At 59.9% G+C, this 57,671-nt stretch carries 39 protein-coding genes and 2 pseudogenes (1 of these 41 only partly in view); 14 read left to right on the plus strand and 27 right to left on the minus strand.

What is annotated here, in order from left to right:
• Positions 1 to 129: 129 nt before the first annotated feature.
• The 11 genes and pseudogenes from AC56LH_RS15425 to AC56LH_RS15475 all read left to right on the plus strand — a co-directional run.
• A pseudogene (locus AC56LH_RS15425) lies at positions 130 to 317 on the plus strand (IS66 family transposase); the annotation flags it as partial.
• 537 nt (positions 318 to 854) lie between these two features.
• Complete coding sequence (locus tag AC56LH_RS15430) at positions 855 to 2,207, plus strand: DNA cytosine methyltransferase (protein WP_499647432.1); 1,353 nt, start codon at positions 855 to 857, stop codon at positions 2,205 to 2,207.
• Positions 2,204 to 3,802 (plus strand): ATP-binding protein, encoded by a 1,599-nt coding sequence (locus tag AC56LH_RS15435; RefSeq protein WP_499647434.1) that lies wholly within the window; start codon positions 2,204 to 2,206, stop codon positions 3,800 to 3,802. The genes AC56LH_RS15430 and AC56LH_RS15435 overlap by 4 nt, the downstream gene beginning before the upstream one ends.
• Complete coding sequence (locus AC56LH_RS15440) at positions 3,803 to 6,058, plus strand: Z1 domain-containing protein (RefSeq protein ID WP_499647436.1); 2,256 nt, start codon at positions 3,803 to 3,805, stop codon at positions 6,056 to 6,058.
• Positions 6,058 to 7,032 carry a PD-(D/E)XK motif protein gene (locus AC56LH_RS15445; RefSeq protein ID WP_499647438.1) on the plus strand — a complete coding sequence of 325 codons (975 nt, stop codon included), beginning with the start codon at positions 6,058 to 6,060 and terminating at the stop codon, positions 7,030 to 7,032. Before AC56LH_RS15440 ends, AC56LH_RS15445 begins: the two co-directional genes overlap by 1 nt.
• Positions 7,033 to 7,854: 822 nt before the next feature.
• Positions 7,855 to 8,283, plus strand: a pseudogene (locus AC56LH_RS15450) (STY0301 family protein).
• Positions 8,284 to 8,333: 50 nt separating this feature from the next.
• Complete coding sequence (locus AC56LH_RS15455; RefSeq protein WP_499647440.1) at positions 8,334 to 8,954, plus strand: HD domain-containing protein; 621 nt, start codon at positions 8,334 to 8,336, stop codon at positions 8,952 to 8,954.
• A gap of 271 nt (positions 8,955 to 9,225) precedes the next feature.
• The gene (locus AC56LH_RS15460; protein WP_499647443.1) at positions 9,226 to 10,125 is read left to right on the plus strand and encodes a sensor histidine kinase; all 900 of its coding nucleotides are present in this window, start codon (positions 9,226 to 9,228) and stop codon (positions 10,123 to 10,125) included.
• A gap of 231 nt (positions 10,126 to 10,356) precedes the next feature.
• Positions 10,357 to 12,768: a catalase gene (locus AC56LH_RS15465; protein WP_499647445.1), complete on the plus strand. Its 2,412-nt coding sequence runs from the start codon at positions 10,357 to 10,359 to the stop codon at positions 12,766 to 12,768.
• Between the two features lie 232 nt (positions 12,769 to 13,000).
• The gene (locus tag AC56LH_RS15470; protein ID WP_499647447.1) at positions 13,001 to 14,083 is read left to right on the plus strand and encodes an acyltransferase family protein; all 1,083 of its coding nucleotides are present in this window, start codon (positions 13,001 to 13,003) and stop codon (positions 14,081 to 14,083) included.
• An 83-nt stretch (positions 14,084 to 14,166) separates the two neighbouring features.
• Positions 14,167 to 15,120, plus strand: coding sequence for a zinc ribbon domain-containing protein (locus AC56LH_RS15475; RefSeq protein WP_499647449.1), 954 nt, complete (start codon positions 14,167 to 14,169; stop codon positions 15,118 to 15,120).
• Here the strand turns inward: AC56LH_RS15475 and AC56LH_RS15480 are convergent.
• On the minus strand, positions 15,117 to 15,353 hold the full coding sequence (locus AC56LH_RS15480; protein ID WP_499647451.1) for a hypothetical protein: 237 nt from the start codon (positions 15,351 to 15,353) through the stop codon (positions 15,117 to 15,119). The genes AC56LH_RS15475 and AC56LH_RS15480 overlap by 4 nt on opposite strands.
• A 195-nt stretch (positions 15,354 to 15,548) precedes the next feature.
• Here AC56LH_RS15480 and AC56LH_RS15485 point away from each other — a divergent pair, with 195 nt between their 5' ends.
• Positions 15,549 to 17,801, plus strand: a complete 2,253-nt coding sequence (locus AC56LH_RS15485) for a family 1 glycosylhydrolase (RefSeq protein ID WP_499647454.1) — start codon at positions 15,549 to 15,551, stop codon at positions 17,799 to 17,801.
• A gap of 82 nt (positions 17,802 to 17,883) precedes the next feature.
• Here AC56LH_RS15485 and msbA read toward each other — a convergent pair whose 3' ends face one another.
• The 9 genes from msbA to AC56LH_RS15530 form a co-directional block, all read right to left on the minus strand.
• Positions 17,884 to 19,629 (minus strand): lipid A export permease/ATP-binding protein MsbA, encoded by a 1,746-nt coding sequence (gene msbA, locus AC56LH_RS15490; RefSeq protein WP_499647456.1) that lies wholly within the window; start codon positions 19,627 to 19,629, stop codon positions 17,884 to 17,886.
• Between the two features lie 18 nt (positions 19,630 to 19,647).
• Entirely contained in the window at positions 19,648 to 20,655 is a 1,008-nt protein-coding gene (locus AC56LH_RS15495) for a glycosyltransferase family 9 protein (RefSeq protein WP_499647458.1), read from the minus strand.
• Positions 20,639 to 22,111 (minus strand): O-antigen ligase family protein, encoded by a 1,473-nt coding sequence (locus AC56LH_RS15500; protein ID WP_499647460.1) that lies wholly within the window; start codon positions 22,109 to 22,111, stop codon positions 20,639 to 20,641. The genes AC56LH_RS15495 and AC56LH_RS15500 overlap by 17 nt, the downstream gene beginning before the upstream one ends.
• Before the next feature lie 54 nt (positions 22,112 to 22,165).
• A complete protein-coding gene (locus AC56LH_RS15505; RefSeq protein WP_499647461.1) occupies positions 22,166 to 23,770 on the minus strand; it encodes an alkaline phosphatase D family protein in 1,605 nt (534 codons plus the stop codon).
• A gap of 126 nt (positions 23,771 to 23,896) precedes the next feature.
• Positions 23,897 to 25,915 carry a PAS domain-containing hybrid sensor histidine kinase/response regulator gene (locus tag AC56LH_RS15510; RefSeq protein ID WP_499647462.1) on the minus strand — a complete coding sequence of 673 codons (2,019 nt, stop codon included), beginning with the start codon at positions 25,913 to 25,915 and terminating at the stop codon, positions 23,897 to 23,899.
• Positions 25,884 to 26,414, minus strand: coding sequence for a methanogen output domain 1-containing protein (locus tag AC56LH_RS15515; protein ID WP_499647463.1), 531 nt, complete (start codon positions 26,412 to 26,414; stop codon positions 25,884 to 25,886). Before AC56LH_RS15515 ends, AC56LH_RS15510 begins: the two co-directional genes overlap by 32 nt.
• Before the next feature lie 218 nt (positions 26,415 to 26,632).
• A complete protein-coding gene (locus AC56LH_RS15520) occupies positions 26,633 to 27,043 on the minus strand; it encodes a glycosyltransferase family 9 protein (protein WP_499647465.1) in 411 nt (136 codons plus the stop codon).
• Positions 27,024 to 30,518, minus strand: a complete 3,495-nt coding sequence (gene dnaE / locus AC56LH_RS15525) for a DNA polymerase III subunit alpha (RefSeq protein ID WP_499647467.1) — start codon at positions 30,516 to 30,518, stop codon at positions 27,024 to 27,026. The genes AC56LH_RS15520 and dnaE overlap by 20 nt, the downstream gene beginning before the upstream one ends.
• A 166-nt stretch (positions 30,519 to 30,684) precedes the next feature.
• Positions 30,685 to 31,392, minus strand: a complete 708-nt coding sequence (locus AC56LH_RS15530) for a PEP-CTERM sorting domain-containing protein (RefSeq protein ID WP_499647469.1) — start codon at positions 31,390 to 31,392, stop codon at positions 30,685 to 30,687.
• A gap of 623 nt (positions 31,393 to 32,015) precedes the next feature.
• Between AC56LH_RS15530 and AC56LH_RS15535 the strand changes: the two genes are divergently transcribed.
• Positions 32,016 to 32,918, plus strand: coding sequence for a sulfurtransferase (locus AC56LH_RS15535; RefSeq protein ID WP_499647471.1), 903 nt, complete (start codon positions 32,016 to 32,018; stop codon positions 32,916 to 32,918).
• Positions 32,919 to 32,927: 9 nt separating this feature from the next.
• Here the strand turns inward: AC56LH_RS15535 and AC56LH_RS15540 are convergent, their stop codons facing one another.
• Together AC56LH_RS15540 and AC56LH_RS15545 are read right to left on the minus strand one after the other, a co-directional pair.
• A complete protein-coding gene (locus AC56LH_RS15540) occupies positions 32,928 to 34,847 on the minus strand; it encodes a hypothetical protein (protein ID WP_499647473.1) in 1,920 nt (639 codons plus the stop codon).
• A gap of 267 nt (positions 34,848 to 35,114) precedes the next feature.
• Complete coding sequence (locus AC56LH_RS15545; RefSeq protein WP_499647475.1) at positions 35,115 to 37,001, minus strand: glycosyltransferase family 2 protein; 1,887 nt, start codon at positions 36,999 to 37,001, stop codon at positions 35,115 to 35,117.
• 589 nt (positions 37,002 to 37,590) lie between these two features.
• On the opposite strand from AC56LH_RS15545, the gene AC56LH_RS15550 reads away from it, so the two are divergent.
• Positions 37,591 to 37,962 (plus strand): GtrA family protein, encoded by a 372-nt coding sequence (locus AC56LH_RS15550; RefSeq protein ID WP_499647477.1) that lies wholly within the window; start codon positions 37,591 to 37,593, stop codon positions 37,960 to 37,962.
• 120 nt (positions 37,963 to 38,082) lie between these two features.
• Here the strand turns inward: AC56LH_RS15550 and AC56LH_RS15555 are convergent, their stop codons facing one another.
• From AC56LH_RS15555 to AC56LH_RS15625, 15 genes are all read right to left on the minus strand, one after another.
• Positions 38,083 to 38,484, minus strand: coding sequence for a GtrA family protein (locus AC56LH_RS15555; protein WP_499647479.1), 402 nt, complete (start codon positions 38,482 to 38,484; stop codon positions 38,083 to 38,085).
• The gene (locus AC56LH_RS15560) at positions 38,481 to 39,782 is read right to left on the minus strand and encodes an NAD(P)/FAD-dependent oxidoreductase (RefSeq protein ID WP_499647481.1); all 1,302 of its coding nucleotides are present in this window, start codon (positions 39,780 to 39,782) and stop codon (positions 38,481 to 38,483) included. The genes AC56LH_RS15555 and AC56LH_RS15560 overlap by 4 nt, the downstream gene beginning before the upstream one ends.
• Before the next feature lie 2 nt (positions 39,783 to 39,784).
• Complete coding sequence (locus tag AC56LH_RS15565; protein ID WP_499647483.1) at positions 39,785 to 40,732, minus strand: NAD-dependent epimerase/dehydratase family protein; 948 nt, start codon at positions 40,730 to 40,732, stop codon at positions 39,785 to 39,787.
• Positions 40,733 to 40,805: 73 nt separating this feature from the next.
• Entirely contained in the window at positions 40,806 to 41,087 is a 282-nt protein-coding gene (locus tag AC56LH_RS15570; protein WP_499647485.1) for a hypothetical protein, read from the minus strand.
• 89 nt (positions 41,088 to 41,176) lie between these two features.
• The gene (locus AC56LH_RS15575; protein WP_499647487.1) at positions 41,177 to 43,309 is read right to left on the minus strand and encodes a hypothetical protein; all 2,133 of its coding nucleotides are present in this window, start codon (positions 43,307 to 43,309) and stop codon (positions 41,177 to 41,179) included.
• 42 nt (positions 43,310 to 43,351) lie between these two features.
• Positions 43,352 to 44,107: an SDR family NAD(P)-dependent oxidoreductase gene (locus tag AC56LH_RS15580; protein ID WP_499647488.1), complete on the minus strand. Its 756-nt coding sequence runs from the start codon at positions 44,105 to 44,107 to the stop codon at positions 43,352 to 43,354.
• Entirely contained in the window at positions 44,108 to 45,403 is a 1,296-nt protein-coding gene (locus AC56LH_RS15585) for an FAD-binding oxidoreductase (protein WP_499647490.1), read from the minus strand.
• Positions 45,397 to 46,827 carry a UbiA family prenyltransferase gene (locus tag AC56LH_RS15590; protein WP_499647492.1) on the minus strand — a complete coding sequence of 477 codons (1,431 nt, stop codon included), beginning with the start codon at positions 46,825 to 46,827 and terminating at the stop codon, positions 45,397 to 45,399. The genes AC56LH_RS15585 and AC56LH_RS15590 overlap by 7 nt, the downstream gene beginning before the upstream one ends.
• Before the next feature lie 87 nt (positions 46,828 to 46,914).
• Entirely contained in the window at positions 46,915 to 49,773 is a 2,859-nt protein-coding gene (locus tag AC56LH_RS15595) for a glycosyltransferase family 2 protein (protein ID WP_499647494.1), read from the minus strand.
• Positions 49,774 to 50,103: 330 nt separating this feature from the next.
• Complete coding sequence (locus AC56LH_RS15600) at positions 50,104 to 51,069, minus strand: glycosyltransferase family 2 protein (protein ID WP_499647496.1); 966 nt, start codon at positions 51,067 to 51,069, stop codon at positions 50,104 to 50,106.
• A gap of 205 nt (positions 51,070 to 51,274) precedes the next feature.
• The gene (locus AC56LH_RS15605; RefSeq protein ID WP_499647498.1) at positions 51,275 to 53,758 is read right to left on the minus strand and encodes a hypothetical protein; all 2,484 of its coding nucleotides are present in this window, start codon (positions 53,756 to 53,758) and stop codon (positions 51,275 to 51,277) included.
• A 31-nt stretch (positions 53,759 to 53,789) separates the two neighbouring features.
• Positions 53,790 to 54,818, minus strand: coding sequence for an acyltransferase family protein (locus AC56LH_RS15610; RefSeq protein ID WP_499647500.1), 1,029 nt, complete (start codon positions 54,816 to 54,818; stop codon positions 53,790 to 53,792).
• An 88-nt stretch (positions 54,819 to 54,906) separates the two neighbouring features.
• Positions 54,907 to 55,821, minus strand: a complete 915-nt coding sequence (locus AC56LH_RS15615) for a GDP-mannose 4,6-dehydratase (protein WP_499647502.1) — start codon at positions 55,819 to 55,821, stop codon at positions 54,907 to 54,909.
• A gap of 9 nt (positions 55,822 to 55,830) precedes the next feature.
• Positions 55,831 to 56,877, minus strand: a complete 1,047-nt coding sequence (gmd, locus tag AC56LH_RS15620) for a GDP-mannose 4,6-dehydratase (protein WP_499647504.1) — start codon at positions 56,875 to 56,877, stop codon at positions 55,831 to 55,833.
• A gap of 118 nt (positions 56,878 to 56,995) precedes the next feature.
• A protein-coding gene (locus tag AC56LH_RS15625; protein ID WP_499647506.1) for a methyltransferase domain-containing protein crosses the window boundary here: on the minus strand, positions 56,996 to 57,671 show its 3' portion. 2,927 nt of this gene lie beyond the right edge of the window; the window shows 676 of its 3,603 coding nt (coding positions 2,928-3,603); its start codon lies beyond the right edge, outside the window — the gene reads right to left on this strand; it ends in the stop codon at positions 56,996 to 56,998.

A 57,671-nucleotide genomic window follows, 5' to 3' on the forward strand; every position in this document is an offset into this window, starting at 1 on the left:
CCGAGTCGTCGCCGGCCGGCTGGTCGTGGATCGAACTTCGCAGTTCTGCGAACTTAAGGGCCCAGACCTTGATCGGTTTGCCGTCGATACGAACCTCGCGCTGCTTGCCGAACGGCCAGTGAGTTGAGCCCGCCAGCAGTCTGGTTCGCCTACTCGCCACACCGCAAGGGCATTCATCCGCAAACGCACCTGGCCAAGGTCGAGGATGTGCTTCAGCATGATGCTCATGCCGGTTTAACGCCTTGTATAAAGGTGGCAGTATCGACGAAGCAGCACGTTTGGCGCACGCTCGCCGCAAGTTCTACGACCTCCACGTGGCGCGGCGATTCATACATGGCTGCACGAGGCTTAGCTATACTAGTCAACTGAATCGCCAGTAAGTTGTGGCGTGTGTATCAGGTATCGGTGCATGTACGTCAATTAGCAAGTTGCTGCGGACAAAGCCTATGTCAGGCTACCTCACCCAAAGCATGTCCAGTTGAACAAGTATCCCGGTGTCAATACGCCGAGCGGAGAGTACGGACGCTAGGAGGTCAGAGTCCCGCTGTCGCTCGGGAACCGCTTGCAAACCTTTGGTACGACCCTGTGAAAGGCACGTTTCCCGCTGCAACCCGGCACTTGTGTTGATTCAACCGAACCTATAAAGAGAGTCCTTCCTTTTGCTGAGAGGCACTTGAGTCAATACGCAAAATACACAGCTAACAGGCTTCAAATTCAGGTAGCGATTCCCGTTAAATTTACTGTACAAAAAAACAGTCTTATTGTCTAATGGTATCTTGACGGCCTTTCGTCGCCACGGCTCTGTGCCTTGCTGTTTTTTTGAGCAGAACAGCTGCCAGTTACCATTCGTTCCTATGGCCCAGAAAAAATTCCGCTTTATCGATCTCTTTGCCGGTCTAGGCGGCTTTCACGTCGCTCTCAAAAATTTAGGCGGCGAATGCGTTTTCGCGGCCGAGTGGAAGAGCCATCTTCGCGACCTCTACCGTATAAACCATGGGTTGTATCCCCTAGGTGATATAACAAAAATCGAACCCGAGGCGATCCCAGAACATGACGTCCTAACCGCTGGCTTCCCTTGCCAACCGTTTTCTAAGGCCGGTGAACAACTCGGATTTGAGTGCACTGAACAAGGCAATTTGTTTTTCAACGTTGCGGCAATTTTAGAAGCAAGACGCCCTAGCTTCTTCATACTTGAGAATGTCCCGAATCTATTAAAGCATGATGATGGCCGAACTTGGGAGAAAATAAGGGACCGGTTAGGTCTGGACGGACTGGGATATCACATTCGCGCTGAGAAGTTTTCTCCGCACCATTTCGGGATCCCTCAAATACGTGAGAGGGTATACATTGTTGGTTCGCGTGAGCCCTTGCTAAAATTCAAATGGCCATCGACGTCTACCGCGGAGACTTCAATTGCTTCAATTTTGGATAAAAATCCGGTCGGCGCTAAACAACTTTCCGCACAGGTGACCTCATGCCTAGAAGTTTGGAATGAATTCCTGAGTGCATGCCCGCCGGACGTTGATTTACCCTCTTTCCCGCTTTGGTCTATGGAGTGGGGAGCGACATACCCATTTGAGTTCGATACTCCTTTCGCGAGGAAGATACACCATGGCATGGATGGGCTTCTAAAGATGAAAGGTAGCCATGGCGCAGTCTTGGGCCACCTTCGTACTCTTGAAGGCAGATGGTCAGCACTTCCAAGCCATGCACGTACTCAGCAACTTGAGTTTCCTAAGTGGAAAAAGGATTTCATTCGACAAAACCGGAAATTTTACCAGGACAATAAATCGTGGATTGACGCTTGGTTGCCAAGAATTTTGAAGTTTCCGTCTAGCTTGCAAAAGTTAGAGTGGAACGCTAAAGGTGAGACACGAGAAATATGGCAACACGTGCTCCAGTTCCGCGCTTCTGGGGTGCGAGTTAAGCGACGTACGACGGCTCCGAGTTTGATCGCGATGACTGACACCCAAGTACCGATCATCGCATGGGAAAGGCGCTACATGACACCTACGGAATGCGCAAAACTGCAATGCCTCGACAGTTTGCAACTTCCGAGCAGCCCCACAATGGCTTATCACGCGTTAGGAAATGCGGTCAATTCGCGAGTTGTCGAATTTGTAGCAGAAGCCTTGCTTTCAGGCGTGTCTGGAACTTCCAGCACGTTCAGCGCTGCGCAACTTTTTGAACTGGACGTGGCAGCATGAATGACTCGGAATTGCCTGATTTCTTCAACAACGAGGTTGAGATTCGGCCAGAAGTGACAATGCTGTCAGTTCTACGACATCTCAATTACGAACCTTGGTTCGCAATAGCCGAGTTTATAGATAACTCCATTCAAAGCTTCCTCTACAATGAAAAGCAGTTAAAGGTCCTGCATGGTGATGATTTTCGACTTATTGTAGCAGTCTCCATTGATACGACCAGCACTGGGCAGATTATCATCTCAGACAATGCAGCCGGGATCGCACGTGCCGATTTTTCTCGCGCCTTTAGGCCTGCTCAAGCCCCTGCAAATAAATCTGGACTTTCTGAATTTGGCATGGGTATGAAAAGCGCTGCATGTTGGTTTGCTAGTAACTGGACAGTTCGCACTAAGGCCCTAGGTGAAACGGTGGAGCGCACGATTCGCTTTGATATAAACGATATCGTCGAGCGAAATGTCCAATCGTTACTTGCGTGCGTTGAGCCAATGCCACCATCCGCTCACTATACAACCATTGTCCTCCGTAATTTGCACCATATTCCAAGAGGTCGTACTGTAGGCAAGATCAAAGACCATCTCGCAAGTATTTACCGCGTTTTCATCCGAAGCGGATTACTATCAATTCGTTTTAACGATGAAGCTCTAGCGTATGAAACACCCTCAATACTAACGGCCTGTCCTTATGATGGAGTAGGCCTGCCACGGACTGATGCCGGTGTTGGTGCTGTCCAATGGAGAAAAGAAATCCTCCTCGATTTTGGCGCAGGGCAAAAAGTCACCGGCTTTGTGGCACTTCGAGAAAAAGCGTCGACATCAATGGCAGGATTTGCGCTTTTCCGCAGAGATCGTTTAATAGAAGGTAGCCACGATGACACTTACCGGCCGAAGCAGATATTCAAACATGCGACGAGTTACCCTTACCAGCGAATTTTTGGTGAATTACACCTAGAAGGATTTGATGTCAGCCATACTAAGGATGGCTTTCGATGGGAGGAATATGAGGATGAATTTTTGGAATTGTTGGCGGAGGCGATTGAGGAAGGCGAACTGAAGCTTATAACGCAAGCTGAAAATTTCAGGTCGATGCCGACGAAGCGTTCGATACAACAAAAAGCCGGTGACGCAACGTCAAGTGTAGCGAAACATCTCGAGACTGTGGTCGCTCCCATAGTTGCCCGCGCACGTAGTAACCCGGTTGCACCAAGCGAATTGCCGGACGAAATCCGATCCAGCGATTTGCAGGCGTCCGAGCGCACTGTCGAGTTTCACGATGGAGGCTATTACTGGATCGTGACTCTTAGAACATCGGTCGACCCGGCAACGGAAAACTGGATTGCGGTCGGCAAATCAGACGTAGCGAAACAATGTAAAGACGGTTCGAGAACTCGTCGGCTCACCTTAGATCTATCACTAGCCCATCCCTTTTCGGCCAAATATTTGGGAACGGCCAATGAGAATATTGAACTCTTTCTTCGCCTTGCATCCGGTCTCTGTATTTCCCTAGTTTTGACGGAAGACTTAACCGGGGAACCACCGCAAACAACTCTTCATTTTTTTAACGACTTGTTGAGGGGCGCCATGACGCCACCTACCTAAATGACGACTTCCATAAAAATTCTGCATCGAGCCACGCCTCCCCTTTTGTGGATCCCTGAAGCGAAAGATTTTACTGATGAATTCCTAAAACGGAAAGGGTCTGATCCGAATGGCCCATCATATGACGATCTAGCGAAAGGTGACAACTGCGTGCTTGTTGAGTCTCAAAGAATTTTGGGACGCTGTTTGCCACCCACAGAACCTAACGGTCGAGAGACTGGCTTAGTCGTCGGCTACGTGCAGAGCGGGAAGACAATGTCTTTCGAGGTAGTCATGTCCTTGGCAAGAGATAACGGCTACGGGGTCGTAATTGTCTTGGCTGGCACAAAAACAAATCTGAAGGAACAATCAGAAAAACGGCTCAAAAAGGACTTAGGCATTGACGACGGTGGCGTCTGGTACCACGTATCAAATCCAGCAGCAGGCGCAGCTCAACAAATTGAGGATCGATTATCTGCCTGGTCACGAAACAACATCAAGCGACGCGCTGTGTTAATCACAGTGCTGAAGCAAAAAAACCACTTGGAGAATCTTGCAACAGTCATGGCACTCTTGCCTTTGTCCAGCATTCCTGTCCTTATAATTGACGACGAGGGCGATCAGGCAAGCCTCAACACTAAGGCAGCCCAAAACCTCGCGAGCGGTGCAGATGAGTCAAGTACAATATACGACTGTGTTTGCAATGTAAGAGATGCGATACCACATCATTCTTATCTTCAGTACACGGCCACACCGCAGGCCACTCTACTGCTTGCCCGCACTGACCTTCTCGACCCTTCTTTCGCTGAGTTAGTAACACCGGGTGCGTCGTACACCGGAGGTAAAGCGTTCTTCAAGAAACCTCAACAATTAATTATTGAGATTCCTGCCGCAGAGGTGCCGTCCACTGACAATCCTCTTAGTGGATCGCCAAAAACACTCATCAGCGCCCTCCGTTTCTTCCTTTTGTCAGCATCTCATCATGCGATTACGCAAGTGCGTGGAAAGGACATGAATCGATCCATGATGGTCCACCCAGCAATGGCTACGACCTCGCACAAGCAATATAAGCAATGGATGGATTTGTCTCTGAAGACGTTGCGCACCTTTGTCGAGTGCAACGCAAAAAAAGATTTGCCTGCGGTGACTAAGAAATTTCAAGCTGAGTATGATTCTCTTAGTAAATCATTTCCGAAAATACGTCCGCTTGACGAGTTAATTGATGCCATGGTTGAGGACGTTTTTACAGAGCTGCATTGCGTAGAAGTAAACTCTACGGCAGATGCTGAAAAGAACATCGATTGGAAGCAAAACGCATATTGGATATTGGTAGGCGGCAATAAGCTTGACCGCGGCTACACTGTTGAAGGTCTATGTTCCACTTACATGCCTCGTCCGCTCGGAAGTAGCGCTGCGGCCGATACGCTTCAACAACGGGCGCGGTTCTTTGGATATAAAAAACATTACCTCGGCTTATGTCGTGTTTTCGTGCAGTCTAACGTTATAACTGGTTTCACCGAATATGTAGAGCATGAGGAATTCGTCCGTAAGGAACTCGACTCTATTCGGGGACAACCTTTGCGCAACTGGCGACGAGATTTTTTGCTTAACAAGATGATGCGTGCCACACGACCCAATGTCGTTGGACTAAGGATCAAAAGGATAGCTTTTGATAAGTGGATGGTGCCTGGTGCGCTACAACGTGGTCAAGACGCAGTCTTAAACAACCGTCAGCTTTTAACAGAAGTCGAGCAAGCGTGGTCACAGAAATTCGGTCCTGCAGTAAATGCAGCAGTTTTCCCGCGCTTTCAATCGGCCAGAGGCACATCGCCAAACTGGATTATCGAAGCAGTGCCTTTAAAAGTAATTCTCGAGGACTTTCTGCTGCGCCTACAGGTCAAGGACCCCACCGACGCTGAAGAGCATAGCGCCATGCTGATTGCGATTGCGGAGTTATTGGGTAAGAATAGTGACTTGGTTGCTGACGTCTATCTTATGAACAATTTGGTTCCTAATTATCGTAAGCGCGATGCCGGTCGTGGTTTTCCCGACGGACATCCGTCGGCCCCGATAAATCAGTATTTTAGCCAAAGCGCTGGATCAGTTAACGACAGCGATTTCCGCTCACCAGACCGCGTGTCGCTGCATTTGCGACGATTCAACCTTGGCGCGAATGTACGAGGCGGAAGCAGCGCCGATATTCTCGAGGTAACATGGTTCGCACTTAACGTACCGAAGCGCTGGAATAAAGGATTAATTATCGAGGAGAGGCAGTAATGTCTGTATTTGTCCTCGACGAATTTAGGCGCATGCCGAAGTCTGCTACCCACGAGGAGTATGACGCGATCAAAGTTTCGGCGCGGCGCGATGATTTTATAGTAAAAGGTCCTAGCGGCGAGCCTATCTTTCTGCTTCGGGACTCTAGTGCAACTCGGTACGTCGTCGGCCGTACCCTCAAGCACTTAAAAGCGGAGTTTCACGTAACTTGTGCGGTGAAAGTTGGAGGAAATTACCTTTCCGCACAATTTGCCATGATTTCGTGCAGCGTAGAGTCGCCAGAGTTTTACGACATCTTTATCCGCTGCGTAAGCGCATCAATCGATGCGCTGCCTGTCACCTGCGGCACAGAAGATCTTGCCGATATTATTGCTGAACTGTTAGAGACGTTCCGTGCCATGTCTCAGCCCGCAGTTGGTGAAATTTCTGGTCTATGGGCAGAACTATGGGTAATTTTAAATAGTTCGGACGTCGCACGAGCGGTTGAGCTATGGCATTCTGATATTTATGATCGTTTTGATTTTTCTTCGCCAACAATGGTCGCTGAAGTAAAGTCGACCACCTTAAGTTTTCGCATACATCACTTCGGACTAGAACAGTTGCGGGAGCCTTCCCCTGGCAGTGGATTAGTAATTTCTTTAATGCTCCAGAGTCTATCCGGCGGTACAGGAATATTAGAACTAATCTCAAGCGTCGAAGCTGATCTAGGGTTCCGTACAGACTTGAAAAAAAAATTATGGCGTGTCGTTGCAAGGACGCTAGGTACCGATTTTGTCGAAAGTATGGATAGAAAATATGATGAAGTGTTCGCGTCGCGAAATATGAAGGTATTTGCTATGGGCGATGTACCTTCTGTAAGAAATCCTGACGATTCCCGCGTTTCTGATGTAAGCTTTCGTACCGATTTGTCATCGGTAAATAGTTCGTTGCAAGGTAGCCCGAAACAGATATTGGAAACTCGTTTCGCTAGGTGAAGTATCCTCACGTGCAGTCACGGCTAGAGGATCAGCATTAAAACGGGGATTAGAGCAAGCTCGGAATCTTGCGTTTCGCTACTGGTCGAATATACCTCTCAAGCGTAACGTCTGACTTATGGCCAGTTTGCTCGCGGATATGATATGACTGCAACTCGGTCATTGCGGCCTCAGTACAGTAACCGGCGCGCAAACTGTGCCCTGCAACGTTCTTCGCTACGTCGTTGCCGGCCATCGTACGCATGGACGCCTTTACGATCAACGCAACGGACTGTGGCGTAAGCGCTTTGCTCCCGACGACTTGGCCGTGCCGATTGATAGGTGTGAAAAGTGGGCCGTCGTCGGTGCGCGCTAACACCAGCCGATTCTTCAACACCTCAACCGGCCAGCGTCCACCGCGTGCATAAGGTATGAATACAGTTCAACCGGCACCTCCCTGATCCGTCTTATACTGACTTATTGAAAGCTCCACACCGTCACAATCGTAGTGGGTCATGTCTTCATATTGAAGTCCGACGAACTCGGACCTGCGAAACGCACCTGCAAACCCATCAAAATTAGGGCCTTATCACGTGCTGCTCTCATCAGCATCTGTCGATCGAGGTGGACCATCATTCAAACAGTTACTCGTCAATCCAGACGGCTTTAGATGCCCAGAGAGATCGAAAAAATAGTACGATGTGATTTTGATGTATAAATTATATGACGAGATTTTAAGGGTTATAACTGGCAAGCGCATTATCCGTAGGAAGGCAAGATCATCATGGCTGATCGATCGCCCCTTCCAACAATGCCGATGCATTTTTCGTGATCGAGTGATCCATGAAAATTCGATATGTAGCCGCAGCAGCTTTGCTGTCGGCCCACCTCGCGGCCCACGCAGCGCCAACAAGCTATGTATGTCCCCAATCGATCCCTGAGGCATCTCTTAACCTGGCCGCGCCTGGTGAGGAATGGACACCATTTGTCTCTTCGCCGCTGTACTTGAGCAGCGCTGCGCCGGCTGATGGTCCGCCGGAACGTCTCGGCGTGCTTCGTGAACGCGATGCCACGAAAACCAAAACAGGTTGAAGACGGACATACGCACTGGATGGTCAGCACCCTGACGGTAAATGGCTCAGGTGTGACTACGGTGCGTTCGGCGAGATGTCGTTAGCAAAACGGCTTCCTGATGAGATCACTACATGTACAGTGACAGGCATGAAAGGCGCCCACGCCGGAGAGACTCAGGTCGACGTCAGATGTCGATAGCGTGGCGCACTTCCCAGGAACAAGGTGTTTAACTGACGCATTCATCATTGATGCCCTATCAACGTAACCTCGCACGCTGGTTTGCAACCTGGACAGCCCTCAACTTGGCCCCGCCCACCGGCTTGTGCGAGCAGTTGCTGCGCGCGTGGGACGAGCCCCAGCGCCATTACCACACGCTGCAACACCTCGGCGAATGCCTGGTGCTGTTCGACACGCTGCGCGCGCATGCCGAACAGCCTGCCGACATCGAACTTGCCCTGTGGTTCCACGACGCCGTCTACGACGTGCAGGGCCACGATAACGAAGCACGCTCGGCGCACTGGGCCATTGACGCATTAAAGGCCGGCGGCGTCGATGCGGCCCGCTGCCAGCGCGTGCATGACCTGATCATGGCCACCTGCCACACTGCCCTGCCCGCCTCACCGGATCAGGCTTTGCTGGTCGATATCGACCTGGCGATCCTGGGCGCGCCCGCTGCGCGCTTTGCCGAGTACACGCGGCAGATCGGCGCCGAATATTTATGGGTGCCGCCAGAGGTCTATGCCGTCAAGCGCCGCGCCGTGTTGCAGGGCTTCCTCGAGCGCAAGCAGATATACACGACGCCCGCCGTCGCGCAACGTCTGGAGCAGCACGCCAGAAACAACCTGGTTAAGGCCATTTCGTCGCTCTGAACAACGATCCATCAACCGGCAGCAAGATTGATCCAGATCGATTGCAGCCTGCTTGACGAACGCGCCTGCAAACCTATTGAGAACCAATTTATCCAAGCTGCATGGTGCGCCGTTGCTGCCACCCACAAACAAACACGCAGCCACCATGCGCGCGTGATTTTGCGTATGTTCCCAGCGGTTCCGCTTGACTTGCATCAGCAAAATACTTAGCGTCTCACAACAGGCAGCAGGAAACCATCCCTTTTTCGCGCGTGAACCACAGGTGATTGCCATGCGAACCCGACTCCGCAATCGTCACAGTAAAGCACCTGACCAACTGCGCAATGCCATGGCGCCATCGCGCTATGCGGACGTGGTTGCCGATGACGGACTCGAAGCATCCATGCGCCAGTTGACCGAAGGGCAAATGCTCGTCAACCAGGCACTGGTCGAAAAGATCATCTCCTGCCAGCATTCCGAAGCAGCGTTACGCGCGTCCGAACAGCAACTGCATTCATTACTGGCCCACCAGCGCGCCAGCAGCGAGGCCGAGCGCAAGCGGATCTCGCGCGAGATCCACGATTGCCTTGGCCAGAACCTGCTGGCCTTGCGGCTCGACATCGTCACCCTGCACCGGCAAACGAACGACAACCATGGCCACCTGCACGATTGGGTAAGCGCGGCGCTGGGCAACATCGACGAGACGCTGCGCACCGTCAAGCACCTGCTGAGCGAGTTACGGCCTGCTGGCCTTGAGCTGGGCGTCGTGGCCACGCTGGAAATCGAGGCGCGCAAATTCACCCGTACGAGTGGCATCGTCTGCGACGTGCAGGCTGACGGGCATCTTGACGATCTGCAGATCGAGGAAGACATCCTGATAAGTTTATACCGCGTGCTGCGCGAATCGCTCGACAACGTGTGTCGCCATTCGCTTGCCGACCGCGTTCAGCTGCGCCTGGTCGCCGCTGATGGCATGCTCGAGCTCAGCATCAGCGACAACGGCGTCGGTTTCGCCCCGCAGGCGCTCAGCAAGTCGGGGAGCTTTGGCCTGGCGACGCAGCAGGAACAAGTCGCCGCACATGGTGGCACGCTGGTCATCAAGAGTGCCCATGCACAAGGCACTTGCCTCGTAGTGTGTCTGCCATTCGTGTCGATACAAGCAGGCACGAGCGGCGTCGATCAGTCATGTTAATAGCCTCCTGACACCGCTTGTTGTGGTTCTGAACTGGGCGCCGACAGGTATCAATGCCACACGAATATCTTCTTTATTTTTCAGCAAGTCACTGATTGAAAATCCTGATCGATATCATAGGAATAATTAAATACTGATCTTCCTGTGTGTGTGTGAACTCACAGTTGAAGGGCAACGTGCTGGGCTATGTTATCGGGAGTTTAATTATTTCTATAACAGACAAGGAACAGCATGCCAACATCAAAGCACCCTAGCTCATTCGATGGCGCCGGATCGGTCCTGAGCACGGTAGCCGGTCCATCCGATGCCAAGCCGCCACAGAGCCTTGGCGTCAGCAACCCGATCGCGGATCGTCTGCTCGATAAGATCCCTGCTGAGCAAGAGCTCGCAGCGGCACGTCCGTTCAATGCCAACAAGGCCAGCGAGTACGGCGATGCATCGCGTACGCCAGCAGTCGGCGAAACCTTCAAGCCGTCGACCCACGCCGCCACCGGCAGCACGACGACCGAAATCATCGCCAACGACAAGGTTGGCGATGGCAATCCGCCAAAAGGCGAAAACGCCACCGTCGATCCACTCGACCGCGTGCGTGTCGACCCGGCCGACCGTCACCTGACGACCAACCAGGGCGTGCCTGTTTCGGACAACCAGCATTCGCTGAAGGCCGGCCTGCGCGGTCCGACCCTGCTCGAAGACTTCGTGCTGCGCGAAAAGATCAGCCATTTCGACCATGAGCGCATTCCTGAGCGCGTCGTGCACGCACGCGGTTCGGCTGCCCACGGCTATTTCGAGTCCTATGACAACTTCAGCGCGCTGACCCGCGCGATCCCGTTTGCCAAGAAGGGCAAGCGCACGCCAGTGTTCCTGCGCTTCTCGACCGTGGCCGGCGAGCGTGGTTCGACCGACACCGCACGTGACGTGCGTGGTTTTGCGGTCAAGTTCTACACCGAAGAAGGCAACTGGGATCTGGTGGGCAATAACATGCCCGTGTTCTTCATCCAGGACGCCATGAAGTTCCCTGACCTGGTGCACGCAGCCAAGCCGGAACCGCATCACGCGATGCCGCAGGCGGCTACCGCTCACGACACCTTCTGGGACTTTGCTTCGCTGTCGCCAGAAATCGCGCACATGCTGATGTGGACGATGTCGGACCGCGCCATTCCGCGCAGCTACCGCACGATGCAGGGCTTCGGCGTGCACACGTTCCGCCTGATCAATGCACAGGGCGAAGCGCGTTTCGTGAAATTCCACTGGACGCCAATGCAGGGTACGCACTCGCTGGTGTGGGACGAAGCCGTCCGCATCTCGGGCGCCGATTCCGACTTCCACCGCCGCGACCTGTGGGAAGCCATCGAAGCGGGCAATTTCCCTGAATGGGAACTGGGCCTTCAGATCTTCACCGAAGAACAAGCTGCCAGCTTCCCGTTCGACGTGCTCGATTCGACCAAGCTGATCCCTGAAGAGCTGGTGCCGCTGACCCCGGTCGGCAAGATGGTGCTGGACCGCAACCCGGACAACTTCTTTGCCGAAACCGAGCAAGTCGCATTCTGCACGTCGCACGTCGTGCCGGGTATCGACTTCTCGAACGATCCGCTGCTGCAAGGTCGTAACTTCTCGTACCAGGATACCCAGCTGACCCGTCTGGGCGGCCCGAACTTCCACGAGATCCCGATCAACTCGCCGATCGTCCAGATCCAGAACAACCAGCGCGACGGTTTCCATCGCCAGGCCATCAACCGCGGCCGCGTGAACTACGAACCGAATTCGCTGGGCGGCGGTGTGCCATACCAGGCTGGTCCTGCAGGCTTCACCAGCTTCCCGGAGACGATCGCAGCGGACAAAGTGCGCGGCAACCCGGAACTGTTTGCTGACCACTACTCGCAGGCACGCCTGTTCTGGCAGAGCCAGAGCACGCCAGAGCAGAACCACATCGTCAATGCATTCCGTTTCGAGCTGACCCGCGTGCAGACGCCGGCCGTGCGCGAGCGTGTGCTGGCGCTGCTGGCCAACGTCGATAACGTGCTGGTGTCCCGCGTGGCCGAAGGTCTGGGCATGGATGTGCCGGCACCGCTGCCACTGGCAACGGATGCGCCGATTCCAACGTACCCGCCATCGCCAGCGCTGTCGTTGATGAGCCGTCCGGGTGTCACCGGCATCAAGGGCCGCCGCGTCGCGGTGCTGATCGCTTCGGGTGTCGACGACAAGGCAGTCAAGAGCCAGTATGGCAGCCTGCTCAAGGATGGCGCCGTGCCACGCATGGTCGGTAACATGCTGGGCAAGGTCAAGGCGCTTGACGGCGACCCGATCGACGTCGAGATCTCGGTCGAAGCTGGCCCATCGGTCATGTACGACGCAGTGATCGTGCCGGACGGCGATCAGGCTGTGGCCACGCTGGCCAAGAACGCACAGGTGCTGGAATTCCTGCGCGAGCAATACCGTCACGGCAAGCCGATCCTCGTGTTCGGCGCCGGTTCGGACCTGCTGACCAAGGCCATGATCCCGACCACGCTGCCAGACGGTTCGGATGACCCGGGCCTGATCATGGGCGATGCTGCCAATGCCGATGCGGCCGTTGCAGCGTTCAAGACGGCGCTTGCCGGCTTCCGCGTGTTTGCCCGCGAAACCGATCCACCGTCGGTGTAAGTCAGTCCAGCCCTCTGCCCTCATAACAGGGGCAGATGGGCCTGATGACAGCGCAGCAAAAAAAAAGACACCAATCGGTGTCTTTTTTTTATTAACTTTTCATAAATGCTCTATTTACTGGAACTAATTATTCGCGTAACCTGTTGGTTGTTATTTTGTTACCAAGTGGCATGTACGCCCCGTGGCTGCACTTGGATGACCGACCCAACACCATGTAACCGAAAGGCATTTGATGACACTTGGCCATGCAACCGGTGACCGCATTGCGTTTTTGCGAATTGTCATGATTTTCGGTGTCATCATGTTGCACACGCCGGCCTATGTACCGATGTCGGCCATCGGCGATGGCTGGTTTGACCTGATCAAGGCCTTTTTCCAGCTTGCCGTGTTCCGCGCCAGCGTGCCGGTCCTGACAGTCATCTCGGGTTATCTGCTGTTCAAATCCTGCATTGACCAGGAACCGGTACGTTGCCTGACCAAAAAGGCGCGCACGATCCTGATTCCCTTCCTGTGCTTTAACCTGCCACTGGCGCCCGTGGCGCTGGGCGCCGAGATGTTTGGTGGCATGCATTTGTCAGCCAACTTGTGGCCGTTCGATGCAACAGGCTGGTTGAATGCAGCGTTCGGCCTGACTGACTCGCCCATCAATTACCCACTGAATTTTCTGCGCGACCTGATCGTGCTGATCCTGCTGGCGCCCGTGTTTGGCTGGTTGATGCGCAAGGCCGCCTGGGCCGGACTGGTGCTCGTATCGGTCGTCTTCATGGGCGATTTCGACGGGCATCTGCTGCAGCGCAATCTGATGGCGGTACAGTTCTACGTTGGCGGCATGGCAGCAGTGCGGGCGTGGGACTTGCGCTGCCTCGACCGCCACGCCGGCATCCTGTTCGTCACCTTCCTGCTCGCCTGTCTCGCCACCCTGCATTTCCGGATGGAAGACACGACGTACCTGCGCCTGGCTGCGCCATTCCTTCTCTGGCCCGCAACCGCTTGGGCGGCCAGCACGCGGTTTGGCGTGTGGCTGGCGGGCATGAGCAAATACAGCTTTTTCCTGTTCCTGGGCCATGCACCGATCCTGATGCTGACCTGGATCCTGTATGGCCGGTACGGCAGCGCCATCCCCTATCCGGTCTACTGGATGATGGCGCCGCTGATCGTGAGCGCCATCCTGGTGGCCGTGTATCAGCTTGCGATCGGAACGATGCCGCGCATCTTCAAGGCCATGATCGGTGCCAGCAATAGCGCCAGGCCGGCGGTAGTACGGGCTGAGCAGCGCCGTGGGAGCCTGGCACAGCCTGCCGCCCTGAAGGTTTGATCCGTGGAATTGGGTGAGTTTCCTGCAGGGCAACGATCGCTATAATCGTCCTGTGCCCTCACCACTTTCAGGAAAGCCTCCCCATGTTCTGTTCTCACTGCGGCGCCCCGATGGCGCCGGATGCTGCTGCGTGCGCTGTCTGCGGCAAGGCGGCGACGGTCAATGCATCCGCCTCCGTCAACCTCGACAAAGCGTCGCTGTACAGCGCCGACGATGGTGGCATTCCCGACGGTGTGAAAGGCTGGAGCTGGGGCGCATTCTTCCTGAACTGGATCTGGGCCATCGGCAACCGCAGCTGGATCGGTCTCTTGGCGCTGGTGCCGTACGTCGGCTGGATCATGGCGTTCTGGCTGGGATTCAAGGGCCGCGAAATGGCCTGGAAAAACAAGCAGTGGGACAGCCTCGAGCACTTCAACCGCGTCCAGCGCAAGTGGTCGCAATGGGGTGTCGGCATCACGGTGGGCGCAGCGATCATCGGTATCCTTGCGGCCATCGCCGCCCCTGCATATCAGGACTACACGACACGCGAGCACGAGGTACAGCGCGCCGCCGACCAGGCAGCGAATGCTGCGCCGCTCGCCGGCGGTAGCATCCTGGACAGCAATGCCGACAACCTGCCGACGTCGCTGCGCACGGTGGCCGGGCAGCTGGAACGCAAGACCGGCGCCGATGGCACTGGCGCGCTGCTGCTCGATGGCCAGGCCCTGTTCACGGGCGAGGATGCACGCTGGCAGTTCCCGCTGCGCAGCTTCACGCTGTCGGGCGGCAAAGAAGCCATCCTGATCGCCAGCAGCGGCGGCCGCGGCAACAGTTGCGAGACGCTGTTCTACTTTTTGCTCACTGACGCATCCGGCGTCACGCCCACGCCGCTGTTCGGCACCTGCGCCGCGCAAGGCAGCATCGCGCAGCGTGGCGATACCATCACCATCAAGCTGCCGGACGTGAACCGCGCATCGACGATCGTGCTGCAGAACGGTGTCGTGCGCGCCGATGGCCAGGTCGTGAGCCTGACCGGCATGAACGATCCATCGCGCTAGCTGCGCCGCTTCTTCCAGCTGTAATCGGCGCCCGTGACGTCCACGCCGGGATGGCCCACCACGTCCGGATGCTCCGAGCACATGGTGATGAAGCGGATGCCTTCGCCATCGCGCTGGCGCTTGCGCAGCGCCTCCATGAAGCCCATCGCCGGCACCATCTCGGTCGTGTCGAAGCCCTGCGCATGTGGGTGGGTGGCCGCGCCATCCACAATTGTCCAATACACCATGTACATTGATTTCTCCTGCATTGTGAGTTAGCACATTGTCGCCTGAAATAGTTCTCATCAGCAGAATGGGCACGCTACCCAAAAAAACCCCGTTAGAAAGTAGGACTGGTCCGAAATCTGCCCGCTATGTGAACCACTTAACATAGTGAGTACCGTGCGACCGTTAGTCTGTTGTCATGTTCACTATGCAGGTAAGCTTTCATGACTCTTCGCACCGATTCCCAGCCCGACCTCGCCCTGTGGGGCGGGCTCGAATGCACGGTTAACCGCGTTCGCGACGACTACTTCAGCCAGATGGACCGCAACGGCCACGCTGGCCGCCTGCAAGATATTGAACGCTTCGCATCGCTTGGCATCCAGGCGATCCGCTACCCGGTACTGTGGGAGCGCACGGCGCCCGACGGCATCGACAAGGCCGACTGGTCATGGGCCGACGAGCGCCTGCCGGCCCTGCGCGACCTGGGTGTCAATCCGATCGTGGGCCTGATCCACCACGGCAGCGGCCCCCGTCACACGAGCCTCGTCGATCCCGCCTTCCCCGACCAGCTGGCCGAATATGCCGGCGCCGTGGCCGCCCGCTATCCGTGGGTCGAGCACTACACGCCCGTCAACGAGATCTGCACCACGGCGCGCTTCTCGGGTCTGGCCGGTGTCTGGTACCCGCATGGCGGCGACGAAGCCACGTTCATCCGCGCCCTGCTGATCCAGTGCCGCGCGACGGTGCTGTCGATGCGCGCGATCCGCGCCGTCAATCCTGCCGCCAAGCTGGTCCAGACCGACGATCTGTCCAAGACCTACGGCACGCCCGAGATGCAGGACATCGCGAACTACTTCAACGAGCGCCGCTGGCTCGCCTGGGATCTGCTGTGCGGGATGGTCGACACGGGCCACAAGCTGTGGGACTACCTGCTCGACTCGGGCGCCACCGCCGACGAGCTGCGCTGGTTCCGCGACAACCCGTGCCCGCCCGATGTGATCGGCGTGAACTACTACGTCACCAGCGAGCGCTGGCTTGACCATCGCCCTGAACGCTATCCCGAAAGCCACCGTCACACCTACCGGGGCGTGGCGCACGCCGACATCGAGGCGCCACGCGCGCTGGCCACGCCCACGCCCGGCATCGCCCCGCTGTTGATGGAAACCTGGGAACGTTACGGCATCCCGATCGCGATCACCGAAGCGCACATCGACGCCAACCGCGAAGACCAGTTGCGCTGGCTGGTCGAAATCTGGAATGCCGCACTCAAGGCGCGCCAGCAGGGCGCCGACATCCGCGCGGTCACGGTCTGGGCGCTGCTGGGTTCGTTCGACTGGAACAGCCTGGTGACCGCCTGCCACGGCTACTACGAACCAGGCCCGTTCGACGTGCGCTCGCCCACGCCCCGCCCTACCGCGCTGGCAACCCTGATGCGCGAACTGGCCAGCAAGCGCGCGCTGTCCAATCCCGTCCTGCAGGGCGAAGGCTGGTGGCGCCGGCCGGGCCGCTTCTGGTGCAAACCCGTGGCCACCCGCACGGCAGTGGCCGACATCGCCGTACGCAGCCAGTTCAAGTCGGCGCCCGTGCAGCCGATCCTGATCACGGGTGCGACCGGCACGCTCGGCGCAGCCTTCAAGCGCATCTGCGAAGCGCGCAACCTGGCCTGCCACGCACTCACCCGGCAAGAGATGGACATCACCGACCCGGCCTCGGTCGACGCGGCGATCGTGCGTTTCAAGCCGTGGGCGATCATCAATGCAGGCGGCTTCGTGCGGGTTGATGAAGCCGAGACCGACAGCGAGCGCTGCATGCGCGAAAACACGCTGGGCCCGACCGTGCTGGCCCTGGCATGCATGCGCCATGCGCTGCGCTTCATGACGTTCTCGAGCGACCTGGTGTTCGACGGCGCCAAGGGCGCACCGTATGTCGAATCCGATGCGACCAATCCGCTGGGCGTCTACGGACGCAGCAAGCTGGACGCTGAAACCCGCGTGCTGGATGCCGATCCGCAGGCACTCGTGATCCGCACCAGCGCGTTTTTCGGGCCATGGGACCGGCACAACTTCGTGACCCAGGCGCTGGGCGCGCTGGCCAATGGCGAGCCGTTCCAGGCTGCGGGCGACATGATCGTCTCGCCGACCTATGTGCCGGATCTGGTGAAGGTCGCGCTCGACCTCATGATCGACCGCGAGCGCGGCATCTGGCACCTGACCAATGGCGACGCGGTGAGCTGGGCCGAGCTGGCGCGGCGCGCCTGCGCGGCAGCGGGGATGTCAGCGGACGGCTTGCAGGAGGTTGCGGCTGACGCTCTGGATTATCCCGCGCAGCGCCCGGCATTCAGTGCGCTGGGCAGCGAACGTGCGCTGCTGTTGCCGTCGCTGGACGATGCGCTGCAGCGCTATGCGCATGCAGTGCAGGAAGCGGCCGGCGGCGCGGGGATCCGGCAGGCCGGCGAAGCAGCGCATTACGCGCGCTGATCTTGTTGGCTTGATGTGGGGTGCTGATTTCTCAGCGGTCTGGCGGCCAACCATCACCGCGTGGACGGCATAGCCGTCCACGTTACGCAGCAGGCGAAACGGGCTGTTTCTTCTCGGCCGTGAACTGCAGATAGTACAGATTCGCGTACATGCCCTTCATGGCCAGCAGTTCGTCGTGCGTGCCCTGCTCCACGATGCGCCCGGCTTCCATCACCACAATCCGGTCGGCCCGCTCGATCGTCGACAGGCGGTGCGCAATCACGATGGTCGTGCGCCCTGCCATCAACGTGTCGAGCGCTGACTGCACCGCGCGTTCGCTCTCGTTATCGAGCGCCGACGTGGCTTCATCCAGGATCAAGAGCGGCGCATCCTTGTAGATCGCGCGGGCGATCGCCACGCGCTGGCGCTGGCCGCCCGACAGGCGCGAACCGTTTTCGCCGATACGCGTGTCGATGCCCTCCGGCAGGCGCGCCACGACGTCCGTCAGGTGCGCCGCGCGGATCGCGCCGGCCAGGCGCTCGTGGTCGATGTGCTCGGCGCCGTAGGCGATGTTGGCCGCCAGCGTGTCGTCGAACAGCACCACGTTCTGGCTCACCATCGCCAGCTGGCTGCGCAGCGACGCGAGCTTGATGTCGGTGTACGGCACGCCGTCGAGCAGCACACGCCCGACTTGCGGATCATAGAAGCGCGTGACCAGATTCACGAAGGTCGACTTGCCGCCACCCGACACCCCCACCAGCGCCACCGTCTGCCCCGGCAACACCTCGAGCGAGACATTGTCGAGCGCCGGACCGGCCGCATTCGGGTACTGGAACGCGACCTGCTCGAACACCAGGTGGCCATTGGCGCGGCCCAGTTCACGGCTGCCGGTATCGACTTCCGGCTCGGCGTCGATGATGCCGAACACCGTCTCGGCGGCCGACATCCCGCGCTGCATCGGACCATTCACTTCGGCCAGCGATTTCAGCGGCGTCAGAAGCATCAGCATCATGGTGACGAACTGCGTGAATTCGCCGACCGTCATATCGGCCTGCATCGCCAGCACGACCACCAGCGACAGCGCCAGCGAGGTCGCGATCTGCGTGATGGGCGTGGTGGCGGCAAAGGCCACCGTCATGCGCTGCGAAAAGCCGCGCAATGCAACGCTGCGCTGATGAAAGCGGCGGCGCTCGTAGGCTTCGCCGGCGAACACGCGGATCACCTGGTGGCCGCGCGCGGCTTCCTCGACCACGCCGGTCATTTCGGCAGTCACGCGCTGGCTTTCGCGGTTCAGGTTGCGCAGGCGCTTGGTGGTCGTGCGCACGATGACGGCGGTCAGCGGAATCACGACGATGGCGATCAAGGTGAGCTTCCAGTTCAGGTACAGCAGGCTGCCGAGCAAACCGATGACGACCAGCACGTCGCGCACGCAGGCCACGAACACCGACTGGATCATGTCGACCACCTGGCGCACGTCGTTGACGACCGTGTTGATGATCTTGCCGGTGCTCTCGTCCTGGTAGCGCGCGACCGGCAGGCGCAGCACGCGTTCGAAGGCCATCGCGCGCATGTCGTTGAGCACGCGCGAGAGCACCCAGTTGTTGAAGTAGGCGGTGCCGAACGTACCGATTCCGCGCAGCACGAAGATCGACACCAGCACGGCGGGAATCAGCCACAGGCTGAACGAAACCCGCTCTTCGAACCCGCGGTCGAACAGCAGCTGCATTGCCTTGGCCAGCAGCGGCTGGGTCGCAGCGGTGATCGCCATCGACAACAGCGCCAGTGCGGCGCGCGATTTGTAAGGTTTGACGAGCGCCAGCAGGCGTTTGACGATGACGTTGGTTTCCACGTTGTAGCCTGATTGTCTTTAGGTTCGTACCCAGGCGCGCAGGCGTGCGGCCACTTGTGACGGGGTAATGGACGCCATGCAGATGCAGGTTGCCGCGTCCTTGCAGCCGGCACAGGGGCGGTCGGCGCACAGCACTTCGGCGCGCGTTCCGAGCGGGCCCCAGCGGCCAGGGTCGAGCGGCTTGATCGGCGGGAACAATCCGAGCGCACGACTGCCCACCGCAGCCGCCAGGTGCAGTGGCCCGGTGCTGCTGGCCACCAGGCCATCGCAGCGACCGATGAGCGCCAGCAGGCCATCCAGGTCAAGCCGGCCGCAGACGCTCTCCACGTTGGGCAGGGCCAGCAGCTCCGGCGCCTGCTGCGCGATCAGGGCGCCTTCTGCGGCGCTGCCGGTGACGAACAGGCGGATCTCCGGATCAGCCTCTAATTCGCGCGCCAATGCGGTGAAGTGACCAAGCGGCCATTCGCGCCCACTGCCGTTGGACTTCGGATGCAGGATGATGTGGCGCCGCCCGCTCTCGAACAGCGCGTCGACTGCAGGCCGTTGCGGTGCTGCGAGACCGTACAGCGCCGGGATCTCGTCCAATGCCGGCACGTGGTCGATTTCGAGCGGGCGCAGCAGCAAAAAATTCAGCTGCGCTTCGTGCAGGTTCGATTTGACGCGGCTGAAATGGGCCAGGCGGTTGCAGGTGAACCAGTGGTACAGCCGGTGACTGGTGCCAATCCGCTGCGGCACCCGCGCGCGCTTGGCCGCTTTTGCCAGACGGCGATCGGGGAAGGCGAACAGTACCGCGTCGTAGCCGCCCTGCTTGAAGAAAGCTTCCGGCTCGCCCGCTTCTTCGAGGGTGATCACGCGGTCGAGAAAACGCGAGTGACGCATCGCCGGCGCCACGTAGGCGCGACACAGCAGGTCGACGCGCGCCTGCGGGAAGCGGGTTTTCAGGTAGCCGGCCAGCGGCAGGGTCAGGACGACGTCGCCGATGTTGTCGGTACGGCAGATCAGGATGCGGTCAAGTGATGGACGCATGGCGATCATGGGAAGAAATGCGCGTTACCGGCGCTGGCGCCGACCTGGCAGCAAGGCAGAAGCCGACCAGTACGCCGACCATGGTGGCGTAGAACACCTTGGTCAGCATCAGCCAGAACATGACGTCGGTCAGCCCGAACACGATGAAGCAGATCACCAGCAGCGTGCCGGCCAGCGCCGGGGCGGCGGCCGCTGGCGGACCGTTGCGCAGGGTACGCATGAAAAAAGTGAACGGGGCGACGTAGATCAGGAGCAGGAAGCTCAGGTCGAGCAACCCGCCAGTGACCAGTGTATTGAGTACGTCGTTGTGCGGCGTGCTGTAAGTGAGGGCGAGCGACTTCTGCAACCGCCCTTCGCGCTCGAGCGCCTGCAGCTCGCCGTGGAAGGCGTCGCGGCCAACGCCGATCAACGGATGCTCGGCGATCAACATTGCCGATGCCTTCCACAACTCGAGGCGGATGCCGACGGCCGTGCTGGCGTCGTTCAGGGTGTTGTAGCGCTCGATGTCGGACACAGCGTTGTTCATCCTGCCCGCCACGCCTGTCTGCGGCGTCATATAGGCCCCGACGCAGGCGACCAGGATCAGGGCGACAGTGTAGCGGATGGTCTTGCCATGCAGGTGGCTGCCGTATTTGAGCATCGGCCACAGCACCACCAGCAGTCCGAGCCAGGCCCCGCGCGAGCCGGAAAACAATGCCGCCAGCGCGCCGCACAGCAAACCCACTATCGGCAGCCAGGCCACACGCGTGTTGCGCAAGTCGTTGAGCGCGCAGAACGACATCACGCCCATGGCCACCGCAATGTCACCAAAGCTGATCGCATGGTGGGTGGCGCCGATTGCACGCGCTTCGCCGAGCACGAACCACTGGTAGCCACCGATCAGCGCGGCCCCGATGCTGCCAATGCCCATGCCGATCCAGAACATGCGGATATTGGGACGCAAGATGCCGACAAAACCGATGCAGCCCAAGGCCAGCAGGAGCCGCGAGGGACCGTCGAGCGTGCCGACGGAATCGCTGAACCAGATCATGCGCAGCAGGGTCACCAGAAAATAGCCGCCAAAGGCCAGCGCGATCCATCTGATCTCGCGCACATGGGCCGCGTAGAACCGTGCCAGGCCGCGCCGTGCCAGGAAGGCGAGCGAAAGCACCACGATCAACAGAGTCAGATGCACGCCAAAGCTGGTGGTCAGAACCGACGCGGGGAACAGCAACATGAGCCAGCTCGCCGCATTGCGGGCGCGACCGCCAGCAGGTTCGGGCGTAATGTTTTTTTCTGTCATCATTGAACAAGCACGCGAACCGCGCGTAAAAGAGAGCGCATTATAGACGAAAGCATCCGCAGGTCCGGTCGAAGCCCGGCGGTGCAACGCCCATCCCTCTCCTTCGCTCACTGCGCGTTCAATACTGACCACCACGTCCTTCGCGCCCAGCGCCAGCGCCACGCAGGCGCGCATCCGTCTGCGTGAACATGCTGCCGTCAGCTGATCTGGCTGGCTGACGGCCAGACCTTACACGCCCGAGGCCGGCAGCGTCTGCGCAAACTGCGAGACGCCGTCCAGATTGAACAGCTCGACCTTCATCGCCTTGCTGCGCGGGTCGATATTGACTTCACCAAAGAACTGGTAACCGGCAAACGGCGAGGAGTTCTGGATCAGCGGGCTTTTCGAGAAGACCGCCGTGGGGCCGAAGGTTTTGTCGAGCACGCCCGGACCGAACGCACCGGCATTCATCGGGCCGGCAACGAATTCCCAGAATGGTGAAAAATTCGTGAAACGGGCCTGGGCCGGATCGTAATAGTGCGCGGCGCAGTAATGCACATCGGTGGTGATCCAGACCACGTTGGGGATGGCCTTGATACTGCTGAGCAGGCGCGCCATTTCGAGTTCGCGCCCGAGCGGGACGCCATCGTTGCCGTTGGCGATCGCTTCCCAGACGTCTTCCCCGCGGGCGTTCTTGCCGTCGCCGACGTTCAGGCCGATGGGCATGTCGGCGGAGATGACCTTCCACGTTGCGCTCGAGGCTTTCAAGCCGGCGATCAGCCATTCCACCTGTACACTGCCCAGAAACGCCGAGCTGGCGTCTTCCCCGGTTTGCAGATTCGCGCTGTTCGGACCACGGTAGCTGCGCATGTCCAGGATGAAGACGTCGAGCAGCGGGCCATGCGAAATGGTGCGATAAATGCGCTGCGGTTCGCTCTGCTTGTAATAGCGCATGGGCGCATATTCGAGGAAGGCGCGCCGGCCGCGCGTGGTGAGCGTGGCAATGCTTTTTTCGGTGTAACGTGCGTCGCCCGATAAATCCTTGGCGGCGCTGTAGTTATTGGTGACTTCGTGATCGTCCCATTGCCAGATCTGTGGCACCTGGGCAGCGAACTTGCGAAAGTTCGCATCCAGCATGTTATAGGAATGGCGGCCACGGTATTCCTTGAGTGTTTCAGCGACCTTGCTGACTTCTTCGGTGACGACATTGCGCCAGACCTGGCCGTTTTCCGCCGTCACCTGGGCCAGGATCGGTCCATCGGCATAAATCGTGTCGCCGTTGTGGATGAAAAAGTCCGGGTCGCGCAACCGCATCGCTTCATAGATTTTCATGCCGCCAAAATCGGTATTGATGCCCCAGCCCTGGCCGCACTGGTCGCCGCTCCAGTGAAACCGCACGGCACGGGTGCCATCGGCCGCCGGCGTGGTCCTGAACTGGCCCGAGATGGTTTCGCTTTCGATCTTCGCATTATTCGGATCGACATAGCGTACGCGCACGAAAACCGTCTGACCGGTCGGCAAGCCGCCCAGATCGACACGGGTCGTGAAATCGGTCGCGTCGGTGGCCGTGGGGCCGACAATGCGGCTGGCATTGTTGAAGTGCTCGCTGGTATCGTATTCGACGATCATCTGCGCAGTGCGGTCGCTGCGGCTCCAGATGATCGCCCGTTGATCGGTGATGTCGCCAAACTGTATCCCCGACGGCATCTTCGGCCGTTCGTTGTCACTGACGCCGATTGCGGCATGGCTGCTGCCGCCGCAGCCCCCGAGCAGCAGGGTGCCGCCCAATGCCGAACTGCCCACCAATGCCCCACCCTGGGCCAGGAAAGTGCGACGCGAATGCGATGAAGTCATGCCAGCTCCGTTCATGTAAGAGCCGACAAGCTTATTTTTTCAATATGACGTGGCGATGAAACCGTCAATCGAATCGGGCGGCATTTGCTTCTTGAACGCCGCGACACAACCAGCACGGGCAGCTGGTTAGTTCAGCACTTGCGTATCCGGGGTCGTGGCAAGAATATCGAGCAACTTGCTGATGTCCAGGGGCTTGGTGAGGTGATGATCAAATCCCGCGTCGTAAGACTTGCGGATATCTTCTGGTTGACCGTAACCAGTCAACGCAATCAGGGTGAAATTTCTCAGAGCAGCGTTGGCGCGCAGGGTGCGTGCAACCGTATACCCGTCCATGCCGGGCAAGCCGATATCCAGCAGGACGACGCTTGGCAGCACCTGATGAAAACAAGATATCGCTTCCTGCCCATCAAAAGCGACCGATACCTCGTTGCCGAACGCGCGAAGCAACTCGGCCACCATGGTTGCGGCATCCTGATTATCGTCAACCACCAACATCTTTCTGACACCAGGCATGGCGGGAGACGAATGCGGCGTTGACGGTTGCCCGGAAAGTAGCTGCACCAACGGAAGAAGAATACGGAATTCACTGCCAGTACCAGGCCCGTCGCTATGGACGGTAACCGCGCCGCCGTGCTGTTCTACCAGTCGATGGACGACGGTGAGACCCACGCCCAATCCCCCTTCGGAACGGGCCAGTGTCCGTTCGGATTGCGTGAAGATGTCGAAAACACGGGGCAATAACGTGAGCGGAATACCCACGCCGTTGTCCCGGACAGAAATTTCGACGGCGTCGTCGATTCTCGTGGCCGCCAGATGTATCGTGCCGCCATGCGGCGTGTATTTCGCCGCATTGTTTAACAGGTTACCGATCACCTGTATCAATCGGTGAAGATCGCCGTTGACCAGTAAACTCTCCGCCGCCAGGTCAGTGAAAAGGACGTGGCGTTTTTCATGCAACATCGGCTCAACCAGTTCCAGTGCACTGTGAATCACCAGGGAAATATCGAGCACTTCGCGATGCAAATTTATTTTACCGCTGGAGATCCGGGACATATCCAGTAGTTCGTCCACCAGTCGCGTCAGGTGCTTGACCTGCCGATTCAGCACACCGCCGGCACGTTGGAGCGCCTCGTTGCTTGCGTTTGGTAGTCGCTGCAGTTCAAGGGCGTTCTTGATGGCCGACATCGGATTTCGGAGCTCGTGCCCAAGCATGGCCAGGAATTCGTCCTTGCGTCGGTGCTCATCCTCGAGTTCAACCTTCCGGGCCCTGACTTGTTGCTCAAGTCGCCAACGCTCGGTGATATCGTGAAACACGAGCACGACGCCGATGAGTGTTCCGTGTGCATCGCGAATGGGTGCGCCCGAATCATCGATATGCAGTTCTGAGTGGTCTTTCCGGATCAGGATGGTATGGTTCGCCAGCCCGACAATGACCCCCTCCGCAAGTACCCTTCTCACCGGATTCTCAACCGCAGTTCTTGTCTCCTCATTGACAATACGGAAGACTTCTTCAACGGGTCGACCAAGGGCGTCTGCGAGGTTCCAGCCGGTCTGGGATTCCGCAACGGGGTTCAGGAAGCTGATGGCCCCATGGATATCGGTGACGATCACGCCATCACCGATACCTGCGAGAGTAACCCTGAACCACTCGCGCTGCTCGATCAATTCGAGTTCAGCGCGGCGCCGCAGATCGATTTCATGCGCGAGTTTCTCGATCTGCCGATTCATGGCCAAAAAACGGCTTTCGGCCGCGTGTTTTGGAATGAGCCGCAATAGCACCCAGCACGATGTCGGCTGTGCGCCCGGGGCGAAGCGCGCCCCTTGGGCACGCAAGGGAAGCGCAGTGCCGCAAGGTAAGCGGAAGGTCAGCGTTGCGGGCATGAGTGCGACAACCCGGCGGCAATTGCGCAGATACTCCGCCACCTGTTGCGGCGGCTCGATGCACAGCGCTGCCAAGGCTGTCAGTCCCGGTTCGATATCCAGCTTGCCCAGCTGCCGTCTTGCAGCCGCATTGGTCGCCTGAATCAACCCATCCATGTCGACCAGCAGCATCGCTTCTGGCAAGAGATCAGCCAGGTCCTCGAATTGCGAACGTGTATCCATCGGGGGCGACTCAGCCGGAAAAATATTCACGCCCGTCGACATGGTGCGCGTCCGGTTGCGGTTTCAGGTACACCACCACGCGGCATTCAGGATCGCCTTCAGCAATCGTCTGCTCGAGCGCGACTTTGGCATAGCCCAGGTTTTCTGCTGCGATGGTACCGAAGACATTGGACGTCATCATGCACATCGACGGTCGCCCGATCACCTTCTCGGCGAAAGGGCAGACGCGATTGCCGAATACAATCTTCTCATCGGTTTGCTCTAAAATGAAAAAATCACCTTGAATTCTTCGTTTCAGATCCACCAATACTTCCGCCACTTGTTGCTTCGATAGTAGCTCGACGCCCAGCGACGACCGGTAACTGAGATTGATTTGGTCGCCAATGCGCTGACCAACTGCACTGACAAAACCTGAAGCTTCGTCCAAGCCGACGACATCTTCCAGCGTACCGGCGAGCTCGCGTATCAGCGTTCTGAGAAATATATCGCGATCGAGCTCCACAGGTAGTTGGTGGATTGGTATCGTCTTGGTTTCCATCATGTCTTCAGCCTTACTTCAAATGCTCAGAATTCCTGTTGTGACCGTCATCTTGACTAGCAGGAAAGTGGACATTGACCTGGTTTCAACCCAAGATTGGGCGCCCTTGCCCGTATGTGTGAAATCAGTCGCATTTTTCAGGCTGTTAATTATCCCACACGACAGCGACATAGTTTCATCAATCGGGAATTACCAACAGGCTGTGTCCGCAGAGTCGGGGGCTATCTCGACATCACTATACTGATGCAAAGGCGTGCCAGTTTCGTGACAAGCCTTATTGCTGGTCCACACCTAAGGCAATCCCGCACCGCGCTGCCACCTCGGCCTGCGCCCCCAGCGGCCCGGATCCATCGGCTTGATCGGTGGGAACAGGCCAGCGTCGGCCGCCCCAGCGCTGCCGACAGGTGCATCGGGCCTGTGCTGCAGGCCACCAGACCATCGCAGGCGCCGATCAGGGCCAGCAGTTCGTCAAGATCGAGCCGGCCGCACAGATTTTCCACCTTCGGCAGCGCCAGCAAGGCCAGCGGCAGCGTCAGGACGACGGCGCCGATAGTGCTGGTGCGGCAGATCAGGATGTGGCCAAAGGCCGATCTGCCGTCGCCCGAATGCGCGCTAGTACTCCACCGCCACATCCTTCGCGCCCAGCGACAGTTCCAGCGCCGCCTTGAGCGTATCGGATGGCGCCACGCGCCAGTCGTCGCCCAGTTGCACGGTGAACGGAATATCCTGTGTCTGCAGCCGCAGGCTCACCGGCATCCCGTCATGCACCCGGTGCGGCTGCAGGATCTCGGCCAGACGCGCCGCGCTGACCGACTTGTCCAGGTCCATCTCGAGCTTGTGGCCGTACTGGATGCGCGCCGTGGCCAGGTCGAACACCTTCTCGGCCGTGATGCGCAGGCCGCCGTTGAAGCGGTCTTCCGACACCTTGCCCACCACGAGCAAAAATTCGTCTTCCTTGAACGCGTTCTTGTTGGCCTCGAACACTTCGCTGTAGACCGTCACTTCATGCACGGCGGTCTTGTCGTCCAGCGCCACGATCAGGATCTTGCCGCGCTGCGTCATCTGCGTGCGGATGCCCGAGATCACGCCGCACATCATGCGCGGATCGCGCGACGGCTCCAGGTCTTTCATGCGCGTCTTGGCAAAGCGCCGCACTTCTTGCGCGTACGAGTCGAACATATGGCCCGACAGGTAGTAGCCGAGCGCGATCTTTTCTTCGGACAGCTTCTGGCGGTCGGTCCATGGCAAGGCCTTCACGTACTCGGGCGGCGCGACCAGGTCGGCATCGTCACCGCCGAACAGGCTGACCTGGTTGATGGCCGCTGCAGCCTGGCCGGCCGCTTCCATCGCGAACGACACCGATGCGAGCAGCACCGAGCGATCCACGCCGAACGCGTCCATTGCGCCAGCGCGGATCAGCGATTCGATCGTGCGACGATTGATCTGCTTGCGGTCCACCCGGTTGCAGAAGTCGAACAGGTCCTTGAACTTGCCGCCTGCCGTGCGCGCGGCGATGATCGCCTCGATCGCGCCCTGCCCCGCGCCCTTCACGCCGCCCAGGCCGTAGCGGATATTGGTGACCTGCTTGCCCGTTTTCGAGCGCGCCTCGCCCTCCGGCGTGAAGCGGAACTGCGATTCGTTGACGTCCGGCGGCAGGATCGTGAGCTTGCAGACTTCTTTTGCATCCTCGACCAGGATCTTGATCTTCTCGGTGTCTTCCATCGCCAGGGACATGTTGGCTGCCATGAACGCGGCGGTGTGGTGCACCTTCAGGTACGCCGTGTGGTACGACAGCAGCGCGTAGGCGGCGGCGTGCGACTTGTTGAAGCCGTAGCCCGCGAACTTTTCCATCAGGTCGAAGATCTCGTCGGCCTTGGCCGTGGTGAGGCCATCCTTGGCCGCGCCGGCGCGGAAGATCTCGCGGTGCTCGGCCATTTCTTCGGCCTTTTTCTTGCCCATCGCGCGGCGCAGCATGTCGGCGCCGCCCAGCGAGTAGCCGCCGACGATCTGCGCCATCTGCATCACCTGCTCCTGGTAGACCATGATGCCGTAGGTCTCGGACAGGATCGACTCGGTGCGCGGATCGGGATAATCGAATTTTTCGCCGTGCTTGCGCTTGCAGAAGTCGGGGATCAGGTCCATCGGGCCCGGGCGGTACAGCGCGACGAGCGCGATGATGTCCTCGAAGCGGTCGGGCCGTGCATCCTTGAGCATGCCCTGCATGCCGCGCGACTCCAGCTGGAAGATCGCGACGGTCTTGGCGTCCGACAGCAGCTTGTACGACGCGCGGTCGTCCAGTGCCAGCTTGGCCAGGTCGAATTCGCTTTCGGCCGGATCGAGCTGCTTGATGTACTTGACCGCGCGATCGAGGATCGTCAGCGTGGTCAGGCCCAAAAAGTCGAACTTGACCAGGCCCACGGCCTCCACGTCGTCCTTGTCGTACTGCGAGACCACGCCGGTATCGCCGCCAGCCGTGTACAGCGGGCAGAAGTCGGTGAGCTTGCCCGGCGCGATCAAGACGCCACCGGCGTGCATGCCGATATTGCGCGTGATGCCTTCGACCTTCTGCGCCAGTTCAAGCAGCGTCTTGACCTCTTCTTCGTTCTCGAGGCGCTCCTTGAGCATCGGTTCTTCTTCGATTGCCTCGGCAATTGACACCTGCTTGCCCGGCTTGAACGGAATCAGCTTGGAGATGCCGTCGCAGAAGTTGTAGCCGAAATCGAGCACGCGGCCAACGTCGCGGATCGCGCCCTTGGCCGCCATCGTGCCGAAGGTCGCGATCTGCGAGACCGCATCGCGCCCGTACAGGTCTTTCACGTGCTGGATGACGAGTTCGCGCTTTTCCTGGCAAAAGTCGATGTCGAAGTCGGGCATCGAGACGCGTTCAGGGTTCAGGAAACGCTCGAACAGCAGGTTGTACTTGAGCGGATCAAGATCGGTGATCTTGAGCGCATACGCCACCAGCGAGCCCGCACCCGAACCGCGGCCCGGGCCGATCGGCACATCGTTGTTCTTGCCCCACTGGATGAACTCGGCCACGATCAGGAAGTAGCCGGGGAACTTCATGTTGATGATCGTCTGGTTCTCGAAGTCCAGGCGCGCCTCATAGCGCGGGCGCTCGCGTTCACGCTCGGCCTCGTTCGGGTACAGCTGCAGCAGGCGGTCTTCCAGGCCTTTTTTGGTCTCGGCGATCAGGAATTCATCGATCGTCATGCCCGGCGTCGGGAAGTTCGGCAGTTGCGGCTTGCCCAGCGTGAGCGTGACGTTGCAGCGCTTGGCGATTTCGACGGAGTTGGCCAGTGCGCCCGGCAAGTCCCTGAACAGCTCGGCCATTTCGGCCTGCGACTTGAAGCACATGTTCTCGTTGAAGCGGCGCACGCGCTTGGCGTTGGCCAGCATTTCGCCCTCGGCGATGCAGACGCGCGCTTCGTGGGCGATGTATTCGTCCTTGTCGAGGAACTGCACCGGGTGCGTCGCCACGACCGGTAGCCCGAGGCGCCCGGCCAGCGCCACCGAGTGGCGCACCTGCTGCTCTTGATTGAGCTGGCCGGCGCGCTGGATCTCGATATAGAAGTGGCCGGGGAACACGCGCGCCCAGCGCGCGGCATTGGCTTCGGCGCGGGCGATGTCGCCGTTCTCGATGGCCTGGCCGATGTCGCCAAAGTGCGCGCCCGACAGCACGATCAGGCCATTGGCCTGCGACTGCCCGGGATTGAGCGTGGACGTGGACGTGGCCAGCGCTTCGAGCCATTCGGCGCGCAGCTCGGCGCGGCCCTTGTGCTGGTTGGTAAGCCAGGCGCGCGCCAGCAGGTCGCACAGCTGCAGATAGCCGGTGTGGTTCTTAGCCAGAATCAAAAGACGATGCGGCTTGTCCCGGTTGTCGTCGTTGGTAATCCAGGCATCGACCCCGACGATCGGCTTGACGCCCTTGCCGCGCGCCTCTTTATAGAAGCGCACCAGGCAAAACGTGTTGGCCAGGTCGGTCACGGCGAGCGCCGGCTGCCCATCCTTGACCGCCGCCTTGACCAGCTCGTCAATACGGACCAGGCCGTCGACGATGGAGTATTCGGAGTGGATGCGCAGATGGGTGAAGGTCGGGGAAGTCATCCCCGTATTTTACCTTGCCGGACCGGTGCGCTGCAGGCGTTGCCCCGGTCATCGATCAGCGCGTGGAAATGGCTGACCGAAAAAGAAACAACCCCGCAGGCGCATGCGTGCGGGGTTGTTCAGGTCATGCCTGCCCTGGCCGCAAGTGCGACCGGGCGAGGCAGAATCAGGCGCGCTTGCGGCGCACGATGCTGCCCATGCCTGCCAGTGCCAGGCCCATCAGCGCCAGGGTGCCTGGCTCCGGAACTTCGTTCACATTCAGTTCGTTGACACTGACCGCCAGGCCCTTGTCGATGGTGTTGGTGCGAATGCCGACCGTGTTGAACGACGTCAGGGATGACTTGCCATAGGTCGTCGCATCAGGGTTGAGGAACTTGCTCATTTCGTTTTCGGTCGGGTTCAGCCATGCGTCGAAGCTGTCATACGCATCGCCGTTCTTGCCGCTCTTGTACAGATGGCCGAACACGTGATACGACATGCCTGCTTCCAGAGCGCTGCCGGCAAGGAACTCGCCGCCGACGCCGCTGGTACGGATGTACAGGTCATTGGTGCAGCTGCTGACGGCGCTGTCGAGCGAGCCGCAATTGGCCTTGAAGCCGATGCTCGGGCCTTCGTAGGCCTTGGCATTGCCGGTGTTGCCGAACCACACGCCCAGATAATCGTTGTTGTCGACCGTGCCCGTGTACGAGAACTTGAAATCGATCACGATGGCGCCGGACTGGCTTTCGGCCAGCGTGTAGACCGCTGCCGTATTCGAATTGGTGGTGAACGTTCCGTTTTTGTTGCTGATCAGGGTACCGTCGGTGGAAACAGGTGCTGCAGCAGCGAAACCAGCGGCAAGAGCCAGGGTAAGGAAAGCGATAGGGCGGATCATCAAGTGTCTCATTCTAGGTGGAAGGAATGAATAACACTTAAGCAATTGTTATGCCACATGCAAACTATTCTTACTAATCAATGACTTGACGTTAATATTTTACAAAACAAAATTGCTCGTGTAAAAATTATCGACACGAATTCATTCTTTAAATAAACATTGTTCCCGTTAATTAATCTGTTTTGATGCCTTAGCGCAACCTACAAGGCGACAGGGCAGCAGACGGTGATGCTGACCTATAATCATGCCCTGTTCCCCTACCCGTGCCGCCGGTTTCCAGGCTGGCATTTTTCCGCCACGATGAATTCCCGCAGCTTTATCCCGCGCCCGGCAAGCCTGCCACCGTACAGTTCCCGATGACGTGGGACGGCGTCACCCTGATCGACCTGCTGGCCACGACGCCGGAAGCCGACGCGGCGCGCTCAGCCAACGGCTGCGCCATTGTCGTACTGTCGCCTGTCGCGCCGGCAACGGCTGCCGTACTGGCATGGCCGTCGACCGCCTGCTGTGCGGCTCGGCCGCGCTCGCACAGGCACTTGCAGCGCCGCCGACCGGCACGGCGATTGGACCCACGTCCGAACGCTTATAATACCGGCTGAACGACATCGATTTTCTTGGCAATCATGCAAACCACACCCCACCAGGCGCCCGTCCCGACGGACGCCGTTGAAGTCCAGACCGGCGCCGGCCGCTACGTCAATATCGCCGCCTACAAATTCATCACCTTCGATGATACCGAGGCCATGCGTCCGCGTTTTCAGGCCGTCTGCCAGGAGCGCAAGCTGCGCGGCACCATCCTGCTCACGCCGGAAGGCATCAACATGTTCCTGTCGGGCCTTCCGGCCGACATCGACGCCTACCTAGCCTGGCTGCGCGCCGACCCGCGCTTTGCCGACATCGAGGTCAAATACAGCTATTCCGAAGAACAGTCGCACAAGCGCATGCTGGTCAAGATCAAGAACGAGATCATCACCATGCGCATGCCCCTGATCAAACCCGAGCTCGGCCGCGCGCCGTCGGTGGACCCGCACACGCTCAAGCGCTGGCTCGACCAGGGCCATGACGACGCCGGCAAGCCGGTCGTGATGGTCGAGACCCGCAATGATTTCGAGGTCGATGTCGGCACCTTCACCAACACGGTCGACTACCGCATCACCAAGTTCACCGAGTTCCCGGACGTGATCGCCGCGCACAAGGAAGACTTCGCCGACAAGACCGTGGTCACCTTCTGCACCGGCGGCATCCGCTGCGAAAAAGCTGCCATCCACATGAAGGAAATCGGCTACGACAGCGTGTACCAGCTCGACGGCGGCATCTTGAAATACTTTGAGGAAGTCGGCGGCGCCCATTACAACGGCGACTGCTTTGTGTTCGACTACCGCACCGCACTCAATCCGCAACTGCAGCCGACCGAAACGGTACAGTGTTTTGTCTGCCGCGCCGTGGTTACGCCGCGCCAGCAACTGGCGCCGGAATACGTGTACGAGGTGTCGTGCCCGCATTGCTACGGCAAAAAGACCGCCTGACCATACGGCTTATGGCGCGATGGCCCGCCTCACCAACGGCACCGGCGTTAATTGCATATCGAACTCGTCTTGCCACAGCCACTGAAAACCGCGCGCGGTGTGCAAGCTGATGTTCACAACGCGCTTGCCCCCGATGCTCACCCCATCATCATACAAAGCGGCAAAGTCGGCGGTCGTTTCGACCAGTGGCGACAGCAGAAATCCCGCCCGGGCCATACCGGCGATCAGCCGATAGTCGTGCTGCTTTCCGTCGCTGGTATGGATTCGCAATTCGATCTGGCTGGTGCGAAAGACCAGCGCGAGCAGCCGCCCGGACAAGCTCGGCTTGATATCGAACCGGACAAACCACGCGCCTGCGGCGGGAACCGGTACCACGTCGCCAAACCGATAGCTGCTGCCAGGCAGTGTCGCCGCAGGCTGGTAGGCGCTGGCCACGTCATGCTTCAGGACCAGCATGCCATTCTGAAAACTGACCGGCCGGTAGTCAGATAACAACACCGGCCAGCTTGGGCCATCGTCGAGTGCCGGCACGCGCCGGTCGATGGTTTCGACGCTGAAAAAAATGTTCTCCGGCGCCGTTGAACCCAACAGATACTGGCGATTGCGTTCTGCGAGGTACGGCGTGTACGCCGAATAACTTTGTGGCACCGGTCGTGGCGCCCACTGGTTGCCAGAAGCGATCAGCAGCGACTGGTTATAAGAATAGATGTCACTGCGTCCGGGCAAAACCGGTAGCGCCGCCTGGGTCCGCAAGCCGGCCACCGCCGCGTCAAACTGCGGACGCGGCCAGCCGGGCTCGCGCGCGCGACGAACGGCGCCGTTCCATGCCGACGAAAATTCACGGTCGACCGTGTGGACCCATTTGGCGGGCGTAGTATGCCCATAATAGTGGTCAATGATGAGCCACGGCAGCATGACCACGGCGGTAGCCACAACCACCCGCCGGTTGGTGACGACCATATTCAACCCGATTGCCGCCATCAACAACGTGGTACTGGCGATCATCGTATGGATATCCTGGCGTACAAACCCGGCTTTAAACGTGATGAACAGCATGCCGGCATACAACAGGAACAGGAATACCCTGGCATTTCGCTCCAGCCCTGGCAAGCGTGCTACTGCCCACAACAACGTGACGATGGCAATCACGAAAAGTAAGGACTCGCGCAGGACGCCGTAATACGACATGGCATCGTTGTAGCCGGACACAATGGCCCACATGCCCTTGAAAAAGGGCGGTAAACCATACAATGGCTGACCGGAAGCGAGCCACAACGCTATCAGCGTGACAGCAGGCGTACACAGGCAGATGCATGCCAACATGCGGCGCCGCTGCGCCCACAGAAAGCCGGCACTGAGCACGGTCACCATCGCGCACAGTACCAGCAAGGTTCCCTTTACCAACGGTAGCAAGCCGAGCGGAGCAAACAGCACGACCAATAGCCACGGCGCTTTGCGGCCGGCTTCACGACGCCCGCCTTCCCGCCAGCGCTGGAACACCTGCAGTCCGACCAGCAAGGGCAACAAAAACATCACCGAGTCATTAAAGTACACACCGCCCGCCAGCACCACCAGCAAGCATAAAAACCAGCCCCGGCGCCCGCCATCGATGAACAAGCCCAACACAAGGGCGAAAGACAACGCCAGGTACAGGCTGGCGGACATCATCAGCGTGTTCGTCGCCGGGTGATAACTGTGCGTATAAACGGACGAATACGGACCGAACGTGAACACCAGGTCGCGCCCCAGTTCCAGTCCGTTGGACAAGCCTTCTTCCAGCGCATAACGCCAGGAGCCATCCAGACCACCTTGCGGCATGTCGGGCGACCACGGCACGATTTGCACCAGACACACCAGTACGGCAAGGCACCATAAGAGACCATCGGCCCACCGGGTTCGACGTGAAAGGGCGCGTGTACCTACGAGCATCAGTTTTCCTTTGAATCAGCGGCGAACGTGCTGGCGGCGCGCCGTGCATTTAACCGCCAGTGTTGGCGCTGTGCTTTACCGACGCAGTCGCTCTCAAAATTGCTGCAAAGCCGGAGGGAGCGAATAATACGTCATCCGCCTTGATCGCAGAGCAATATATCCGGCCTCTCCCTGGCGAACCACCTACCATCTGCGCCGTTCGGCGCGCCGGCTCATGGATCACTGAACCGCGTCGGTCGGCGTTGCGCTCAGGGCTACGGCACGTTGTCACTGGCAGCGCGGCGGCCATGCGTAGGAGAAATCCTCGAAATACCCGCTCAGGTTGACGTTGTAAGCGGGGTCGCTGTCGAACTGGGCGCCCCAGCGCCGCCGGATAAAAGCCACCTCAGCGGCGAAACGGGCCTGCTTGACCGGCGTATCCTCGTTACCACGCGAGGCCGACTCGTGGTGCACCATCTCGGCGTACGGTGTCCACACATTGCGGTAGCCTGCGGCGCGCACCCGCAAACAAAAATCGATATCGTTGAAAGCGATCGCTAACTCCTCGTCGAGGCCGCCGACCTGCTCGAACACGTCGCGCCGCACCAGCAGGCAGGCGGCCGTCACCGCGCTGTAGGACTGGTGCAGCACTGCGCGCCCGAAATAGCCGGGATCACCACGCGGCAGCAGTTTGTGGGCATGCCCGGCCACGCCACCTATGCCCAGCACACAGCCTGCGTGCTGCAGCCGTCCATCTGGATACCACAGGCGCGCGCCGACACAGCCGGTGTCCGGGCGCACCGCCAGCGCCACCATTTCTTCAAGCCAGTCCGGCGTAAGGATCTCGATATCGTTGTTCATCAGACACACGAGGCTGCCGTTGGCATGACGTACCGCGAAGTTATTGAGCGCCGAGAAATTAAATGGCTGGTCGTGGCGGAGAATGCGGAAACGCGGCGTCGGCAGGCGTGCGAACAGGGTCTGAGTGGCCGCTTCGACGCTGCCATTGTCGACGATGATCACTTCGTAGTTGGCATAACTGGAGCGCGCCACCAGCGTGTCCAGACACATGCCAAGCAGGTCGGCGCGGTCGCGGGTCGGAATGATGATGCTGACCAGAGGCGCCGGTGCCGGCTGAGCGTAGCGCACCCGATGCTTACCGGGTGCCTCGGGCGCTGCCAGCACCTCAGCCGCCACGCCGCAGCGCGCCAGATGCGCCGCTACCGCCAGCCGCCCGGCCGCTGCAGGCCCTTCCAAGTTATCCGGGTGCACCGCAGCGCGGCGGTGGTACAGCACCCGCGCTACGTGCACCACCTGGGCCGGCGCTAGTTGCTCGACGATGCGCAGCACCAGGTCGTGCTCCTCGGCGCCATCGAAGCCGCTGCGCAGGCCACCCACGCCGCGCACCAGTGCAGTGCCGTAGAGCGTGAGATGGCCGATGTAATTTTGTGCCAGCAACAATTCGTAGTTGAGGTCGGGCTTGAAATGCGGCGCGAAGCGGCGGTTGGCGGCGTCCACCTGATCCTCGTCGGAATAGACCAGTCCGGCTTCCGGGTGGCGATTCAGCGCCTCCGCCATCCAGTAAAGGGCCTCTTCGGCCAACATGTCGCCCTGGTTCAGAAGCGCCACAAACTCGCCCCGCGCCATGGTCAGAGCCGTGTTGATGGCGGCACTGCGCTGCCCGTGCTGCGGTAAGTACACCATTGTAATGCGTGGCTCCTCGGCGCAATGGCGCGCCAGCAGCTGGCGCGACGCCGCGCTGGCGTCGGCGCAGGCGGCGATGCAAAGCGACCAGTGCGGGTACAGTTGACGGCGCACAGACCAGATCGTCTGGTCAAGCAAATCGGGCACCGCGTTATCGCTTGGCAGCAGCAACGAGATATGCGGTGCGGCCGCCAGGTCTGCGGCGCCCGCGTGCAGCGCGGCGCGCACCGGCGCGTCGATCGCGCCGTAGCGGCGCAGCCATTCGGCATAATCGCAGCGGTCAGCCGCCGACCCGGTGGCCACCTTGTTCAAGCCCGCACGCAAGCCGGCCAGCCCGCCGCGTCCGTACAGCGCGCTGGCCTTACGCCATAGTCCCATCGGGCTGCCGCCGAGATCAAGCGCCAAGCGTAGCATCGCGACTGCACGAAGCAGTCGCCGCAGGCCCGGCAAACGCATTGTCTGGTTGTTCACGGAGCGCGCCGACGCATCGGCGGCCGGCTTGGGTACTTGCTTAGTCATCAAGGTACAAACAGCTAAGCTGCAAAAGCCGGAAAGCCAAATGATACGTCATCCCAGCGGCATTCAGCGCAATCGCGATAACGTAGACGGGCCAGCAGCTGAATGTGCTACTCGTCGAAATGGCGCTGAGTGACGTTCGTGGCGAATCGCGGCTCGAACTGATCAGAAACAAGAACGGTATATCCAGTGCGAGAGGCATTTTTTACGCCTGCAACTGTCCGCCTGAGCGGCTACTGCTTTCGAACGGCACACAACTCAAGGTAATGAAAAACGACTGAGATCGAAACGCCAACATGCGTTTAAAAGCCACTGGCGTGTACACTCCCCCCGCCTCACGAAGTTGAACTTTGAAGGGACCATGTCGGGCGCTTCTGACAGATACGGCCGACTGGCTGGCGAAGGGATTATACTGTAGCAATCTCTGGAAACTACCCAGCATTTCGCCGCCATTTTTTGCCACATGTACAACACCAGATTTAGGTGCTGTCCGCTTTGACAAGATTAGCCTTGCGGTACTGCTGGCGCCGCTGAAAAATTATCCATGCAAAAAAAATTAAACGTCGAAGTTACTATCTATATCATTGGAGGGTTAATTACAGCGGCAGTCGATGTGGGAACCATGAAGTTATTGCTGCTCAACGGTGCCACAGCGGTGTATGCTGCCACCGGAGGATTTTTGGCCAGCATATTAACCAACTATCTTTTCCATGCCAAAATCACTTTTGGAAAAATGGCGAGCCGCGACACTTTTTTCAAATATGTGGCATTGGTTTGCATGAACTACCTGCTCACTATCTGCATCGTCTACTTGGCGACTCACCTTGCGGCAAGTCCAATGACAGGGAAAGTCATTTCAATGCCAGTGGTGGCAACAATTGCTTACTTGTTAAGCAAATTCTGGGTTTATAAGTAAGCGATGTCGAGCCATTTCTTGACTGCCAGATTATTTTGTTATCTAAATAGAAATTATTAGTGCAATTTCAACAACACAATCAAGAAACGATCTTGGCGTTAACGATAGCGTCCTCGGCGGCTATTTGAACGACCACCGCTTATGCCCTAAGTAGCTGGTAAACACGGGCACTATCACCCCGACCGCATGCGCGATTTCTTTGACGAAATGTTTCACACCCAACGCAGGTAGCAGATAAAACGCCAGCCCCATGCTGATCAGCCAGGTCTGCAGCACTGCCACCACATTCACCAGCGTGAAGAACAGCACGGCGCGCCGGGTCGACTGCGTGCTTTCCTTGAACACAAACATTTTCGCCAGCACAAACGCCGTGACCATGCCCGTCAGATACGCCAGGATCACGGCGCCGGAAAACGGCAGCCACTGGTTGTAGACGATGCGCGAACCGAAGTTGACGGCCGCCGCCGTGCCACCCGTCACCAGGAACACGATGAACTGGCGTGACATGAAACTACCGATCATGCAGCCGCATCCTTGGCCAGTTGGCGGCCGAAGCCGATACTTTCAGAAATGCCACGGTCTTCCGGATAATAATGCGACGTGTCGGCCACCCACAGGCCCTGCACGGGCAGTTTGGCCGGCGGCAACCGGTCGAGGAAACCCGGCTCGCAGATCGGCTGCGCGTAGCGGTAGCGGCTGGCGTGCATGGCGAGGAAGTCGGCGTCCTGCAGGGCCGGGTTGATTTTCTTGAAGTAGCGTTTCACCTTGTCCAGGAAAGCCTGGTCCGGCTCGGCGTATTTCGGGTGTTCACCCGGCATATAGAACGGCATGTAGACCACGTGCTCGGCCAACGGGCGCAGGTTCGAGTATTCAATGATGCCGGGAACGTCCATGTCGGGGTCGTTGGTGTTGAGCCAGAAGTTCTCCGTCAGGCGCTGGCGCAACTTGACGATGACACACACGACGGCCACGTTGTTGAGCGCGCGGAACTGCTGCAGAATGGCGTCCGGCAGGTCCGGCATCAGGCGCGGCACGTACGGCAGCGGCACCGTGCTGATGACCTTGTCGAAGGCCTCGAACTGGCCATCGACTTCAATGCCGCGCAGCTTGCCGGCGTCAATGATGACCTTGCTGACGGGCGACTTCAGGTTCAGCACTCCACCGTGCTTTTCGATGTCGGCACGCATGCCCTGCAGCAGCGTGTCGGAACCGCCATCGAGGTAACCGAGCTTTTCCTTGAACAGGCTGTAGCGCGAACGCCCGATGCGGCGGATGCGGCTCCAGATCCACGCCGCCGACAGGTTGTCGGTGAAGTCGTAGAACTTGTATTCGAACAGGCGGCGCCATAACACTTCATAGGCTTCCTTGCCGACCGCGTTTTTAATCCACTGCACCGCGTTGACGTTGTCGAGCGGCTTGTAGTCGTCGCGTTTGGTCGACAGGAAGGCATGCAGGCCGTAGCGAAACTTGGCGACCAGGCCGAGGCCCTTGAATTTCAGCAGTGCGACCGGATTGCCCCATTCCTGCAGCTGGTTCTGATACCAGTAGCCCATCCTGGTGGCAACCCAGTGCATCTTCGACGACAGGCCAAGCTCGTCGAGCACGGTGAAGAAAGCGTGGTCCGAGATCGCATGGAAGTGGTAATACCGTTCGATCGACAGGCCGTCGAAATCAAACGCCGCCGTCATGCCGCCGATGCGGTCGTCGGCCTCGAACAGCACCGGCGTGTGGCCGTCACGCGCCAGCTGGTACGCGACCGCCAGACCCATCGGCCCGGCGCCGAGCACGGCGATACGTTGCCCTTTTTTTACTTCAGCCATGCTTAAAACTCCAGAATGATTTTGTTGTAACGGGCGTCGTTGAAGGTGGCGTCGATGGCTTTCACGAACGGCGTGTACGGCACGCCGAACTTGCCTGGCCAGTCGATCACTTCGAACTCGTCCTTGGCGCTCAGCGCGGCCAGTTGCTGGGTGGTGAACGGTGGTTTTTTATCAAACAGCGACCAGGTCCAGATCAGCGCGTAGAACAGGTGGTACGGAATCCTGACGATCGGCGTTTTGGCGCCGGTGGCGCGCTTGATGATGCGGATGATGTCGATGTAATCGACCTTCTCGTGGCCCGAGATATTGTAGATACCGCCGGCCACCCGCTGCTCGATGCAGCTGATGATAATGTCGGAGAAATCACGCGCCCAGAGCGGCTGGCGCATGTAGCGGCCATTGCCAGGAATCGGAAACACCGGCACTTTTTTCATGAAACGCGACAGCCAGCCCAGATGCTTGCGGTCGAACCAGCCGAACATGAGCGTCGGGCGCAAGATCGGGCAGGCAATGCCGCTGGCCAGTACCATCTGCTCCTGCTCGATCTTGCTGCGGGTGTAAAAATCGTCCGCCACCGACACCACCACCGACGAGCTGATATGCACCAGGTAAGGCGGCGTCGGACTGGCCTTGATCAGGTCGAGGATGTGTTTGGTGGCGTCGATGTTGTTGCGCTGAAAATCGGTGTAGTCGATGCCGCCGATCTGCGCCTGCAGCATGACGACCACGTCGGCGCCATCGAAATGACGGGTCCACTCCCCCAGTTCAGCCAGGTCGGCGTAGACACACGTCACGTCCGGCTGGGCCTGCTGCAGGATGGCGAGGTTGGCGCGGTGCTTGTCGAGCACGACGATGTTGGTGTAGCCGCGGTCTTTCAGACGTGCTACCAGGTTCTGTCCGACCAGGCCGGCACCACCGGGCAGGAGAATTTTCTGCGTTTTATCTGACATCGCTATCCATTGATCTGAGTCGCCCGCAACGGGCAAAATATGCTGCCGGACACACCGGCAGCATGCTTTGTTTTTATTCTGGGCTGTTCGCCGCCTTGCCCTTCAGCGCCACCGCCAGCCATTCGCCGCAGCCCTGACCGTCGTCGGCCAGCGTCACCGTAAAACGTTCCGGCAGCACGTGATAACCAACCAGGTGCGATTTTGCAAAATCACTCCCCGGCATGGCGTTTTCAAGCAGCGTTACGGGCGAACCCTGCACTCCGGCCACCACCATACTTGGGGCGACGACCACTGCGCATGGCGGCGGCTGAACAGGATCAGCATAAACCCGATGAACAGCAGAACGGGAAACCACCGACGGCTGCTGCCGTCCTTTAAATTGATCATGCGACGCTCAGAATATGAAAAGAAGGAACAAGCTGCCACCCGGCCGTGCGCACCGCATCATTCGCGCACCGCAATCGCCGACCACTCACCCCAACTGTCGCCGGCGTCCGTAAAGGTCACCGTGAATTCACCCTCTGGCAATGCCGCACCGGAAAACTCCAGCTGCGCCCAGTTACTGCGTACCGGCAGGCGAACGTCCGCCAAGCCACTGCCCGGCAGCGTCATAATCTGCCGGCCGCCACCCGGTCCGGAGCGATAAAACAGACGGTCGCCACGCTTCACCCGTAACGAAATGGCGCCGGTATCGGTATCGGCGTGCACAAAGCTGCCATACACGCGCATGCCCGGCAGAGACGCACGTTCGTAATCTCCGCCCAGCCACGTATTGCCGGGCAGTACAGCGGTGACGCTCAGGGCGCCAGCCGGAACCGGTGCCATCGACGTCAGTAAGACCAGCGGCGCCGGAATTTGCACCGGCAGCGCGCACGCGCCACTGGCGACGTCAGCCTGCAATGACAGGGCGGCGCCCGCCTCGCTCGCCAGCACATAGCCCTGGAACCCGGCATGCAGTGCGCCCTCGCCGACGGCGGCCGCGACGTCGGGACGGATGCGCCCCGTCAGTGCAATGCCGGCCAGTTTGCCACCGACATCAATAAAACGCACCCGCGCCGGCACTGTAGCGCCATCCGGGTTGCGCAACCAGCCGGCCACGCGCAGGTAGTTGGCGTCGCCTTCAACGGGCGCCACCTCGTCCAGGCTGCCTTGGCAAGGCGGCAGCGCAGCTGGCGCCGACGGTGCCGCCGGTTGCCCCATCGAAGCATGCAAACCGCGCCATGGCGCCATGCCGAACACGCTCAGCTGTTGCGCCCTGGCCCGCTCCACGATCGGCAGGATAGCCAGCGCCGAGGGAAACACATGGCCCACTTGAGGTTGGTCGGCGATGCCCAGTTCCAACGCCAGTGCGGCAATGTTTTTCTCGAATCCCAGCGCGGCGCGCGAGCGCAGTGCGCTCGCCTGTAGGGCCAGCATGGGCACGGCCACCAGCAGCAAAGTCAGTGTCAACTGCGTGGCGCGGCGACGGCTGGCGCGTGCCGCCGCCAGCAACGCCGGTGCGTACAGCAGCAACACAGCGGCCCAGGCCATCAGGGCCGGTGTGGTGTAGCGGCTGGAAAAGGCTTCACCGCTGCCGACATGCAGCCGGCCGCTGGCGGTGCCGGTGGCAGTGGCGCCAATGTAGGCAAGGAAAAAAAGCAGCGCCAGCAACAACGTGTCGCCCCTGCCTCGGTACCAGCGCACAGCGTGATGCAGGCAGGCGACCACCAGCATCACGCCGCCAAGCAGCGCCAGCACTTTGCCGGCGCCGCTGCTGCCGGTCAGGAAGTAAAACGGGCTGCCCAGGTACTGCAGCATATACGTCAGCAGCGGCAGCGCGCTGTTGTGCACGACGGTCAGGAACGGGATGTGACCGGGACTCTGCTGATAGTTGTGAAAATAGGCCACCAGCGTGACGACGGCCAGCAGCGCCAGCACAGCGCAGCGGCGCCAGCCCTGGCGCGTCAACAGCGCGTAACCGAGCAACAAAGGCAAGGCCAGAATGCCGTTGGCCATGCTGCCGGCGGCCCCCACGCCGCCCAGGCAAGCCAGCGCGAACCAGCCGGTGCGGGCCGGCCCGGCAAGCGACAGGTGCAGGCAGTACAGCGCCCACAGCGGCAGCAGTTGCGCGAGGAAGAACTGGCTTTGAAAAGCCCATGTGAAGTTTTCCTGCTGCATCCACGAAAACAGCAATGCCACCAGGAACAGACCCATCATCGTTTCCGGCACGCTGCGTGGCTGCACGGCGAGACGCGCGCGCAGCATGCACCAGAACAACAGCGCAGCGGCGCCGGCCAGAGCATAGTTAGCCAGTAACAGAAACCAGCTGGCGCCGCCGAACCAGCGCAGGTCGGCCCAGAACAGCAGGTGCGCCAGAACGATGCGGTGCTCGTTCTGCTGGCGCCACCAGGCCGTCATGTCGCCATCGCCCACCGACAGGAAGAAATTCAGGTAGGCGTCCCACATGTCCCAGAAGGGCACCGGCGAATAATTGCGCACGACACCGACGGCCGTCAGCACCAGCATGACAGCGGTAAAGCTACCCATGGCAAACAGCGGCAGTGAGGGTTTCGGCAGTTTCAAGGAACGGTCTTTCATGAGGCAATCAGCACAGGAGCCGGTGTCGCCGGCCCTGCGCGGTCAGATATCCATTTTTTTGAAAATAAAATGCGGCAGATGCCGGATGATCATCATGATCACGAACCATTTTCCGGGTGCGTACACCGTCAGTTTGCCCTGTGCCATGCCCTTGACGATCTCCTGCGCCACCTGCTCGACGCTGGCCAGTTTGCCGCCGTCCCGCTTCAGGTGCGCCGTCATCGGCGTATCGGTCGGGCCCGGCTTGATCAGCACCACCTTGACATTGGTGGCGGCGAGGCGGTGTTGCAGCCCCTGGGCATAGCGCGTGACCAGGCCCTTGGCGGCGCCATACACGTAGTTCGACTTGCGCCCGCGGTCGCCGGCAACCGAGCCGATCAGACCGAGCGTGCCGCGGTCGGCGCGCTGCATGTGGCCGGCGAACGCTTCGGCGAACAGCACCGGCGATATGCCGTTGACGGCCAGCGCTTCCTGATTGGCCTGCAGGTCGGCCTGGCAGTGCGCCTGGTCCGGCAGCGAACCGTGTGCGATCAGCACGATATCAACCGGCCCGGTGGCGCAGATGGCGTCCACCTGGCGGCCGATGGCCAGCGGGTCGGCGAAGTCGGCCTGCTGCGCGCTGACCTGGGACTGCGGTCCGCGCACCCGCAGGTCGGCGGCGACGCGCTCTGTTTTGGCCAGGTCGCGCCCCAGCAGGATGACTTCGCAGCGGGCCGCGTTCAGCCACAGGCGGGCGCAATGTTCGGCGATGGCCGAGGTGGCCCCCACGATAACGATTTTTGTGACTTGATCCGACATTCAAACTCCCATCAGGCGGCGCGACATGGCCGAGCTAATGCCCGGGTCGCGGTACTGCATAAATTCGGCGAGGCGCGGATATCCGGCCTCGAATAGGGAACGGGGCATGCGCGCGTCTTTGGCCGCGTACAGCCGACCACCGGCCTCGGCCACGATAGCGTCGAGCCGCTCGAACAGTTTTAACGTGCGTGGCCCGCGGTTCGGGAAGTCCAGCGCCAGCGTGACCCCAGGCTGGGGAAAACTCAGCATGCCGGGGGCCGCCCGTTCGCCAAAAGTTTTCAGCACCGCGAGGAACGAGCCTTCGCCGCTGCTGGCAATGGCGTCCAGCATGGTCTGCACGGCGTCGCGCCCGACCGACCGCGGCACCACACTCTGATACTGGTAAAACCCGCGCGGCCCGTACATGCGGTTCCAGTCGAGCAGGTTATCGAGCGGGTAATTAAACGCCTCGTAATGGGCGATGGCACGGCCGGCGCGCCATTTATTCATGTGAAAGTACAGCGCGTTAAACGGCGGCAGCGATAAACGGTTGACCAGCGACACCGGTGGCACCAGCGGCATGCGGCGCGTGCGCGCGGCCGGTTCCGGTCGGTTGATCACGCTACTGGGGTTGCCCCGCATGAACAGCCCGCGCCCTGCCCCGCCGAGGCAATCGATCCACGACACGGTGTGCTCCCAAGCGGCCTCGGAGGCATCGGCCAGCGGAAAGAACGCGTCCAGGTTGGCGTAAGGCACTGTTTCAGTGGCGAACCACGGGCCGGCCACGGGGCGCAGCTGCAGCTCGGCCGTGACGATCACACCGGTTAAACCCATGCCGCCAACGGTGGCGGCGAACCAGTCCGGCATCAGGGCCGGTCCGCAGTGCACGGTGCTGCCGTCGGTGCGTGCCAGTTCAAGCGCCAATACATGGTCGCCGAAGGAACCGACAGCGTGGTGATTCTTGCCGTGCACATCGTTGGCGATGGCGCCGCCAACGGTGATCATCTGGGTGCCGGGTGTGACCGGCAACATCCAGCCACGCGGCACACTCATGCGCTGTATGTCGCGCAGCAGCACGCCGGCTTCGCACACCAGCCGGCCAGTACGCTCGTCGAACGCGATGAAATGGTTCAGCCCTGTGGTCAGCCACAGCAGGCCGTCCGGATTCAGGCCCTGGTCGCCGTAACTGCGGCCCATGCCATGCGGCAGGCCGGGGGCACTGGCCGCCAGCTGGCGCGCCACCTGATCCGGTGCGTGCAGCGCCTCAATGCGGTGGGCGTCGCGCGACAGGCGTCCCCAGGAAGAAATCGCTACCACGGCAGCGCCACGCTGCCCAGCAGCAACGCCACCCCGAACGCGGCCCCGGCCAGCAGGCTGGCCGGATCCTTGACGGCGAACACCAGCGGGTCATCGTGCATTTCGCCGCGGTGCGCTTTCATCCAGATCCAGCTGACCCAGAACAGCATCACCGGCACCGCGCCCCACACCGCTTCCGGCGTGACGTACAACTGGCGCACCACATCGCTGTTCAGGTACACCGCCAGCACCACCGCCGAAGCGTAGCCGGATGTGACGCCAAGCATCTGCACCAGCGGCGCGTCGGTCGTGAAATAACCGCGGCCATGGACCTTGGTCTTACCGGTTTGCATCTGCACCTGCAACTCCGCGTAGCGCTTGACGAAGGCCAGCGACAGGAACAGGAACACCGAAAATGCCAGCAGCCAGAACGACAGCAGGTGATCGGCGGCAGCGGCGCCGGCGATGATCCGCAGCGTGTACAGCACCGCCAGCGTCAGACAATCAACCAGAATCAGCCGCTTCAGACCGAACGAGTACGCACAGGTGAGCACAAAATACACGATCAGCCAGGCCAGGAAAGGGCCGCCGACCAGGGATGCCAGGCCAAGGCTGGCCAACAACAGGAACGGCGCCAATGCCACCCCCATCCAGACCGGCACCACACCCGAGGCGAACGGGCGTTTGCACTTGCGCGGATGCTGGCGGTCGCTTTCAAGGTCAAGCAGGTCATTGGCGATATACACGGTCGAGGCACACAGGCTGAACGCGACGAACGCCAGCAGCAACGCCAGCCAGGCGTCCAGATCGCCCAGCATGTGGCCAGCCAGCAGCGGCACGAACAGCAGCAGATTTTTCATCCACTGGTGCACCCGTAGCACCTTGGTCCATGCACGCAGGCCTCGTGGTGGCGCCGGCATGACGTGCTCGACTTCGCAGTGCGTAGCGGCGGCGGCGGCCAGCGCTGGCGTGCCATTGACCACGATGGCGCGGCGCGCGCCGGGCCACACGGCCAGGTCGGCGCGCGAGTTGCCGGCGTAATCGAAACCTCCGTGGCCAAAGCGCGCCAACAGCGCCGCGTGCTTATGGCGGCCGGCGAGGTTAACGGCACCGTCGCTGGCCATGACCTCGTCGAACAGGCCGAGGTGCTCGGCGATCGGCGTAGCGATCGACAGGTCCGAGGCGGTACACAGGATGAGCGTGCGGCCGGATACCTTTTGCTGGCGCAGCCAGGCAATCAGCGGCACATTGTAAGGCAGCGTGGTGGCGTCAAAAGCGCTGCCCGCAGCCAGGCGACGCTTCAGCACGGCCTTGCCGGCGACCAGCCAGAACGGCAGCCGCAGCGCGTCCAGCGGGCGGTCGCGCAAGGCGCGCAACGCCGATTCATGCAGCATATCCGTATGGATCAAGGTGCCGTCGAGGTCAACAATCAGTGGATACGGCAAAAATTTCTCTCAATCACAATGTTGCAATATGACAGTATGCCGCACACGCGGGCCGGTCGGCAAGGCACGCCGGACCGCCCGCCCCGCTCACAACGACGCCACCCGTGGCGGCCATGCCAGCGAATAATCCTCGTGCACCAGCGTCAGATTGGGATTGTAGGCCGGGTCGGTGCGCAATTGCTCGCCCCAGCGCGCCTCCACAAAAGCGATCTCGCGGCCGAAGCGGGCGATCTTTTCGGGACTGTCCTCCTCGCCGCGCGAGGCCGACTCATGGTGGATCATTTCCGCGTATGGGGTCCAGACATTGCGGTAACCGGCCTCGCGCACGCGCAGGCAAAAATCGACGTCGTTGAAAGCGATCACCAACGCCTCGTCGAGGCCGCCCACCTGTTCGAATACCTCGCGCCGCAGCAACAGGCAGGCGGCCGTCACGGCGCTGTAGGACTGGTGCAACAGGGCGCGGCCGAAATAGCCGTTCTGCCCGCGCGGCAGGTATTTGTGGGCGTGCCCGGCGATGCCGCCGATGCCCAGCACCACGCCACCATGCTGCAACCGCCCGTCCGGATACCACAGGCGTGCGCCGACACAACCGATGTCCGGGCGCGCCGCGAACGACACCATTTCCTCGAGCCAGTCCGGCGTCAGGATCTCGATGTCGTTGTTCATCAGGCACAGATACTGCCCACGCGCGACCCGCGCGGCGTGGTTGTTGAGCGCCGAAAAATTGAAGGCGCTGTCGTCGCGCAGAATGCGCACGCGGTCCTTCGGCAGCCGCGCGAACAGTTGCTGGGTTTTCTCCTCGACACTGCCATTGTCAACGATGATCACCTCGTAATTGCTGTAGGTGCTGCGCTCTAACAGCGTGTCGAGGCACATGCCGAGCAGGTCGGCGCGGTCCCGCGTCGGAATCAGAATGCTGACCAAAGGCTGCGGCGTCGGGCAGGCAAAGCGCACCCGGTTGACCCCCGGCGCGGACGGTGCCGCCAGCACCTCGGCCGGCAGACCCACGCGCGCCAGATGGGCTGCCACCGCTTTACGGCCAGCAAGCGCGGCGTAATTTTTCTCACCCGCTCCCAGCGCCGTACTGCCGGCGATAGCGCGCCAGTGGTACAGCACGCGCGGCACATGCACTACCTGTTGGGGCGCCAATTGCTCGATCACGCGCAACGCCAGGTCATAATCCTGGGCACCCTCGTAGCCGAGCTGGAAGCCGCCCAACTGGCGCACCAGCGCGGTACGGTACACACCGAGGTGGCACACCATGTTTTGTGCCAGCAGCAATTCATAGTTGAGGTCGGACTTGAAATACGGGTCGTAGCGGCGATTATGCTCATCCACTTTATCTTCGTCCGAATACAGCAGGCCGGCGTCGGGCTGGCCGTTGATCGCTTCGGCCATCCAGAACAGCGCCTGCGCGTCGAGCAGATCGTCATGGTCAAACAGGGCGACGAAGTCGCCGCTGGCGAGCGCCAGCGCCGAATTGCTGGAGGCCGAAATGTGGCCGTTCTCGGCGCGGTAAACCAGCTTGATGCGCGGCTCCTCGGCGCGGTGGCGTTCCAGTAACTGGCGTACCGCCGGGTCGCTCGAGGCGTCGTCGGCGATGCACAGTTCCCAGTCCGGATACAACTGTTGGCGCACCGAATTGATCGCCTGCTCAAGGAACCCCAGCGGCGAGTTGAAGACCGGCATAATTACCGAGAACGTCGGTCGGAATGGCATGGCGTCAATGCGCCGCTGCAGCCGGGCCTGTGCCGCATCGTCCAGCGTGGCATAGCGGCTGAGCCAATCGGCATAGTCGTTGCGCGCCAGCTCGGCCGGCGCGACCGGCGCCACCACATTGTTCAGGCCGCGGCGCAGGCCGCCCATGCCGTCGCGGCGGTACACCTGCAACGCCTTCAGCGCGGTCGCTTGCACGCCGCCGCTGCGGCGGATCGCCAACGGCACCCTGGCCGACACGCGCCGCACGCGCTGGCTCGCCGCGCTGACCAGCCGCAAAGGCTTGCTCACGCGCCAACTGGTGGAGCCGTACAGTGCGGCGATGTCGGCGTCGCGCAGCGCCAGTTCGCGGCGCAGTTGCTCCACACTGCCCTGCAACTCCTGCAACGTGCCAGTAACGGCCTGCCAGGACTCGTCGGGTCCCTGCGCCAGCGTACTCCAGGGGTTAGCCGACTGCTGCTGCGCCGGATCGAAGCGGAACGGCGCAGCGTACGGCGGCTGGCGCCCAGCCGCATAAGCGCTGGCCGGGCCGACCGACAGCAGGCTGCCGATGCCGCCGCCGTCGGCCCGCTTGCGCACGACGCACAGCGCGTTGATGAATTCGACCGACTCCAGCTGCGCCAGGTCGGCGTCGCCGAGTGCCGCCGCGCCGGGCGCGAAAAAGCCCGTCAACAGGCTGGCGCGCGAGCGCGCCACTCCCCAGTGTTCGTGGCCGATGACATCGACCAGGCGCTTGAAAAATGCCAGCGATGCGTACGGCGCATACAGACCGCCGCCATGGCGCTGCTGGTAACTGCTGTCGAGGTTTTCCACCAGATACAGGCCGCCGTCGGCCAGCAACGGGAAATAAGCGGAAAACGTGCTCGCGACCGCGGCGCCGGTCAGCGAGGCATTGTCGATGATAATGTCAAACTGGACGCTGTGACGCAGCACCTCAGCCATCACTGCAGGTGCCTCGGGCGCGCCGACCACGCGGCGCACGCGCCCGTCGGCCGCTGCGTCGCCCATCGCCGGGGCCGCGACGCAGCTCAGCAATACGCTCGCCTGCGAGAAGTAACGCGCCCACAATTCGATCGTGCCGTCCGGCGTGGCGCTGATTTCCAGCAGCCGCAGCGGAACCTCGCGATACGGCGTGAACAGGCGCTCGAACGCCGCCATGTGGGCGGACCATTTTTGCATCGCCTGGCCAGGATGGTCGGCAAACAGTTGCAGCAATGTCGGTTTAGTCATGAGTCAGTCAAAAAAAAGCGGGTGGTCGGCAAAACAATTGGGGTGCTCTCGGGCTGGCACGACGCTAGCGCGCCCCACTACAGCCCCCTGGCACCCTAGCGACGGTTAATTTAGCGCTCGCAGACGCTTCTCCACCATCCGCGCGCTCGGCCGAAGCGTGGAAACCCGGTCCAATTCGTAGCGCGAGTTGCAGCACCTTTGCGCGAGGCGCAACGTGTGTTGGAAATCTCACCAGGATCAAATTGAATTGGCGCATGCCAAAGCCAGAAAGACACAGGTGTCTCTACAAGTCTCCGACGGTGCCCCATGTGACGAGTCGGGGTCGTTCAGTTATTTATAATTCAGTTTGGCCAAGCGATGGATAGGCCGAGTCGGAACGGATGCGATATCGTAGGAAAAAAATGCCAAGATGAGCTGCAGTCCCATTAGCACCGGTAACGCTGCCAACATCACCGTGCCGGCGGGTGTAACGGCGGAATCTTGTGCCGAACTTATCCAGTGAACCAATCCGAACCCGCCACCGGCCAGCAGCAACAGCAGTCCGAGCGGAAGTTCGATTGAGGCCAATGCCATATCGCGCAAATAATAGTTATAAAATACACGTTTGCCAAAATTGCGCAGGTGCTTCACCAAGAACTCACCGAGGATTTTCGAAATCTTCAAATTGCTGACTTCATCGCCGTAGCTCGCATCCATGGGAATATCCTGCACTACAGCAAAATTGGTATTCAAACGGAATAGCATATCGGTTTCGAAAAAGTAACGGGTACTAATCTTGTCGAATGGCAGTTGCCGGGCCACACTCACATGTATCGCAGTATATCCATTGGTAGGATCGAACAAATTCCAATAGCCAGACGATACTTTTGTCATCAGTGAAAGTATCGCATTGCCCACGAGTCGAATTTTCGGCATCGCACGAATTTCATCAAGATTGAAAAAACGATTGCCTTTAGTATAGTCAGCCTCACCTGCCAGAATGGGCTCGATGAAGCGCGGGATCAGGGCTGGATCCATTTGTCCGTCACCATCGACCTTGACGATAATCGAGAGACCCTCGGCGATCGCGGCACGGTAGCCGGTCATGACGGCCCCACCGACGCCTTGGTTGACAGCGTGCCGTAGTACCTTGACACGGCTGTCACGGCAATTGGCCTCCACGAAATCGCCAGAACCGTCCGGACATTGGTCATCCACTACATAGATACGGGCCACCTCCGGACCGATCGCATCAATCACGCCAATTATATGGCGCGTGACACGATAGCTCGGAATGACAACAGCGATAGTATTCATTAAAGATCCTGTATTCAACGGCAAAATACGCACAACGGCGACATGCTCATGGCGCGCTGTTGGTGCCACCAGCCTCACCAGCAAGCGTTACAACAATAGGATAGGAAATCGCGACACAGCTTAAAAAAGGCCGGGCGATACAACTGGAGTGCGCTTGAAATCGTCGCGATACCAAGACCGTTGCCACCGCAGCATACGGGGCCGGTCAGTACAGTTCCACTTGCAGTCTCCTCACCACTACCGGTCCGCCCGCTTGGCGTGTGATGTACATGAGGCCTTTGGTTGCGCCGGGCGGAATCGGGAACGCCTCGACAAACTTCTCGCCCTTTTGGAAACAAGGCACGACGTGGTAATAAGGAGCACCCTTGTCCCAGTTGATTTGCGCCACGAAATTGCCACGCTCACTCGAGCAATCAAGTTGCACCGCATAACGGATCGCACGCGCACCATCGACTTCGAACTCATGCACCATCCTCGGTGCCTCGCCAGCCGCTATGCCTGGCGCACCAACGTCAGAACGCGTCGGATCGAGGAGCGAAAAATCGCTGATATCGACGGCCGGGCGATACACCAAGGGCTTGGGTTGTAATCGGTACATCACGATATTTCCAACCTGCATTTCAGGTACACCGAACTGGCTCAAGTAGTCGCGCAGCAAGTTGCGGTAACCGTAGAAAGGACTGCGGTCATCTGGGACCTGGGTGTACTCCCAATACACATATGAAATGTTGTTGCGTACAAGAAAGGCGCTCAATTCAGCCGCATTTTTCAGCTGCATCGCTTCGAGTTCACGCCATTGCGCATACCAATTCAGATAGGCTGGCAAGGCGGCCAATGTCGCCCCATAAGGACGTGTTGGCTCATACAATACCACTGCCCCGGGTGCGGTTGCGTTAAGCTGCTGATTCAAAAATTGCTCGGGCACGAGTTGCTTGACCAACTCAACCCGGCCCGCCTCAGTATAGAGTGTACGAAGGGGAGTAGAAAAGAACCAGAGCACACCGGGAACGAAAAACAGGTTTGCGCCGCAGAACAACAGCAACGAAGTTCCCGCTGCCATGCGCGCCACCGGCGTACCTGGCAGCGCGGAGCGCTCGCTCAACACGGCGCCGATAAGCACTGCCGCCAGCGGCATGACCGGGTAGAGGTAACGCAGATACTGCAACGTGAAAAACATCACGACGCCGAACCCCAGTAGCGGCACCAGCATCAGAGAGGCGCGGGCACGGTGCCGTACGCCTAATAACATTAGCAAGGCCAGCGGCAACAAAAGCAGATATTGAAAGCCGCCGACGTAATTGGCCGACTCTTGATGCAGATTGGTTTGGAAGAATAATTCCCAGTAGGCACGCAGCGACGCACCCTTACTGTACGTCGGATCGATGAAATTCACGGGACTAAATGCCGGCGATTTAAAAATGCCGTTATATAGTGGCAGTACAGGATTACCAGTCGTGTACCACGCATAGGCATACGACTGGAACGCTACAACGCTGGCAAGCGCCACCACAAAGAGCAGGCCCGGCCACGGCAATGGTGATCTGGCCGATGCCGCACCGCGCTGGCGCCAAGGGAAACGGCAAATCCACACAGCCAGCACAGCCATTCCCATCAGAGCACCAGTCACTTTGATTCCGCAGCACAACGCAGCCATCATGATAAGCGCCGCAGTGGCCGGGCGAGTCAGGGAAGTGGAACGCCGCAGCGCAAGCAGAACGCCACTGGTGGCCATCACGCTTAGCATGAGTTCAGTCTGCTGGCCCGCCATCAGTAGGGCTGTCAAAGGCGTGGTCACGAATAACACCAGCAGCAAGAGGCGCTGGGCGCGCGAGCGCAGGACAAGCCGCGCCAACTCCCACATGCTATAAAGCAGCAGCGCCAGCAGGGCGAGATTGAAGGCACCACGCGCGTTGGCGCCGGCCAGCAGCGACGGGATCGCTACCAGCAGATCGACCACGAATGGTGCTACTGCCCAGACTTGCGAGCGCGTGTCAAAATCGTACACATGGTTATGCGCCAGCGTGGTCCAGATACGCAGGTGCAAGGCGTTGTCATCGTAGCTCAGGGTCGGATAAAATGCGTAACGCGCCATGTACGCGATCACGCACAACGCGCCGGCCAGCTTCCAGTAGCCGATGCGGCGCAACCGGTGCGACAGGTCGAGGCCGGCTTGCTCAAGTCGCGCCTGCAGGTTTGGGCCCGGTACTGCATCCAGCAGGCGCAGTCCGGCCACCAGCGGCGCCGCCAGCAAGGCGGCGTAGACCAGCGGATAATTGACCGGATAGTGAATCAATAACGCGAACAACGCCGAATACGCGCCGGCGCCGATCAGCAGCGACTCCACCAACAGCGGCTGGCGCCGCTGTTCCCGGTAGGCAGCGTATAGCAGCAGCCGACCCAACGCATACATGGCGCTGATAAAGGCCACCACTGCGGTAGCCTGCGCGACGCCGACACCGATGCCCAGGTACAACAGCGTCAGGCCGACCAGCAGCGCGGCGCGATGCGTTCTAAAAAACGCCAAGCCCAGTGTGACAAGGGCAAAGGAGCCGCCCCATATGTAAAGATCCTTCCACAAGCCGGCATTCCAGTACAACAAATCCGGCCGCCAGTTGCCTATGCTGACAGGAATCACGAGGAAAGCGCCCAGCAACAGGAGTGCGCGGCCAATTTCTAAGTGTTTTTTCAAGATAATCTACTTCTTCACGCTAGTGACTGGGTCAGATGCCGTCACGGCAAGGTGCGGGCTTCAACACCGGCGCCGCAGCGCCGGTGTTGGTGCGCAGGTCACGACGCTTTTTCAGTTGCTGCAGCGGTCGGTCGACGCACACCAGTACCAGGTAGCAGACAACCATGGTCAGCACGAATGCGGCAGCGAAGAAGCCGAAGCTACGGTCGCTTCCCATCAGTGGCAGCAGCAGCACTGCCACGGTCGTGTGGAACAAATACAGCGGATACGACAGGTCGCCCAGCCAGGCATCGAGTCGGGCGGTGCGGCAGTCGGCCAGCGACAGTACCACCCAAGCGGACAGCAGCGCCGACACGTACAAGCCGTACATCCAAGGCCAGTGCGGGTCGAACAACCACAGCAGGCCGTGCAGCAACCACACGACGACGCTGGCCGGGGTCTTCAGAAATGCCAACTGGGTGCGGTAATGGGCGACCAGCGAACCCAGCGCGAACGGCGCAATGCACGTCAGAAAGGTCGAATAGCGTACACCGAACGACTCGATCTGGATGCCATGCTTCCAGTTCAGCAGCAGACTCAGGATCAGTCCCAGCCAGGCTGCGCCGCGGCCAAAGGCCAGCAACGGCATCAAGACATAGACCCCGACCTCCACCGCCAGCGCGCCCGATACCGGCACCAGCAGCGGTCCGCCGTCGGTCAGCGGCAGTAGGGTAATGTTTTTTACCCAATCCAACAGCGAAGTCGGCATGACGAACTGGCCATTCAGCGAGGCCGGGTTGGCACCGAAATGCGGCATACCGCGCAACACCAGCCATCCGCACACTGCGGCCACCGCGTACGCGGGAAAGATGCGCAGAATGCGGTTGTACGCGAAGTCCTGTAGGCCAGCCTTGCTGGGGCCGTATTTTTCGGCCAGTACGTAGGTCATCAGGTAGCCACTGAGGACGAAAAAGCCCCATACAGCATACGCCGCCGGGCCGTCCAGCATACCGGCCCATAAGTGCGAGATGACTACCAGAAACGCGAGGAAAAACCGCCACGTACCAAAACCTATTTTCATGCCTGTTCCTACTTTAGGGAGAGCGTCATCGTCGCATGCCCAAGCTCGCGGAAGCCGGCATGCGCTGTAAATTATTGCGTGTCTGCACTCAGGCGTGATACATCCAGCGCAGGGTGTCGACCAGCGGCAACGGCGTCGCGGGGCCGATCAGGCGGCGTAGCTTGCTGTCGTCACCGACCAGGCGCGCTACGTCGTTGACCCGGACAAACGCCGGGTTGACGCGTACCTCGATACGGTAGCCGGCGATACCGGCCATCTGGTCGAGTACGTCGCCGAGCGTATGGCCGATGCCCGAGCAAACGTTGAAAGTTTGTCCCGCTGGCGCCGCCGCCAGCAGCCCCATGTAGCTGGCCACCACCTGCCGCACATCCGAAAAATCACGCGCCACGTTAATATTGCCCAGTTCGATGTGCGTATCGCCGCGGCGGAAATGCGAGACGATTTTCGGCAGCAGGAACAGCACATCCTGGCCGACTCCGGTGTAATTGAACGGCCGGGCGATGATAATCGGCAATCGGTCGGCCCACAGGCGCGCCATGTATTCCATCGCCAGCTTGCTGACAGCGTAATCATTCGCCGGTGCCGGCGCCACCGTTTCGTCAATCGGGTCGACGGCCGCGTTGCCATACACGTTGGCGCTCGACGCCAGCAGCACCGCTGCGGGGCGCTGCGCCAGTCCGGCCACCGCCTCCAGCAGGTTGCGGGTGCCAACCACATTGACCCGGTACATCAGTTCAGCATCGGTATGGGCCACAAAAGCAATCGCCGCGAGGTGCACCACGATCTCAGGCTGTACCAGTTGCACCAGCGCGGCGACGGCGTCCCGGTCGAGCAGGTTGACCGGGCGCGGCGCGCCGCCGTCGTGGCCGGGCAACTCGGTGCCGTACACCTGGTAACCGGCCTGCACCAAGGCCTTGGCCATGTATTGGCCGGTGAAGCCGGCCGCCCCCGTCAATAAGGCACGCCTGCCGTGCCCGCCACCGCTCACCGCCGCTGCATTCATCGCGCTCCCTTAGAAAGAAAAACCGGCCTCGTTGCGGCGCAAATCGGCCTCGACCATCATCTGGCATAACTGCTCCAGGGTAGTCTGCGGCTTCCAGCCCAACTCGTTGAAGGCTTTGGCCGGGTCGCCGATCAACAGTTCGACCTCGGCGGGACGATAAAATTTCGGACTGACCCGCACCAGCAACTTGCCGGTACGGACGCAGTGCCCCGTCTCGAGCTCACCGGCGCCGGACCATGCCACTTCAACGCCGACTGCCTTGAAGGCCATCGCGACGAACTCGCGCACCGTTTCGCTGCGGTTGGTAGCCAGCACGAAGGTGTCAGGCTGGTCGGCCTGCAAAATGCGCCACATGCCTTCTACATATTCCTTGGCGTAGCCCCAGTCGCGCTTGGCGTCGAGGTTCCCCAGCTCCAGCAACTCAGCCTTGCCGAGGGAAATCTTGGCCACGGTATCGGTAATTTTGCGGGTGACGAACTCGCGCCCGCGCAACGGCGACTCGTGGTTGAACAGGATGCCGCTGGCGCCAAATATTCCGTATGACTCGCGGTAGTTGACCGTCATCCAGTGGGCATACAGTTTGGCCACGCCATACGGGCTGCGCGGATAAAACGGGGTGCTCTCGATTTGCGGAATGGCTTGCACCTTGCCGAACATTTCCGATGTCGAGGCCTGGTAGAAGCGGATCTTTGGGTTGACGATCCGGATTGCCTCGAGCAGGTGCACGGCGCCCAGGCCAGTGATGGCGGCCGTCGTTACCGGTTGCTCGAACGAAACGCCAACGAAGCTTTGCGCCGCCAGATTGTAGATTTCGTCGACGGCGACTGACTGCAACAGGCGGATGCTGGAACCCAAGTCGGTCAGGTCGTATTCGACAAGGCTGAGGCGCGGGTGCTGGCTGATGCCAAGCTCCTCGATGCGCCAGAAATTAACCGAACTGGTCCGGCGGTAGGTGCCGATCACGGCGTAACCCTTATCGAGCAGTAACTCGGCCAGATAGGCGCCGTCCTGGCCGGTGATACCGGTAATTATTGCAGTTTTAATTTTTTGTTCCATATATGACAATAGATTATTCAGTGTGCGGCCGCACCGGCCAGCCGGCAGAGTGCGCGAAAAAGGGCTGCCAATTTAACGGCATTATTACAGAGCAAATACCGTGTAGGCCGGGCGGGGCCTACGAATACAGATTCAAAGGACGCTCGCCTCGCTCAGTCGGCATGCCGAGGTTGGTGGTGATGGCCGCCAGGCTTTGCCAGGCGGCCTCGGCACCCCACGCGGCGTCGGCGAACGCGACCCCTTCGGCGCTGATATGGTTCCACAATGCCTCGTCGCGGTAGAGCCGCACGATGGTGTCCGCCAGGGCTGCTGCGCCGTCGGCGATCAGGATATTCAGGCCGTCAGTGAGCGACATGCCCTCGGCCGCCAGCGGCGTTGCCACCACCGGCAAGCCCTGCGCCATCGCCGAACCGATTTTACCTTTGATGCCGGCGCCGTAGCGCAACGGCGCCACTGAAACGCGCATGGTGTCGAGCAGCGGCGCCAGGTCATCAACAAAACCTTTAATGACGATGTCGTCGGCGGCCAGCGCCAGAATGGCCGGCGGCGGCTGGCTACCGACCACGTAAAAGCGCACTCCAGGCAGACGCTGGCGCAGCAGCGGCATCACTTCGGCAACAAAATATTGCACGGCGTCGACGTTCGGCGTGTGCTGGTAGCCGCCGACAAACACGATGTCCTCGCGCTGCGCAAAGGCGACGCGGGTGCCGGGAATGTCCATCACTAGTGGGAACACATGCAAATTGGCAGTTGGCAAATCGCGGCGCACCATCTCCAGCTCTACCGTGCTGTGC

Source organism: Telluria sp. LT1R51-2 (assembly GCF_059685775.1).

Bases quoted from the DNA above. Each gene is read 5' to 3' on its own strand.
- AC56LH_RS15595 (WP_499647494.1), bottom strand. From the start codon at position 49,773: ATGACTAAACCGACATTGCTGCAACTGTTTGCCGACCATCCTGGCCAG.
- AC56LH_RS15580 (WP_499647488.1), bottom strand. From the start codon at position 44,107: ATGTCGGATCAAGTCACAAAAATCGTTATCGTGGGGGCCACCTCGGCC.
- AC56LH_RS15430 (WP_499647432.1), top strand. From the start codon at position 855: ATGGCCCAGAAAAAATTCCGCTTTATCGATCTCTTTGCCGGTCTAGGC.
- AC56LH_RS15575 (WP_499647487.1), bottom strand. From the start codon at position 43,309: ATGAAAGACCGTTCCTTGAAACTGCCGAAACCCTCACTGCCGCTGTTT.
- AC56LH_RS15445 (WP_499647438.1), top strand. From the start codon at position 6,058: ATGTCTGTATTTGTCCTCGACGAATTTAGGCGCATGCCGAAGTCTGCT.
- AC56LH_RS15555 (WP_499647479.1), bottom strand. From the start codon at position 38,484: ATGATCGGTAGTTTCATGTCACGCCAGTTCATCGTGTTCCTGGTGACG.
- AC56LH_RS15440 (WP_499647436.1), top strand. From the start codon at position 3,803: ATGACGACTTCCATAAAAATTCTGCATCGAGCCACGCCTCCCCTTTTG.
- AC56LH_RS15500 (WP_499647460.1), bottom strand. From the start codon at position 22,111: ATGCGCGCCTGCGTGGCGCTGGCGCTGGGCGCGAAGGACGTGGTGGTC.
- AC56LH_RS15435 (WP_499647434.1), top strand. From the start codon at position 2,204: ATGAATGACTCGGAATTGCCTGATTTCTTCAACAACGAGGTTGAGATT.
- AC56LH_RS15475 (WP_499647449.1), top strand. From the start codon at position 14,167: ATGTTCTGTTCTCACTGCGGCGCCCCGATGGCGCCGGATGCTGCTGCG.
- AC56LH_RS15495 (WP_499647458.1), bottom strand. From the start codon at position 20,655: ATGCGTCCATCACTTGACCGCATCCTGATCTGCCGTACCGACAACATC.
- AC56LH_RS15615 (WP_499647502.1), bottom strand. From the start codon at position 55,821: ATGAATGCAGCGGCGGTGAGCGGTGGCGGGCACGGCAGGCGTGCCTTA.
- AC56LH_RS15600 (WP_499647496.1), bottom strand. From the start codon at position 51,069: ATGAATACTATCGCTGTTGTCATTCCGAGCTATCGTGTCACGCGCCAT.
- AC56LH_RS15550 (WP_499647477.1), top strand. From the start codon at position 37,591: ATGCAAAAAAAATTAAACGTCGAAGTTACTATCTATATCATTGGAGGG.
- AC56LH_RS15465 (WP_499647445.1), top strand. From the start codon at position 10,357: ATGCCAACATCAAAGCACCCTAGCTCATTCGATGGCGCCGGATCGGTC.
- AC56LH_RS15535 (WP_499647471.1), top strand. From the start codon at position 32,016: ATGCAAACCACACCCCACCAGGCGCCCGTCCCGACGGACGCCGTTGAA.
- AC56LH_RS15520 (WP_499647465.1), bottom strand. From the start codon at position 27,043: ATGTGGCGGTGGAGTACTAGCGCGCATTCGGGCGACGGCAGATCGGCC.
- AC56LH_RS15505 (WP_499647461.1), bottom strand. From the start codon at position 23,770: ATGACTTCATCGCATTCGCGTCGCACTTTCCTGGCCCAGGGTGGGGCA.
- AC56LH_RS15560 (WP_499647481.1), bottom strand. From the start codon at position 39,782: ATGGCTGAAGTAAAAAAAGGGCAACGTATCGCCGTGCTCGGCGCCGGG.
- AC56LH_RS15470 (WP_499647447.1), top strand. From the start codon at position 13,001: ATGACACTTGGCCATGCAACCGGTGACCGCATTGCGTTTTTGCGAATT.
- AC56LH_RS15510 (WP_499647462.1), bottom strand. From the start codon at position 25,915: ATGTCGACGGGCGTGAATATTTTTCCGGCTGAGTCGCCCCCGATGGAT.
- AC56LH_RS15480 (WP_499647451.1), bottom strand. From the start codon at position 15,353: ATGTACATGGTGTATTGGACAATTGTGGATGGCGCGGCCACCCACCCA.
- AC56LH_RS15610 (WP_499647500.1), bottom strand. From the start codon at position 54,818: ATGAAAATAGGTTTTGGTACGTGGCGGTTTTTCCTCGCGTTTCTGGTA.
- AC56LH_RS15530 (WP_499647469.1), bottom strand. From the start codon at position 31,392: ATGATCCGCCCTATCGCTTTCCTTACCCTGGCTCTTGCCGCTGGTTTC.
- AC56LH_RS15515 (WP_499647463.1), bottom strand. From the start codon at position 26,414: ATGATGGAAACCAAGACGATACCAATCCACCAACTACCTGTGGAGCTC.
- AC56LH_RS15565 (WP_499647483.1), bottom strand. From the start codon at position 40,732: ATGTCAGATAAAACGCAGAAAATTCTCCTGCCCGGTGGTGCCGGCCTG.
- AC56LH_RS15540 (WP_499647473.1), bottom strand. From the start codon at position 34,847: ATGCTCGTAGGTACACGCGCCCTTTCACGTCGAACCCGGTGGGCCGAT.
- AC56LH_RS15455 (WP_499647440.1), top strand. From the start codon at position 8,334: ATGCCCTATCAACGTAACCTCGCACGCTGGTTTGCAACCTGGACAGCC.
- gmd (WP_499647504.1), bottom strand. From the start codon at position 56,877: ATGGAACAAAAAATTAAAACTGCAATAATTACCGGTATCACCGGCCAG.
- AC56LH_RS15485 (WP_499647454.1), top strand. From the start codon at position 15,549: ATGACTCTTCGCACCGATTCCCAGCCCGACCTCGCCCTGTGGGGCGGG.
- dnaE (WP_499647467.1), bottom strand. From the start codon at position 30,518: ATGACTTCCCCGACCTTCACCCATCTGCGCATCCACTCCGAATACTCC.
- AC56LH_RS15460 (WP_499647443.1), top strand. From the start codon at position 9,226: ATGCGAACCCGACTCCGCAATCGTCACAGTAAAGCACCTGACCAACTG.